This window comes from Streptomyces sp. NPDC007983, assembly GCF_042958345.1.
GTDB lineage: Bacteria > Actinomycetota > Actinomycetes > Streptomycetales > Streptomycetaceae > Streptomyces.
This window is the reverse complement of record NZ_JBIBJI010000002.1, coordinates 431,777-489,447: the sequence shown is the minus strand read 5'-3', so window position 1 is coordinate 489,447 and position 57,671 is coordinate 431,777. Positions and strand designations below refer to the sequence as shown.

Sequence of the window (57,671 nt, the reverse complement as noted above, 5' to 3'; positions counted from 1 at the left end):
CGTCCGGCTGCCGGACGTACTCGGTGACGCTGCTCAGGTCGAGTTGGGGGTCCAGGGGCGTGTCGGTCCAGTTCAAGCCCTGTGCACCGGCTGAGGTGGTGAAGCGGAAGTCGTCGGACAGCGCGCCGTTCAGCTTCAGGTAGTAGGCGGAGAGCCGCGCCAGGCCGCGGGCGTCCACCATGGCGGGGTCCATCGCGACCGCCATCAGCTCACGGCGGTCGTCCATGGTCACCGGCGTGTTCGGGGCCAGCATGAGTACGTGCCGCACGAGCGCGTCCAGGTTCAGCGGCCCGCCGCGCAGCGCGGGGACGCCCGTCCGCAACGCGTTCAGCCGCCGCAGCGCCTCCCGCGCCCCCGGGGGCGGCTGCTGCCCGTAGATCGCCCGCATGAGCGCGTCGATGTGCGCCTCCGCGTCGTACGGGGCCGTGGGCGTGGTCGTCGTGGTGCCCTGCGGCGCCGGGGTGGCGGGCGCCGCGTCCGCGAAGGAGGCCGGTTCGGAGCTCACCCAGCCCTGCACGGTGAGACCGCCCGGGCCCTGGGCGGACAGTGCGAACCCCTGACCGGGCACCGGCATCCCGTACGGGCCGGGGGCCGGCTCCCAGGCGCGCACGCTGACATACCGCTGGGTCAGGTCGAACCCGGACAGCTCCAGGGCCCTCCCGAGGGAGCCGGCCGCCGAGACCATGGCGAACGGCAGCGCCTGCGGCAGCGGAGGCGTTTCCGCTCCGAGCCCGGCGAAGTACGCCTCGATCTCCTGCCGCAGGCCCCGCCACGTCAGCGGGGAGGAGTCGCCGCGCGCCGCCCGCTGCTCGTCCAGCGCCCGGAAACCGTGCAGCAGCGCCTCGAACGCCGCGGTGTCGTCCTCCATCATCGGCCCGTAGACCAGCCGGATCGCCCGCACCCACCGCAGCACGTCCCCGGCGCGCCCCCGGTCACCCGTCACCCGCTCGGCCAGCCGGGCCCGCTCCGCGGACGACGGCTCGGGACGGAACCCCACCCACCAGTCGTCCTCCGCCAGCTGGAACCGCGGCCCCAAGCGGCCGTCGCCGGGAACGATGCCCGGCCGTCGCCCACTGCCCGTGGTCCACACCCAGCCGGCCCAGTTGGCCAGCACCTGGCCCGCGATCGGCCGCTCCAGCGGATCGTACGGCGACGGACCCGCCACATCCGCACCCGTCACGACGACCGCCGTCTCCGCGTCCAAGGCGACCAGATCGGGATCGGCGGCATAGAGGAAGTCCACGACCCGGGCGTACTCGAACACCTTGCCCGAACCGTCCCGCATCCCCAGCTCGGCCAGCGCGCCGTCGCCCCCGATGTCCACGAGATACGCCTTGGCGAAGGGCAGCGGCATCGGGTCACTCTCCGGCACGACCACCCCGCTCGGCGTCTGGTACGCCTGGGACGGGAGCTCATACGTGAACTGACGCACCTGAGACAGCAGACCGTAGGTGTTCTCCCGGCCGTCCCGGTCCCAGGCCGGGCGGGAGGAGAACGCCACCGGCTTCCCCTCCTGGTCCCGGTGCTTCACCCCCGCCACCTGACCCACCGGCACCCGGGTGCCGTCCACAGCGGTGACCTCCGGGGCCATGGACACCACCGGGGGCGTCCGGGAGGGATCGGCGACGATGTGCAGGGCCTGCCACGCGCCCTCGACGATCTGCCGCACCTGCGCCTGCTCCCCCGGGGGCACCTGGCCGAGGAGATCGGCCGCCGCGCGGACCAGGTCCCGCAGCCACCGGTGTGCGTCGGCCGTGAGCGGGTCTCCCAGGGCGTAGGAGCCCAGTCCCTCCGCGGCGACCTGGATCTCGAACTCGGGCATCAGCTTCCGGGGCGGGGCGCCGGCCTGCGGCACACCCGCCCGGGCCAGTCGCAGGAAGGGAAGGAACGCCCGCACCACGGGGTTGTTCAGGATGCTCGTGACGGCGAGACGCAGCACCTCGGGGGAGAGCGGAGCCGAGTGCCTCAGCGCCCGCTGGTAGGACTTCCGGATCAGCGCCGACACTTCGACGACGGCCCGCCGTATCTCCTCCCTGGTCATGAACTGGTTGCCGAACCCGTAGTGCCGCAGCTCGTCCAGGAGCAGCGCGACCGCCAGGCGGCCTTCGTCGGTGTCCAGGACCCGGTAGTCCTCCATGCCGACGGTCTGGTACTGGCCGACGGTCTTCCCCTCGGAGGTGCGCCCGGTCAAGGCGGCGGTCAGGTGCTCGCGGGGCGCGGGGGCGTTGTCCTCCGGGGTGTCGAAGACCCCGTCCTCGACCGGCTGGCGGAAATACTCCTGGTAGGTGTGCAGGAGTGAGGTCAGCGCCTCGGTGAAGAGCTGGGTGATCTCCTCGTGGTGACCGTCGAGGAATTCCCGTGTGCGCGGCCGCAGGGCCCGCAGCACGCGGTCGAACGGATGCCGGCCCGCCACCGCCAGCAGGTTCTTGATCAGCATCCCCGGCGGTGGCCACATGTCGGCGGCCGGCCGCGCGGCGACATGGCTGAACAGCAGTCCCCCGTATCCCCAGATCTCGTCGACCTCCGGAATGGCCGAGAGGAACGGAAGGAACGGGAAGTAGTCCGAGGGCACGCCGCCGCCCATGACGTCACGCAGGTAGTCCGTGGCCATGAGCTGCCCGAAGCTCCTCGCCGTGGTGGCCACCGGCCGGAAGACCTCCATCGACAGTCTCCTCACGGCGGACTCCTGGAGCGTCCTGAGGCCGATGGTGGGAAGGCCCGGTGTGAGCTGGGTGTACGCGCGGTGGCGGTGGTCCGGCGTGTGGGGGGCGACGACGGTCCGCCGGCCGGCCTCGGTGATCTCCCATCCCTGGAGGTCCGCCAGAAGGTCCGCGAGGGGTGTGAAGCCACGCTCGTTCGTACGGTCCAGCGCGTGCATGGCCAGGTCGAGCCGGGCCAGCGCCTCCTCGGTGGACTGCCTGTCCTCTCCCCTGAGCACGGCCATCGGGTCGAGGACGAACTCCGCGATGTAGTGCTTCTCCGCGACGGGCTGCGGCGCTTCCGGCGGCACCTGGGGCTTCTGCTCCAGCAGGTTCCCGGTGGCGGGGTCGCGCCAGTACGTCATGCTGTCGGTGAAGAGGGAGATGCCGGGCCCGTAGGCCAGGAGCTCCGCCCCGGTGCCCTCCTTGAGGACGAGAAGACCGGGATGGTCCGGAAGCTGGGGGGCGAGTTTCATCGACGATCCGGACTCGGTGGCCTCCCAGCCCGGGAGGCCGTCCAGGAAGTCCGTCAGTTTGACGGGATTGTCGAAGTCGTGCGTGCCCAGGTCGCGCAGGGCCGTCTGGAACCGGGCCAGCGCCTCCTGCGGTGACAGCACCGGCATTCCGGCGGGGGCTGCCGTGGGATCGGCGACGATCCGCGCGAAGAAGTAGTCCTCCGGGGCGGTGCCCAGCGCACCCTCCGGCTCCGCGGGCGGCTCCATGCTGATCTGCCCGGTGTCGGCGTTCCGCCAGAATCCCTTGGCATCCATGACGATCCGGACGCCGGGGCCGGTGGCCACCGTCCGGGGCCCTTCCTCGGGCTTCATGAGGAGGATGTGACTCACCTCGACCTCCAGGCCGAGGGCGCCGTACTCGCGCTCGACGGGCCGGTCGACCAGCGCGTGGCCCAGGGAGGACGACTCGGTGAACCCGGGCAGGGCGTCCTCCAGGACCCGCCCCGACCGGTCGATCACCACGGCCCGGGCGTCGAGGGGTGCCAGGTTCGGCGGGGTCGCCGACACCCTGCGGCCCTCGCGGGCCGACGGGTCCACCGCCACCACACGGTTCCGCCCGCCCAGGTGGTACGCGGCCCATGCGTGCCCCAGCGCACCGCCCTGACGCCGCCCCAGCACGAGCGCCACCGCGCCCGGCCCCGCGTTCGCCACCGCGCGCGCCACCTCGTCCCAGCTTCGCACCGGCCGCCAGCCCGGCCCGGCCACCAGGCCGGTCGCCGCCGCGTCCGGCCCGGTCAGGGTCGCCGAGTCGTCGACCGTGCCCGCGATGCGCACCCCGCCCAGGTGCAGCGCGTCCCGGAGGGCGGCCACCAGCCGCAGGCACCGCTGGACGGACAGCGGGCCCGCCGGAATGGTCGCCGCCAGCCGGTCCGCCACGCCCTCCAACTGCCGCCGGGTCAGCACCGGACGGGCCACGACGGGGGTGACCAGCCTGGCGCCGACGCTGCGGTCCGGCGCCGGGTCCTGCGGGGACGTCACCACGGTCTCCGGCGGCGGCTCGGTCACGTCGACCGACGGCACCGGCATCTCGGAGGCCCAGCCGTGCAACGGACCGGGGGTGAAGGGCAGGTGGACCGGGCCGCCGAGGGTGCGCAGGACGAGTTCGACGCGCCGCTGCGCGGCGTCGGCGGCGCGGGCCGCCCCTTCCAGGGCGAGCCGGATGTCGGCGGGGAGGGTGACCCCCCGGGTGTTCAGGGCCTCGTCGGACGCGACGCCGTCCAGCAGCGCCTGGCGTACGGCGAGCAGTGTCCGCCGGGTGTCGGCCGTGACCTCGCCCGCGTCCAGCCACACCTGCGGCCGCGCGTCCTGGCCGGCGAAGCTTTCGGCGAGCCGGAGGCCGATCGTCTCGGGGCGCTGCGCCCGCCAGTCGTCGATGTCCCGTTCGGCCAGGGCGGCCGGGACGTCGTAGACCCCCTGCGACGGGCGGGCCGGGGTGATGCCGAGCCCCAGGACATCCTCCAGGGTGGGGCGCAGCACCACGTTGCCGGTGACCCAGCGGGTGCCCTTCGGGCCGCGGACCTCCAGAACGGTGTGGGCGGTGAGGGTGTAGCCGAGCACACCGCTGTCGTCGGGCTCGCCCTCGGCGTTCTCCGAGACCGCCGAGCCGTACTTGAGGACTTCGCGGCGCAGGCCGGTGCTCCCGGTGGCCTGGCCCAGGGCGGTGTTCTCCCCCGCTACGGGCACGGTCCCGGCGAGGGTGTCGGTGTTGCCGTCGGTCAGCCCGCCCTTGACCGGCGCGGTCACCGACGGGCTGAGCGTCCGGTTCACGCTGGTCGTGCGGGTGGCGGTGGTGGTGCGCAGCCCTTGGGACAGCACCTCGTGGCTGGAGGTCTCCATCTGCGGCCGGTACAGCGCGAGTCCGATCCGGGCGGAGCCGCCGGAGGGCTGCTTGCCGGTGTACCGGGACGCCTGGGCGGGCGTCAGCTCGATCTTGCCCCGCCGGATGAGGTCACCGATCCGGCGCATGGTGTTCTCGGCGGAGGTGGAGGTCTTGGGCAGGCCCTCGCCGCGCAGCTCCGGGTCGACCTCGCGCAGCGCGTCGGCGAGTTCGTCCATCGCGTCGAAGTCGTAGACGGTGATCGGCTTGACCGGCGTCCACCGGTCGGTGCCGGACAGCCGGTCCCGTTCCGGATCGCCCGCCGGGGCGGCGGTGGGCCGGGGGTCGGCCCGGTGGACGTTCGGCGTGATCAGCACGGGGGGCGGGGCGGGCAGTTCCGGGGTGCCGTCCTCGCGCCGCGGCGGGGCCTCGCTGCCGGGGAAGCGGAGCGTCACGGTGGCGGGCGTGCCGGGGGCCGGGGCGGGGGCGGGCGCCGGGGGATTCTGCGTACGGGCGGTCCCGTCGCGGCCGAGGGCCCGGTCCATCCAGCGGGTCAGCCCGGCGGTGTCGGCCGCCGACAGCGCGCCGTCGAGCAGGGCGTCCGCCAACTGCGCCAACGAGACGACCCGGTTGGTCAGGAAGCCCAGCGCCGAGTCGTTCAGCCGGGTCGAGGTGACCTCCACCCGGTACTCGTACGGCACCTGGAACTGCGCGGCGGGCCGGAAGGTGCGCGGCCACTCCTGGTGGTTCCTGGTGACGACGCGGGAGGTGCCACGGGTGCCGGCGGAGGTGAAGGAGGCCGTGCCCCCGGCGCTGCCGGTCCGCTCCGTGCCCGGCGTGAGCGTGAAGCCGCCCGTGCCGCCGAGGGTGAGGGTGAACCCGGTGCTGCGGGAGGCGGTGAGGGTGAGGGCGCTCGCCGACGCGGAGTTGATGTTCTCCAGGCCCGAGTAGGCCAGCAGCGCGCCGCGCAGCGCCGCCAGGTCGGTGCCCGGTGCCGGGCGGGCGTTGAGCGCCACCTCCACCAGGTGCAGACCGGTGCGCCCCCGGTAGGGGAAGTGGAAGCGCCGCCAGTGGCCTGCGCCCGCGGACGCCAGCGACCGCATGCCGGTCACGGCACCGGCCTCCGCGATGCGCGCGTCGAGCCCGCGGACGTGGCGGCCGTCCCCCGGCATGAGCGAGCCGGGCGCCTCGTCCTCGACACCGGCGCGGATCGCCTCGGTGAAGTCGTCCAGCGGGCCGGCCGGCAGCGCCTCGGGCACGGTGGCGAAGCCCAGCGACCGGCCGCCGGCGCGGGCGAAGTAGCGCGGCAGCAGCCGGTCCATGGGCAGCTGCGCCGGCTCCAGACCGGCCAGCCGGGCCAGCTGCGGATCCTGCCGGACCAGGGTTTCGGTGGCCCAGAACACCACGCCGCCGGGAACGGTCACGGCGTACGCCACCGAGCTGTGCGGGCCGACGCCGACCGCGTTCGCGACCGCGTTGCGGTGGCCCTTGCGCAGCAGGACGAGGTACGTGGCGTCCACCCGGAAACCGTGGAACCGGTCCTTGGCGTGGGCCTCGGCGGTGACCCGGTCGGTGAACGCGGCGTCGGTGTCCGTCCGGCTCTGGGTCACCGCGGTGTTCCGGCCGCCGCTGCCGGACACGCTGCCGGGGTGTTCACCGGTGTGCGAGCCGGTCAGGCTGGTGGAGACCGCCTCGGAGCGGCCGGAGGTGGTGCCGCGCCAGGAGGAGTCGGTGCTGGTGAGGTCGTTCTCCGCGTAGGTGGCGGCGTCGGGGTTGTCGCCGCGGTGGCCCATCCCCTCGTAGACCGCGTGGTGCAGGTAGCCGCGGATCTCGCCCTGGAGCTCGGTGCCCACCAGCGAGCCCGCGGTGTCGGCGTCGACGACGTAGACGCCGCGGAAGATCTGCGGCGAACGGGAGATCAGGCTGGTCGACGACGACGCGGCCCGCAGCACCTGCTGGACCGGGCTCTCGGCGTCCGTCATGGACTTGCCGACGGTCATGTCCTTGAGCCAGTGGGCCGGTTCGGCGAAGGCGGTGATGGCCGAGGGCAGCCTGTCGATGAGGTCGGAGCCCTGGGAGGAGGCCCACCGCAGGATCCGGGCGAGCGCGCCGGGTTCGGCGGCCGTGGTGGCCGCCGGGTCGATCCCCTTGAGCATCTGCCGGAACGCCGACATCAGCGCGCCGCTGCCGATCGCCAGGTTGACATGGGCCTGGCCGGGCAGCAGCACCACGTCCTGCGGGCGGTCGCCGCCCGCGTCCGGTGTCATCCGCGCCTTGCGGAAGTCCTCGGCGTTCGCCCGGCGGATGGTGACCGGGCCCAGCGGGGCGGCCGGGGCGCCGAGGGTACGGCTCAGCGGCACGGCGAGGGAGACGATGCCGTCCTCCGTGTCGAACGTCGCCAGCGGGGTGTCGCCGTTCTCCGAGAACACCCTCATGGTGAAGGTGCCGGGGATGTCGAAGACCCCGAGCCCGGACTGGGCATAGGTGAGCAGGTCGAGGCTGTACCCGGCGGCGGATCCCGAGCTGTCGCCGGTGATCTGGCGGGTGGCGGAGACGCTGTACGGGATGCCGCCCGCCACCGTCCAGTGGTGCGGGGCCGGGCCGCTGATCTCGGCGGAGACGTTGCCGAACAGCGACTGGCTGGAGCTGCTGGACTCGCTGCCCGCGACGCCCATGCCGTTGGCGTTCATCAGCGACCAGCCCGGCAGGTTCTTGCGGTGGTGCGGGGACGTGCCGTCCGTCGGCTCCACGGACAGGTCGATGGCGAGCCGCCAGACCCCGTACTCCAGGGGCAGCTCGACATAGAGCGGGTGGCCGCCGTCCATGGTCGCGCCCAGCCCGCCGCGCCGGCCGATCTGGGAGCGGGCGATGCGGAGCTTGCGGGCGTTGGCGAGCCACGCCATCAGGATCGCGCTGTCGTTCAGCCAGTCCAGGCGCTGCGGCGTGGAGGGCGCCAGGAAGCCCATTTTCCGCAGCAGGGTCTCCAGCTTGTCGAAGAGCGGCCCGGTACCGGTGACCTTCAGGGGGGTGACGTCGACCGGGAGACCGCGCAGGGACGCCACCTCGGACGGCAGGTGGCGCTCCTGGCCGGGCTCCACCGGAACGCCGGTCACATCGGCCAGCGTCGGCACCCGCATGGACTGCCCCTGGGGGCTGGGCAGCTCGAAGGTCTCGGTCCGGCCGCCCTTGGGGAGCACGAGCGCGGCGTAGTACGTGATGTCGGCGTCCGTCAGCAGGTGCGGGTTCTCGCTGACCAGGCTGTACCAGTCGTACGCCGTGCCGCCGGAGTTGAGGGTGCGGGACCGCTGGTGCTTGTAGCCGCCGCCGAAGACGAAGTTGCCGTCCGGGCTTTCGGAGCCCTGGAAGGTGGTGGCGACGGTGAACTCGGCCCGCTCGGCGTTGGAGACCGTCAGCGCGGTCTTGGCGCCGACCAGGTGCAGCAGGTCGTTCTCCAGGATCAGCTTGTTGCTGCTCCTGGCCAGAACGTCGGGGCTGAAGGAGTTGATCCGCGCCCAGACCTCCAGATAGCCCAGCGGCTCACCACTGTGGTCCAGCAGGATCGGCGAGAGGTACGCCTCGGCCAGCATCAGCGTCGGGCCCGAGCGCCGGTTGTTCTCGTTCAGGAACTCCCGCAGCGCGGCGGCGGACTCGTCCGACATGCGGCGCAGATGCGGGCGCAGCTGCGGGGCGGCGAGGAACGCGTCGAGCAGTTCGGACGGGTCGTGGATGGTGTCCATCCGGTGCAGCGGCAGCTCGTCGGTGACGGTCCGCGGGTCCGCGGGGATGTCGTGCGGGGACACCGGGCCGAACGGGCGCGGCGGCATGTGCTGGGTGAGGTAGTGCGGGAACCACGCGGTGAGCCGGGCGGGCGAGGTCTCGGCGTCGCTCCAGTCGTCCTCGGCGTGGGGTGTGGGCTCCGTGGGGCCCGGGGCGGGTACGGCCGTGAACTGCCAGCTCATCCCGTAGTCGTAGGCGTGCGAGGGCTCCGAGGAGAACGCCAGCGCGGACATCGCGGTGTAGTTCTCCGGGACCGTCATGGTGACGACCTGCTGGTTGTGGGTCAGCGTCAGCTTCGGGGTGAAGGTCTGCGAGGCGACCGCCGGGTTCTTGGAGTCGTGGACCGCCCAGGTGCGGCCGTAGGAGAGCGGCAGGCTCCGGACGTTCCCGGTGCTGCTGGTGTCGCTGGTGTCGACCGCGGTCCGGTTGCGCTCCTCGATGTGCACCCGGCGGCCCTCGGGTGTGTCCTCGGTCATCGTGGGGGCGGGCCGGTGGCCGAACAGCTCCAGCCGCGCCGACACCTGGTACGTGCGGCCCCGGTAGGTCACCGTGCGGGACATTCCCTTGCCGCTCAGCACGTACGGCAGGGCGTCCAGCACCTCGTCGCCGGAGTACTGGGCGGCGATGTCCCGCTCCAGGGCGGCGATGTCCTCCGGGTCCTGCGCCTCCAGCGCGCCGGGCGGCAGCTGGGTCGCGGCCTCGGCCCGTACGGCCCGGCTCAGGTGCGCGTGCAGCCAGGTGAGGGTTTCCTCCGGGAACGGCATGACGTGCACCGAGCCCTGCAGCCCGCGGTGGCCGCGGCCGAAGCCGGTGACGAGGGCGGAGGGCCCGGGGGTGGCGGGGGCGTCGTCGTCGGCCTCCGCGTCGGCCGGGTCCCGCCCGGCCGGACCGTCGTCCACGGGCGGCGCCTCGCTGGGGGGCGGCGTCTGCGGGCGCGTCCCGGGGACGGTCAGGGCGGACGTGGAGCTGGGCACGGGCCGGACCGGGGGCGGGGCGTCCGTGAGGGTCTTGGGTTCGACCGCGTTCCTGAAGCGCCAGTTGTCCGCCGTCGGCTTCGCCACCTGCGGCGAGGGGGACAGGGACAGCACCGGGTACTGCGCCCCGCTGGGGTGGGCGATCCCCGTCGTGGCGTAGGTGGTCGTCACGGAGCGGCCCAGCCGCTTGCTCAACGCGATCGGCAGGCGGGGGCCGCCCAGGCCGGGGACGTCCAGCACCAGGACGTCATCGGGATCCCGGTCCACCAGCATGGGGTGATAGGCCATCAGCTCCACGAACTCCGCGAACGGCACCCGGAAGACCCGCGTCTGGCTGCCGAAGCGCAGGCGCAGGGCGTCCGGGTCCGACGGATCGTAGGACGCCCGCACCACGATGGGCACCGACCGGTTCTCAACATCGGTGTCCTTGTCGTCGTCCTCATCGGCCCACGGGGCGTCGACGAGGCCGTCGGACGTCAGGATCCTGGAGGTGTCCAGGCTGTTGATCTTCGCACCATCGGTGGACCAGTCGATCCCGGCCTGCGCCCCGTCCAGGAGCGGGTCCGTCATCCGGTCGGCCCGTGTGAAGGCTCCGGCCGTCTCCAGGTGGAACGCCGCCAGCGCGTCGGGATCGGCGGCGTCATGCCCCCATGCGAAGGCCCTGGTGACAAGCCGCCGCAGATCCGCCCGGACGGCGCTGCCCACCGGGTCGGCCGTCTCCAGGTGGAGGGCCTTCCGGGCGAGCGCGTCGAGGTCCGTACCGGGCCGGTCCAGCAGTTCATGCTCCTTGACCCAGGCCCAGAACGTCCGCGAACGGTGGGTGCCCCTGATGCCGGAGACGGTGGTCCCCATCGTCGACGCGACGACACGGTCCCACTGATCCCTCGTGAGGCCGTTCTTCCGGAAACTCGTCATGTCCACGGCGGGCGACAGCGTCACGAAGTCGCTCAGGGGCGCGCCGGCGGCCGTGTCCGCCGCTTCCAGGAGCACCGCCCGGTAGTCCGCCCGGCGCGCCTCCGGCCGGCCCTGGGGGAGCTTCGCCGCGACGATCCGGTGGAAGAGGTCCATCGTGAACGGGCCCGCCGTGCCGAACCGCGCGTCGGCGTGCCACATCCGGTCCAGCGCGGCGGCCCCGCGCAGCAGCCTGGCGTACTCGGGGTTGTCCTCGACGCGTACGGCGTCGTCCACCTCGTTGCCCAGCGCCAGCTTCAGCGCACGTACCAGCCGCAGCGTCCGGTGCCGCTGCGCCGCGGACACCCTGCCGTCCGGGCCGCTGAAACCGATCGCCCGCGCCCGGCGGTTCAGTTCGGCGGCCCTGGGCTCGGGGAAGAACTTCGCACGCGCGGACCGCCGCCCCTCGGGGTCGGTGTATATCAGGCGGTAGTAGACCCGGTTTGGCTTGCCGTCGTCGTCCTGCACCGCCGTCGTCCGGATGGTGCAGCGCACCTTGCGCCGCAGGCCGTTCGCGTAGCGCTGTCCGACGGGCACGTCCTCCAGCGGGTCGGCGACGAACGGCCCGGGGAAAGCCCGACCGCTGTGGATGTAGGAGGGCGCCCTCCGGTCCCGCGGCGATCCCGCCCAGCAGATCTCCAGGTCGGCCCAGTATTCCTTGGGGAAGACGGAAAGGCTGTTGCGCCGCGCGCGGGCATACCGCTGCGTCTCGTCACCGTCCAGTATGCGCTGGTCGCCGTCCCGCAGCGGCAGCGAGATGCCGCCCGGATGCCCGTGGAGGCTCTGGTAGACCGCCGGGGCCGCCTCGTCCGGGTCCGCCGGGGTGAAGCGCGCGGATTCGGTGCCCGTGGCGGGGTTGTAGTGGGCGAACTCCGTCATCTGGTCGATGTGGCGGAGCTGTCGCTCACGGCCGCCGGCCAGATCGCCGCGCTCGAAGGCGACCCGTCCGATCTGCTTCTTCGTCAGCTTGCTGACGAGGGCCCAGGTCTCCACCTGGTGGTGCCAGTCGGGCACGTCGTCGGGGGAACCGGGGTCCAGGTCCGCGGGGTTGGGCACCCAGTCGCCCTGGGGGTGCCCCGCGTGGTGGACCACCCGGATCCTCGTCGGCTTCCCCGCCCGGACGGTGAGCTCCACATCGCCACTGTGCGCGTACACCAGACGGCCGGTACGGAACGCGAGCCGGCGCGCCAGGTAGAGGAGGCCGGAGCCCGCGTACGGGACGGCCAGCACGATCGGCACGTCCTTCGGCAGCCTCGACAGCACCGCGTCGTGCGCCATCAGCTCGGCGAACTCCTCGATGCCCAGTTCCCGGGTGGTCTTGTCCGGCCACGGCACCACGACCTTGTCCCGGTCCCCCGACGCGGCCACGACATAGGCGGACTCGTCCCCCTCCCACGGCTGGTCGTCCAGCCCCAGGCGCGTGATGGTGCCCTGCTCGTCCTTCTCGGCCAGATCGACCGTGGTGGTGTCCAGCTCGCGGTCGCCCGAGCCCGTCCAGTTCACCCCCGTGCTCTCGCCCAGGCCCAGGTTGTCGGTGAACCGGTAGCGGTCGTCCAGGACGCCCTGCCGCTGGGCGTGGAAAGCGGCCAGCCCGGCGAGGCTGGTCGCCCGGCCCGCCGCGTCGGCCTCCCGCACCATGTCGAACAGCTCGTCCCGGACGCCCCGGTCCACGGCCGTGCCCTCGGGCAGGTGGAGGATCTCCCGGGCCAGGGCGTCCAGATCCATCGCGCCGTGGCGCGGGAGCCTGCGCTGACGGCGCAGCCGGTCCAGGATCTCCACCGCCTCCGCGCGGGGCTCCATGGAGATCTCGATCGAGGTCGGCCTCGGCCACTGCGAGACCAGTCTGTTGGCGGGGACCTCGGGAAGGCCTCGGCCGGCCACGGTGAAGTGCCCCGCCTCCAGGCGCGGCTGACCGGCCGGCCGGTTCCGCTGGAGCACGGCCAGCGCACGGCCCAGTTCCTGCAGCAACGCCAATTGCACGACCTGGGCCCGCCGCGCGCCACGGTCCTGGGCCGCCGCTTGCCGGACCGACAGCTCGGCGTTGGACCGGAAGTCGTTGCCGTAACCGGAGATACGGACCGTCGGCAGGTCCACCTCGGCCCGCTGGTTCCGCAGCCCGGCCAGGGCCAGGCGGCGCGCCAGGTCGCGGACGTGCGCCGCGTCGGCCTCCGACAGCGCGAGCGCCCCCTTCGCGAAGCGCACGTCGGTCTGTGGAGGCAGCGCGGTACGGGAGGCGGGCTTCGAGGCCGGTGCGTCGTCGTCGGAGCCGGAATCGGAGGACTCCTCGTCCGAGGAGTCGCTGTACTCGGATCCGGCCGACGAGGAGTCGTCCGAGAACAGGCGGCTCTCGGAATCGGAGGACTCGGAGGACTCGGAGGACTCGGAGGACTCGGAGGACTCGGAAGCCTCGGAGGACTCGGAGGCCCCCGACTCCGACTGCGACTCGTCGGGGGCGTCCGGCATGTCGTCGTCCGAGTCGGTGTCGGTGTCGGTTTCCGACGACGTCTCGGCGTCCGGCATGTCGACGTCCGGCCCGTTCCAGGCCGGCGGTGCCGCGGACGACGACGCCGCCGGCCGGGGGCGGGGCGCGGTGGCCTCGGTCCAGCGGGGCCGCAGGCCCAGCTCCCGCCGCAGCGTGTCGGCCAGTTCCACGGCCGACCGGGCGTCGGGCCCGTGGTCGAGCAGATGCTCGGCGACGTCCCGTACGGCGGCGTGGAACGCGTCCTGGGCGTAGCGGACGTCGGCCTGCGCGGCGTGGGCGGGGACGGGCAGCACCAGGAAGGCGGCGAGTTCCCAGACCCGGGCGGGGTCCGGCGCCGCGCCGTCGTCCCGGGGCCCGGTGCCGTCCTGCGCCTGCTGCGCGCCGTCCTGCGGGGTCGCGGTCGGGCGCGTCGTGGCCGCCGCCGCGAACGCCTCGTACGCCGACCGCCACAGCCGCCGCGACACCTCGGCCGCGACCGCGTCGATCCCGTCCGGCCCCGGCCCTGACCGGTGCAGCAGCAGCCGGACCTGGTCCAGCGGGGACACACCCCGCGCCTGGAGCCGGCCGCCGTTCAGCTTGGCCTCGAACGTCTGGGTCGCCGTCAGCTCGCCACCGGCGGCCCGCAGGTCGTCGACGGTGACGAACTCGGCCGGGTCCAGCGTCGGCGCGCCCTGGCGCAGGTCCTCGGCCCGCACCTGGCCGGCGAGCCACCCGCGCCGCTCGTCGCCCAGGGCCGGGACCGGGAGCGCGGCGGTGTTCCCGGGCGCGGTGGCGGCGGCCAGCTCGGCCGGCGGGACGCCGAGGTCGTACAGCCGTGTGCCGGCGTCCTCCAGCCGCGCCAGGGCGTCCTCCAGCCGCTCCTCGGCGGCGGCGCGCTCCGCGGCGTCCGGGCCGGTGGCCGTGGCGGCGTCGGCGGCTTCCGTTGCCTCGGCGAGGAGTGCCAGCGCCTGGGCGTGCTCGTCCCAGGCGAGCGCGACGGTCTCGGCGTCCTGGCCGCCGTCATCGGGCAGGCCGTCGCCTGAGGGCAGCGCGGCCGGGGCGTCGGCCGGCTCCCCGGCCTGCGGCGCCTGGTCGCCGATCCCGTAGGTGACCGTGGGGGTACCCGCGGGCGGCAGTGCCCAGGGGGGCCGCGGGGTGGGCGGCGTGAGGTCGCGCGGCCTGATCAGGCCCCAGTCGGACGCCAGGGGCCGGCGTCCCGACGCGTCCGGCGCCACGTAGACGGTGAACGTCCGCGACCCCGGCCGGCGGTGGATGCCGGTCCGGCCGTACGTGGCCCAGACCCCGCGGGCCGAGTTCCAGGCGCCCTGCCCGGGCAGGGACCCGGCGAGGGGCGCCCCGGCCGGGGGCCGGGCGCCGTCCGCGACCAGGAGGATGTCGACCCCCAAGGGCGCGCCGTGCAGCTCACTGTCGCGGAAGACCAGTTCGCCGAACTCGCGCGGCGGCACCGGCGCGCCCAGGAAGCCGCCGTCGAAGACGTACGGGAACGGGTTCGGGCGGTCCGGCGCGTACCAGGGGGCGGGGACCGTGGCGACCTCGATGAGCGATCCGTCGGGCGCGTAGTCCATCAGGGTCACGACGCCGGCGTCGAAGTCACCGTCCAGCGCGGCGGCGCCGTGCGACAGGTCCCGGCCGTTGATCAGGCCCGCCGGGTTCTTCCCGAGCGTACGGTCCGACAGGGCGCCCCGGGTCTCCAGATCGTAGGCGGCCACCTCGGGGAGGGAGATACGGCCCACGGCCAGCGCCCTGCGCACCAGCGCGACCGCCTCGTCGAACCGCGCCGGGTCGGGGCGGTCGAGGTGCAGGACGCGGGCGGCGAACTCCCCGTCGTCGACCACGGTGTCCAGCAGTTCCAGCAGCCTGACCTCGGTCCACAGCAGCCAGGACAGCTCCGCCTCGCCCACCGGCTGCCCGTCCTGGATCCCCAGGACCTCCCGGGCCATGGCCTCGGCGCCCGGCGTGCCCGCCGAGGGCAGCCGGTTCAGCGCGGTGGCCAGGTGGGGCAGCACGACGAAACCGCCGAGGGGGCGCCCGGGCCCGGCCTGCCACGCGGCGTCGGCCCGGGCCAGCACCTCCTCGATGTGCTCGGGGCCACCGGGCCGCATGTCGGGGCGGCTCGGCGGGAACGCGCGCACCGTCCGGTGGAACAGGTCCAGGGTGAACTCGCGGACGCCGTCGCGGTCGAGGGCCGGGTCGCGCTCGCGCATACGGTCCAGCGCGCCGATGCCCCGGAGCAGGTCCGGGTAGTCCGGCCGGTCGTCCACGTCGGGGTCTTCGAATGCCTCGCGCAGCGCGCGCACCAGCTTCAGTGCCTGATAGCGCACCGCCTCGGACGCGGGGCCGGCTCCGTTGTGGAGCCCGGCCGTCCGGGCCCGGTCGTCGAGCGCGGTACCCCTCGGCTCCGGGCGGTGCTTCACCAGGGAGCCGCCCTCACCACGGGCGTTGGTGTGCACCACGACGACCGGAATGCCGTCCGCCAAGGTCTGCACGGAGATGCGGTGGCGGGGGCCGTATACCGTCATCCCGGTCTCGTTGGCCTGCTCCTGTCCGACGCCGACCACGGCGAGCGGGTCGGGGGCGAACGGCAGCGGGCCGTCGTACTTTCCGCCCGCGAAGACGCCGCCGACGCCCGGCGGCACCGCGGAGAAGCAGATCAGCTGCGCCCCGTTCCGGTGCGGCGACGGCTGGACCAGGCCGAACCAGCGGGCGACGGCGCGGGCGTGCTCACGGCCGCTCTTGTACCGGAGCCCGTCCCTCGTGGCCCAGACCACGGTGCCCGGGAAGCCGTGCAGGCCGGTGAAGACCGTACTGCCGGGCGGCCAGGGCACGTTCCGCTTCTGGCCGTACTCCTCGAGCTGGGCGTCGTAGGTCACGAACGAGGTCACCGCGGGCAGCTGCGCGGCGTGCAGCAGCCGGTCCCGGCCGCCGTCGGTGTCGGCGCCGATGTCGACCGAGACGAAGCCCGTCACCCAGCCGTCGGTGTCAGGAAGGGGGAAGACGTCCGCGTCCCGCACCCAGTCGTCCGCCCCGGTGTCCGGGGGCACCGGCCCGGGCGCGGACATGAAGAAGTCGCCCCGGGGCCGCCCCTCGTCGTCCACCAGGCCGAACACCCGGTGCCCCGGCCGGTCCGGAAGCTCCATCACGGCCGGGAAGCCGCTGGTGGCCACCACGTTGCGGTTGTGCCGGGCGGCGAACATCCGGGATCGGACGGGGACCCGGCCGAAGCCGGGGATCACCACGGCCACCGTGCCGTCCCACGGGAGGGCGGTCAGCACCGGGTCGAGCGCCATCACCTCGTTGAGCACCTCGAACGGCACATGGCGCTGGAATCCCGCACGGCCGCGTACCAGGAACTGGTGGTCGCCGGAGGTGGCGAGGAGATACGGGCCGGGGCGGCCCGGTCCGGAGGCCCACAGCGCAGGCCGGACGTCGTTGAAGGTGCTGCCCTGGTCACGGCGGACCTGCACGGCGGTGGTGCTCAGGTCGAGGTCGGCCGGGATGGGGCTGTCCGTCCAGTTGATCCCCCGCGGACGGCCCCGGGTGTCGGTGACGCGGAAGCGGTCGTCGAACACGCCCCGGTCCACGAGGTACAGCGCGCTCAGGCCCGCCAGGCCCGTCGCGTTCCGGGCCTCGGGCGAGGACGCCAGCCCGATCAGGTCGGCGAGCCGGTCGCCGGTCACCCGCTCCTCGGGGGTGAGCAGCAGGACGCGGCGGGCGAGCCGGGTCATGTCCAGCGGGCCGCGGCGCAGCTCGGGGTCGGTCTTCCGGAGCCGGTTGAGTTCGGTCCGGGCGGTCAGCTCCTCGGGCGTGAGCTGGACCGCGGGCCTGGGCCCATACGGGCGGCCGAGGGCGCGGTCGTGCCGCTGCCGCCCGCTTCCGGGCCGCCACCGGGAACCCCGCCGCGACCCGTTCCCGGGCCGGTACCGGTCCGCCCGGCCCGGTCCGGGCCGGTGCGTCGTGCGAGGTGCGGACCCGCCGGGTGCGGGGCGCCCGCTGTAGGTGGCGCCGGGGTCGGTGGCCGGATCGCCGGTGGAGGGGCCGGGCTCCGTGGAGGAGCCGGGCTCCGTGGAGGGGCCGGAGGTGGTGCGGCCGGCGGGGGTCGTGGTGGCGGCGAACCGGGGGGTGGCGGTGCTGCCCTCGTAGTGCTCGGTCCCTCCCTCGGGGTGTCCGGTCGGGCCGAGCTGGTTGCTGTAGAAGAGCTCGATCTCCCATGCGGCGCTCGCCGGGCCGATCCCGCGCCGCATGCCGCGCTGCGTCGTCCGGCCGTCGGCCCGGCGGTTGGACCAGGCGATGTCGATCCGTGCGTCGAAGGCGTGGGCCAGCAGGTGGGGGAAGGTGTCGCCGATGTCGGAGTTCCAGCGGTTGCCCCAGTTCAGGACCGCGGCGCGCAGGCCGGACAGCTCCCGGTCGTCCAGGGGGGTGTGCCGGAGGACCAGGTCGCCCAGCTCACCGCGCAGTTGCGCCGCGCTGGGGAACCGGCGCTGGTCCGGTACGGGGACGCCCAGCTCGGTCAGCCGGGTCACCAGCTCGACCTCGTCCATCCGGTCCACGGCCGCGGCCAGCCCGTCGGGCACCGAGTTGCGGTACTGCAGGACGATCTCGACCGGCAGCCGTCCCCGGTTCGCGGTCAGGTGGTCCGCGACGAACCGTTGCATGGCGTCGAGGACATGGCGGTCCGGGCGGCGGGGCGCGCCGCCGCGCGCCAGTTCGGCGCGGACCCGCGCGGGGTCGGACAGCCAGGCGTACGCCTCCCGGTCGGCGCGTGAGCGGGCGTCGGCGGCCAGGCCGGGCAGGGCGTCGCGGACGAGCAGCGGGTCGCTCGCCATGAAGGCGTGCAGCAGGCAGTTGCCGTCCATGGCCACCGGCAGCGGCCGCCCCCGGGCCCAGCCGGTGGTGCCGCCCACCGGGGACGTCATGATCGGCGTCCGGGGCGGCGCCTTGGGCAGCTTCCCCTCCGGCGGTGCGCCCTTGGGCGGTGTGCCCTCCGGCGGTGTGCCCTTGGCCGGTGTCGTCTCCTCCGGCAGCTTGCCCTTCGGCGGTGTCGCCTCCGGCAGCAGCTTCGTGGGTGGCCCCTCGTGGGGCACCCCCTTCAGCAGCGGCGCCGGGGGCATCGTGGACGGCTCCCCCGTGCGCGGCCGCTTGGCGGACGGCCGCACCGCGCGGAACGGCCGGGCCCGCCGCTTGGCCCCGGCCCGCGGGCGGGGCCGCCTGCCGTCCACCGCCGGGCCGGCCGTGGTCCCGTCGGCGGCGCTGCGGCCGGCCGAGACGAAGTCGGCGGGCGTACGCGGCCGCCCGTGCCGGCCGGGGCCCAGGGCGATGGTGGTACGGCCGTCCTCGTCGGTGAAGAAGTCCGCCATGCCGTACGCGCTGTACGCCCTGGTACGCGTGCTCCGCGTGACCGCGTCCAGCAGCCGTTCCACGGCGGGCCCGGCCGTGGCGGGGACGTTGTGCGGGAGCAGGATGACGATCTCGCTGCCCGTGGGACGCTCGGGGTCGATGGCGAGCAGATGGGCGACGTCCTCCGCCGGGATCCGCCCGGACAGCAGCCCCTCGCCCAGCGGGCCGTGAGCCCGGAACACCCACGGCCCCGGGCCCGTCGGCCGGTCCCAGGGAGCCGGGCCGGTGACGTCGAAGCTGAGCTTCCCGTCGGGCCCGACCGCGACCAGGGTGACCTCGCGCAGGTCGACGTCGAGGGTGTCGAGGCGCCGGTCCCCGTCGCGGCCCACCGCCGTGCCGTCGGGGCGCCGGATGACCCGCTCCGGGGCGAACAGGCCCCCGGTCGCCAGGCGGAACGTGGCCAGCCGCAGGCTCCGGCTCAGGTCGATGTCGACGTTCGCGGCCCGTTCCAGCAGCCGGACCAGGTCCCGGCGCCGGGCCGGGTCGGGGGCGGTCAGATGCAGGACGCGGGCGGCGAAGGCGTCCACGTCGTGGCCGAAGTCCCGGACGGCGGTCACCCCGCGCTCCGCCAGGCCGAACCCGGCCAGCACCGCCAGGCTGGGCGCGGCGGCCGTCTCCGGGGCCATCGCGAGGCGCAGCAGCTCGTCCCGCTGTGCCTCGGTCACGGGCGTGTCGGGGTCGAGCAGCAGCACATGGCGGGCGAGCGCGTCCATGTCCAGCGGGCCGTCGGCGAGTTCGGCGACGTCCGCCCGCAGGGTGTCCAGCCGCTCCAGGACGTCCCGCAGGACGCTGGGGCGGACCAGCGCCCGGCTCCCGGTATCGGCCGGGGGCATCGCCGGCCAGGACGACAGGCCCTCGTTGACGGGCCGTTTCCGTCCCCGGCCGGTGGGCGGGGGTTTCGGCGCGCCCTTGCCGCCGGGCGGTCCGGTCGGGGGCAGGGTGGCCACCGGCGGGGGCGGCGCGGGGCGGGTGGTCGGTGCGGGCCGGGTGGGCGGCGGCGGGGCCGGCTTGGTGGTGCGGAAGGTCCAGGGGCCCCGCGGGTTGAGGGGTTCGCGAGGTGTCGCCGCGAGGAAGTCGCCGCCGCGCTCGTACAGGACGATGGCGTTGTCCGCGTCGGGCGTGGCGGTGCCGAAGGTGTCGATGGTGCCGTTCTCGTGCACGTAGGTCACGTGCAGGTCCCTGTTCTCCGCCACCAGCTGGGCGGCGAGCAGGGCCGTGTCCCGGGTCCAGCGGCGGGAGTTCCGCAGGTGGGCACGGATCAGGCCCTCCCGCACCCAGCCGGGCGGCGTCGGCCAGGACTCGGGCAGCCGGCCGCCGCCGCGCTCGAGCTCCCGGCGCCGCTCGGGGGTCAGCGGGCGGTACCCGGCCTCGTACAGGTCGTCCTCGGTGAACGTGGCCCGGGGGTCGAGCCGGGCCGTGCGCGGCAGCGGCACGGTGTCCATCAGCTCGATCAGGTCGTCGACCACCCGGAACCCGGGGCCGCCCCTGGGATCCGCTCCCAGGGCGACGGCGATCGCGGAGTAGAACAGGTTCCCTTCGCCGACCTGCGGGGTGACCAGGTCGTAGACGTAGCCGTCGGGGTCGGTCAGGATATCGACGTCGGTGGCCGCGTCGAACTTGGGCTGCTCCGCGTAGGTGGCGTCGTCCAGGCCCTCCCAGGTCCACGGGCGGGTGGCGTGGGCGGTCAGCAGGGAGTCGTCCACCGGCGGCTCGGGCTTCGGCCGCGGGGGCGGGCCCTCGGCCACGGCGGCCGCCTCCACGGCGCGGAAGTGCCGGTCGGCCAGGTACAGCACGACGCGCTCGTCGCCGGAGCGCAGCGGGCGGTCGGGGTGCGGCGAGAAGTCCTGGTACGTGCCGTCGTCGCGGACGACGCGCACGCCCACCCCGTACGCCCGCGCCGCGAGCGCGGGGAACAGGTCGGCGGCGCTATGGTCCCAGCCGGTGTCGTTCGCGGCGTCGGCGGCGCGCCGCAGCTGGGCGGCGGCGAGCCCGCGGCGCTGCGCGGGGCTCAGCGGCTGGTAGCGCCGCTCGGGGGTGGGGCGGTCGCCGGCGGAGTGCGGGATCACGCCGAGGGCGTCGAACTCCCGGCGCTGCGGGGTGTCGGCGCCCAGGTCCAGGGTCGCGGCGCCGAGTTCGGCGGAGGTGAAGGTGTCCGTCTCGTCCGGGGAGAAGTACGCCAGCAGCGGCGAGTCGTCCGGCAGCCCCTCCACCGCGTCCGCGAGCACGTTCCGCAGCCCGGCGGCGCGCAGCGGGGCGCCGTCGGCGCCGGTGCGGGCCGCGGGCAGGGCGCGCTGGAAGGCGCGGAGGAAGGAGTTGTCCGCGGGGACGTCCAGCAGCCGGTGGGTGGTCCCCTCCGGGGACTTCAGCGCGGGCGCGCCGTCGCCGAGCGCGGTGACCTCGGTGTACCGGGGCGGCGTGCCGGAGGTCTCGGGTTCCTTGCGGAACGTCTCGTCCCGGGAGTCCTCCGGCCGGTCCGTGCCGGTGTCGCGGGTGTCCGTGCCGGTGTCGCGGGTGTCCGTGCCGGTGTCGCGGGTGTCCTTACTGGTGTCGTCGCCGGTGTCGGCCCCGGTGCTCTCCGGGGCGGAGGTGTCCGACCCGGAGGTCTCTCCCTCGGACAGTTCCTCGGGTGTCTCCTCGGCGATGGAGCCCAGCCCCGGCGGCCGCGGCACCGGCCGCTCGCGGGGCACCCGCGGCCGCTTGGCCGGCTTCGGCTCCGCCGACGGCTCCTCGGTGATGGCACCCAGCTTCGGCGCCTTGGCCACCTTCGGCCGGTCGGAGTGCTTGGCCGGGTTCTCCGTCCGCTCGGTCTTCCCCGGCTCCCAGTCCGTCATCTTCGGCTCGGGCAGCCCGGCGCGGGTCGGGACCGCGCCCTCCTCGCCGCTGGGCGGGTCCTCGGGCAGCCGGTGCCAGCGGGTGAGCCGGTCGGTCTGGGCGCGCAGGTGGTGGAGGGCGTCCGCCGCGTCCTCGGCCTTGCGCTCCTGGCTCCGCACCTCCGCGATACGCGTCTCCACGGCGCGCTCGGCGGCCCGGTACGCCTGGGCCGCCGCGTGGGCGGCGTCCCGCGCACTGGCCACGCTCTCCTCCGCCGCGGCCGTACGGCTGTCGAAGACCCGTTGTGCCTCCGCCGCCATCCGGTCCCGCTCCCGGCGCCGGATGGAGTCGACCAGGGCGTCCGCCTCGGTCAGCGCCTGCCGGGCGCTTTCCACCCGGGCAGCGGCGGCGGCGCGCTTCGCGGGCGTGGCGTCGTCCGTCAGACCGGTCAGCAAGGCGCTCTGGTGGGACCGCAGCGCCTGCGCGGCCAGTTCCGTGGCGGACCGCAGCTCGTCGGCCACCGGGGCCGGGAAGTCCTCGGGGGCCTGCCGGAGCGCCGCGTCGGCCGCGGCCCTCGCCGCCGCGAAGTCCCGCCGCGCCGCCGCGGACTCCGCTCCCGCGGCGTCCTCGGCCTGCCGCCGCTGCCGCCGGGCCACCGAGCGGGCCACCATGGCAGCGGCGGCGGCCTCCCGCAGATCGGGGAGGTCCCGGCGCAGCTCCCAGTACTTCGCGTCCTCGTCGGCCCATGTCTTGGCCGCGTCCTTGACCTTGTCCCAGGCCTGGGCGACGGTCTCGGGGAAATTGTCGTCGGTGATCAGCCCGAGCTGGCGGGCGACGTCCTCGCGCACCCAGGCCATCACATGGGTCTGCGCCTCGACGGTCTGCGGGCCCGGCCTGACGCCGCCGAGCGAGCCCATCAGGTGCTTGCGGATCCATCTGCTGGCCGGCAGCTCCTTGAACTGCCGGTGGACGTCGGCCACGCTGAGCCACGCGGTGGGGATGGCGAACGCGAACACCCGGCCCGTGCTGGGTTTGACGTTCACCTGGCGGGCCTGATCGGTGGCGATCACCCGGCCGTCGCTGTCGGAGGTGTCGGCGCCGGTGCCGGAGGCGCCCGGGTTCGCCGCGCCGACGGTGTCCGACTTGAGGGCGGGCGCCGCGCCGAAGACGGTGTTGTGGTCGCCGCCCTGGGAGGCGGTCGCGTTGTCGCTCTGGGTGACCCGGACCGAGGACTCCATCCGGGCGCCGTCGGCCACCGCCATCAGCCGCGCACCGGCCAGGTCCGGCCGGGAGAACACCCGCAGCGCGCCCTCGGAGCGGTCCGCGAAGCCGTTCTCGGTCAGGCCGGCGGTCTCGTAGCCGTCGTTGCCGGAGGCGTGTTCGAAGAACGCGGACAGCGCCCCGGCGCCGTGGGAGTCCTCCAGCACCTGCGCGGAACCGGTCCCCTCGGCGGTCAGCGGATTGACCCGCGCGGTGCGCAGGACCCGCTCCAGCACCTTCCCGGTGAGCCGGCCCGAGGTGGTGGCGAGCCGGTTGTCGTACGCCTTGGCCAGCGCGATGGTGCTGGCCGCCAGGATGCTTTCGGCGCCGATGATGTTGCGGACGTGGAAGCCGTTCCGGGGCGGGATGAACGGACCCTGGGTCCCGTCGGGCAGGGTGACGGCGCGCCAGGAGTCGAAGACCCCGGTGATGTCGCTGCTCTTCTTCAGCGGGGAGTCTTTCCCGGTGAGCACGTTCACCGCGGCCGGCTCGTCGCCGAGGTCCGGCGGGGCCAGCGGGTCGGGTCCCTTCGCCGGGGCGGTGCTCGGGCCGGTGTCCGGCCGCATCAGGCTGAGCGGGACGATCTCGCGCTGGACGCCGACGTCCCCGCTGTGCTCGATCCGCCGGGTCTCCGGGTGCCGGGGCTCGTTCCCCCGCACCCGGCCCATCTCCATGGTGATGCGCAGCCGGTAGCGGGTGGCGAACTCGGCGTGCGGCTCACTGGTGTACGAGGTCCACAGCCGGCCCCGGACGCGGGCGTCGCTCGCGGAGACGTTCTGCCGGTTGGAGCCGGTCTCGGCCATCGACGGGCCCGCCATCGGCACGTTGGTGTCGCCGGTGTGGACGCCCTCGTTGACCTGGGTTCCGGCGTCGCTGCCCCGGCCGCTGGAGAAGGAGTCGCTGAAGCTCTCCACCGCCCAGCGGTGGTCCTCCAGCTCGGTACGCGGCCACAGCTGGACGAACCGCTCCTCCCCCACGGGTTCGAGCTGGGCCCGGATGCGTACGTTCCGCCCGCCGATCCGGATCCGCTTCCAGCCGGGGCCGCCGATCCTGGCGGTCACCCCGGAGCCCGTGCCCATCATCTCCCGGCGCAGCGCGCGGGTGACCCTGGCCGAGGTCAGCCGGTGGATGGCCTCCCGGCTGTCGTCGTCGATGGCCAGGTCGTCCAGCTGCCGCTCGAACTCCTCCACCACCTTGGAGGTGTCCAGGGAGTTGACCGGGTACGTGGCGAACGGGGCCTTGCGGAACCATCCGGGCTGGGTCCAGTTACGCCGGGTGTACAGCGGGCCGCCGCCGAGTTCGTCGCCCTGGATGAGGCCGAGCCGGTGGGCGATCCGCTCGGGCAGGTGGCCCAGCCAGCCGCCCTTGATGACCTGCCGCTCCCCGGCCCAGTCGCGCAGATGGCGCACCACCGCGCCCAGTGGCGAGAGCACACCGGAGGAGCGCATCTCGGCGGCCACCTCGTGCTCGGCGTCGCCGGCGGTGAGCACCTGGTGGCCCTGGTCGACCCGGTTGATGTCCGAGGTGACCGCGCGGGTGATGGTGCCGCTGGAGCCCCGGGTGCGCCACCACGGCCGCCACACCAGGCCGTAGTTGCCGGTCACCGGCGTGTTCGTCGGGTGGGAGTTGCCGTAGACGGCGGTGAAGCCGGCCGACTGGGTGAAGGACTTGCTCTGCACCCCCGACGCCTTGGTGCTGCCGCCGACCGTCATCTCGGTCTCCATCGGCACCGGCCGGGTCAGCGCGCGCAGGTTGGTCACCCGCATCCGGTGGACGACGGTGGCCAGCCAGTCCATGTAGGGGCCCTTGCCGAACAGGCCCGTGGTGCGCGACCCGGTCGCGCTCGCGTTCTGGTCGACGTTGGCCGTCAGGAACTGCGGCTGCTCCGGGCGTACGGCGGCGTCGTGCGCGGGGGCGCCGACCCGGGTCAGCTGCCACCTCTTGTGGGACGCCTTGGCCAGAACCCGGTCCACGATCCCCGGGGAGTTCTTGTCGGCCACCACCGAGAGAGTCTGGTGGGGCAGCCCGTCGAGCGGCCCGGCGTCCCGGTCGTCCTCGACGGACGAGTCGAGCAGCTTCCTGGCCTCGTCGCGGGTCATCGTGGAGCGGGTGACCTGCTTCTTGTCCAGGTACGGGTTGTCGGCACCCTTCGCGTGCGGGTCGGTCTTCGGGGAGTGCTCGGACGGGACGCTCAGCAGCACCTTGCCCCGGATGGCCGGGATGTCGGAGTCGCCGCCGATGATGTCGCCCCGGCCCTTGGGGCCGCGGACGAAGAGGGACGTGCCGAGGATGCCGAAGCTGACCAGGCCGCGCAGCAGGCTCCGGGGCCGCCAGTAGCCGCCGGTGCTCACGGTGAAGGAGACGTCGTAGGAGAACAGGTTGCCCGGCTTGGTGGTGATCGACATCTGGTCGAACGTGGCGGTCGCGCCGTAGTTGGACTCGTCGCGCGTCTGCCAGGCCGCCTGGTAGCCGAGCTGCCCGGTCAGGGCATGGGCGGGGAACCCGATCTCGTCGACGGCGGTGTCCCGCATCGACGCCATCGCCTCGAAGCCGAACTCGGCCCCCTGTACCCCGTACTGGCTCTCGTCCAGGGTCATGGAGCCGGGCGCGCTGTGGCGCAGGATGGTGTCCGTGGGGGACACATAGGTGCGGTTGGTCAGCTCCGCGTCGATCCAGATGTGGTGGTAACCGCGGCGGAACCGGCCGGGGTTCACCAGGCCGACCCGGATGCCGGTCCGGCTCATCGCCTCCAGGTTCCCGGCCATGCTGTGGTGCGAGAGCGCGTTGATGACGGTCAGCGTGTTGTGCAGGACCATCTGGTAGTGCGCGTGGTTGCGCCACCGGCCGTCGTCCGGGTCGCCGAGGTCCTCCAGCGTGGCGACCATCGTCGGGTACTTGCGGGCGACGGCGGTCAGCACCTGCCGGGTCAGCGAGTCCAGCCGGTTGCGCTCGGCGAAGGTGACCTCCGGGCTCGCCGGGGTGGCCGGGCCGGCGGTGATCGCGGGCAAGGTCCCGGTCCCGCCGTCGGTTTCGGCGGCGGGCTGGAGCGTGGTGTCGGCGGAGGTGTCCTCGCCCTCGGTGGCCGCCGCGAACTTGCGGCTGTACCGGCCGTTGGCGTAGAGGAACTGCACCGGCCGGGCCATGCCGAGGGTCGGCGGGCGGTCCGCGGTGAGGTAGGCGGGGGCGTACGGCTCGGTGCGGCCGAAGGCGTTCTCGTCCTCCATCCCGGCCAGGCGGCGCGCCTCGGTGCGCGTCATCCGGTCCAGGCTCCAGGTGGTGAACGGCGTCGCGTGCGCGTCCCCGGTCTTGCGGATCCAGATGGTCTGCTCGACCCGGTACAGGTCGGTGGTGACGTTCTTGGCCCGGGCGACCATGCGGACCGCGCCCGAGCCGCCGGTCACCGCCGAGCGGCCCCGGGTGTGCCCGAGCCGCATGCTGGGGCCGGCCTGGATCCGGGGCTTGACCCGGTTCATCCAGTCGGAGATGACGTTCTGGAGCCCGAACGTCGGCAGGTTGAACGTGGGCCCGATGACGAGGGAGATGTCCTTGGTGATCGCCTTGCTCTGCTTGCGGGTGTTCTGCACGGTCAGGAAGTTCGAGTCCCGCAGCTCCGCCTTGTCGGTCTCCGAAGCGAGCACGGCCCGCTTCAGCTCCACCCCGTCGATGACGAAGGCGCCGAGCGGGGTGCTCTTCTTGTCGTCGGCGCGCAGCGGCTTGCTTGGCACCGCGGACTTGCGCATCCGCCCGGAGAGCTGGTGGAAGTTCCGGTCGGAGAAGAACCTGTCCAGCTCGCGGTAGGCCGAGGAGTCGGGCCCGGCGCCGATCCGGTCCACCGCCCAGTCGCGGATGTGCTCGACCGGGCCGAAGTCCTCGGTGACGAAGAACCGGAAGTCGGACTCCGGCCCCAGTTGCAGCGTCTTCGGGGTCCGGCGGACCGTGGACTCCTTGGTGGCGCCCTCCGGCAGCCGCGCCTTGAGCCCGTGGCGCACACCGAACGCGAACTCCACGTCCGGGGCCGCCACGGTGGCCGGCCTCGCCCGCCAGCGGGTGCCCAGCACGCCCTGCTTGGCCGGGCGCGGCTCTTCGGCGTCGGTGATGCGCACCTCGACGTACGCGTCGTCCAGGTACGGGTGCGAGGTGTCCCAGCCGCGGGTCTCCCCCACGTTCAGGATCTGGTCCTGCATGGAGTAGTTGACCTCGCGGACGCGGCCCAGCCGGATGCCGATCCGGCCGAACGCGGAGAAGACCATCGACTGCGGCCCCAGCGGCACCGTCGGGGCCAGCTGGCGGGTCTGGCCGACGGACTTGGAACCGCCGACGCTGGCCTGCGCGCGGTACGCGTTGTCGACCTTGACCAGGGAGACGCCGTCGGTGAACTTGGTCCACTCGCCGTAGTTGCGGACCCTGATGTGCAGCTTGCGCAGGCGCCCCGACTCCGTGCGGTACACGAACTCGCGGCCGTCCCCGACGAAGGTCTGCGGGCGCTCGCGCAGCGCGCGCTGCATCCGGCGGAAGACCGACTCGTCGGTGCCGCCGCCGCGCACCCGGTAGCGCTTCGACGGCTCCTCGCCCGAGGCCGTCTCCGGGTCGTCGTCCTTCTTCATCTCGGCGTCGATGTGCTCCACGATCTGTTCCCAGCCGCGGATGTAGACATCGCTCTGCCCGAACGCGATGGGCATGGCGGTGTCGTCGGACTCGTCGCCGGGGAACGGCAGGAAGCCGTCGACATAGCCCGGCATCCGGCTGTCGTCGGTGAACTTGCTGGGCCGGTGCACCTGCGGCGGCGGCAGCATGTCGCTGTCGATGCGCGGCCGGCGGCGCTCCTCCAGCTCCTCGTCGATCTGCACCCCGGCCGGCTTCGGCCGGGGGTTCTGGCCGGGCGGCGGGGTGGGCCCGAGCGTGGAGGGCGGCGACGACGGGGGCGCCGGCGGGGGCGGCGGGACCTCGGTGAGGGCGGAGGTGAGGTCCGGCAGCGGGTCGTCGAGGCCCGGCACCCGCCCGCCGAGGAAGGGCAGCGGGTCGTCAAGACCGGGCACCGGGGCGTCGAGGTCCAGAGTCGGGGCGGGGGCGCGGCGGTCACCACGGGAAGAGCCGGGGGTGTCGGCGTCGACCGGTGGGAGCGGCCCCGGCGCCGGCATGTTCACCGAGTCCAGTGCGCGGGGGCTGGACAGGCGCAGGGCGGCGGCGGTGGGGGCCGCCCCGGTGGCGGGCGAGGGGTGCAGGGAGAACACCGGGTGCGCCGCCCCGTCGGCCGTGTGCTCCCCGAGGGGGAACTCGGTCGAGTACACCTCCCGGCCGATGCGCTGGGCCAGGTCCTGCGCCAGATCGGGGGCGAGGCGGTCCAGTTCGGAGACGGCCAGGAAGACGGGGACGGCCGAGTCGAGGGTCAGCAGATCCGGGTCGTTGGCGAGCAGTTCGACGAACTCCGCGGTCGGCACCCGCCGGGTCGCCCCGCCGTACGACACGAAGACGTGGCTCGGGTCGCCGCGGTCCAGCTCGGCGCGGACCACGTACGGAGCGGACCGGTCCCTTCCGCCCGCGGTCTTCCCGTGCCACGGCGCGTCGACCGTACCGCCGGGGATGTGGACCTTCGACAGGTCCACGGCGGTGTCTCCCCGTGGCGTGGCCAGCAGATGGCGCCCGGCCACCGGGCCGCCGGCCGTGACCGGGGGCATGGCCGTGGCGGCGGACAGGGCCTGATCGATCTCCAGGTGGTAGGCGGCCACCTGGTCCGGGTCGGCCCCGTCGCGGCCGACTGCGTACGCCGCGGCCGTCAGGTCCCGCGCCCGGTCCCGCCGTGCGTCGTCCACCTCGGACGGGTCCAGGTGCAGCACCCGGGCGGTGTACGCGTCCAGGGCGGCGGCGTCGAGCGCGTCCAGCGCCTCGTACGCCTTGACCCCGGCCCAGAACACCTGCGAGCGCTCGTCCTCGCCCACCTCGTCCGTACTGGACAGCTGGAGGGCGTCGGCGATCGCCCGCGACACATCCGGGCTGCCCAGCCGGGCGACGGCCCGGTCCACGGCCGAGGGCAGCGTCACGAAGTCCGCCAGCGGCGTGCCGGGGCCGTTGGCGAGGGCCTGGGCGAGCACCGTCCGGTAGTCGGCCCGGCGCGGCTCGGTCTGTCCCGGGGACAGCTTCGCGGCGACGACCCGGCGGAAGAAGTCCAGGGTGAACGGGCCCGCCTGCCGGAAACGCGGATCGTCCCGCCACATCGTCTCCAGCGCGGCGGCCCCGCGCAGCAGCTCCGCGTAGCCCGGGTCCTGCTCGACGCGGACGTCGTCGTCGACCTCGTTCCCGAGCGTCAGCTTCAGCGCCCGCACCAGCTCCAGCGTCCGCTGCCGCGCCTCCTCCGGCACCGGCCCGGGGCCGCTGTGCAGCCCGGCGGCGCGCGCCCGGCGGTCCAGTTCGCCGGTCTCCGGCTCCGGGAAGAACTCCGCGTACGAACCCCAGCGCCCCTGGGGGTCGGTCACCAGGGCGCGGACGTACTCGCCGTTCAGGAACAGGACGCCGGAGCGGACGGTGGCGGCGCTCACCTTGTTCCGCATCTCGTTCGCGTAGTGCTGACCCTGGGCGACCTCCCTGAGCGGGTTGGGCACGAAGGCGCCGGGGTTGTTCCGCCCGTAGGCGGTACGGCGCGGGACCGCGCTGTCCTTCGGGGAACCCGACCGGCACGACACCAGGCCGAGCCAGTCCTCCTGCTTGTTCTCCAGGAGGCTGGTGAAGCTCTTGCGCTTCCTCAGCCACTTGGCACCCGCGTCGCCCCACGCCCGGTGCGTGGTCCCGTCGTCCAGGGCGAAGGACGTGAAGCCCGCCCCGCCGTGGGCGGCGAAGAACGCCTTCAGCTTGCCCCGGGCGGCCGGTTCCAGGGGGAACGTCCTGGAGTAGGTTCCGGTGGCGAAGTTGAAGTGCACGTACTTCGTCACCTGGTCGAGGTGGCGGTACGCGTCCTCCCGTATGACCAGCTCGCCGGGCTGGAAGGAGGCGCGGCCGATCTGCCGTCCCGTCAGCTCACTGCCCACCGGCGAGGACCGCACATCCTCGTACCAGTCCTCGTCGTGCCCGTCTCCCTCGTCGCCCGAGTCGGGCAGCATGCCGGGCGGGACGGGGAACCACGCGCCCACCGGGCGCCCGGACGCCGTGAAGACCGCGAGGGCCAGACGGCCGTCCGGCCTGGTCATCAGCCGTGCGTCACCGCTGTGCGCCCATACGGTGCGGCCCGTCCGCTCCGCCAGCAGCCGCGCCACGTACTGTTCGCCGTCCCCGGCGAACGGCATGGCCAGCACGATCGGGGCGCCCGCGGGGAGCTTCACCAGGTCCGGGTCCTTCAGGACCTCCTCCACGAACCGCTCGACGCTCACGGCCCGCGTCGTGCCGTCCAGCGCCGGGATCGTCACCCGGTCGCCGTTCAGGGTGGCCGCCAGCAGGTACGGCGTGGGCCCGCCCAGCCACCTCGGGACCGTCGAATCGAGGAGCTTGGGGGTGGTGCCCGGCCACTCCACCAGGAGGCCGACGGTGTCCGCGTACAGCTCGCCGCCGGGCAGACCCGTCCAGTTCAGACCCGGGCCCCGGGCGCCGCCCGTGGTGAAGCGGTGGTCCGCGTAGCGGCCCGCGTCCTTCTCGGCGCGGTACGCCGCCATCTCCGCCAGGCTGCCCGCCCGGCCGTCCCTGATCGCCAGGTCGGTCACCGCGTACAGGTCCTCGCGCAGAGCGCTGGTGACCGGTGTGGCTTCGTCCAGGCCCAGGACGCGCCGGGCCAGCGCGGCCGGGTCGAACGGACCGTCCCGCAGACCGGACTCGGCCTGCCGCAGCTCGTCCAGCCGCAGCACCGCCGCCGAGTGCCGGTGAGTGTTGATCCCGATCGTCACCCCGGCGGCGGCCGGGCTCGACGGACTCTTGCCGCCGGTCATCATGAAGATGGAGAAGCCACCGGCGGACAGCCCCTCACCGGCCGCGCCGAGCGCGGTCAGCGCCCGGTCGAGGTGGCGCCGGAACACCGCGGCCACCGCGTCGGCCCGCGAGCGGGCGAGCTGCTGGTCGGCTCCGCTGCCGTGTCCGGTGATCCGGATCGGGGACCTGGGCAGCCGCGCCCGCTTGTTCCGCAAGGCGGTCTCGGCCACCCGGGCCGCCAGCCGTGCGATCTCCGCCTCCTGGTCCGCGGACACCTCGGCGGACTGCTCGTCGAACGCCACCGTGGCCGACCGCGGCAGCGCGGACGGCCCGGCCGGGGCGGCGGACGGGGCAGCCGGCGTCGTGGGGGCCGGAGCGGCCGGCGGCTCGCCCACGGGCACGGTGTGCATCTGGTCCGAGTCGATCCGGGCGGCGAACTCCGCGATCCGGTCCGGGGACAGGCGCACGGCCGGGGCCGCCGTCGGCCGCGTGGACCCGACGGCCGACGCCTTCGCCAGAGCGGCCCGGAGCTTCGGGGGCGGCGTCGGCATCGGTGCCCAGGGCGACGGCGGGAGCTGCTCGGCGCCGCGGGGTACCGAAGCCGGCACCGGGCGCGGGGCGTTGCCGGGCGGATTCGGGGCGACGGGCCGCGTCTCGTGGAAGTCCGCGCCCTTCGGGGCCGGGGCGCCCGGAACCTGGGGCAGGGACAGCACGGGGGCCTGGGACGCGACGGGCGTGGTCCGCTCCAGGGGCAGGGCGGTCGAGTAGACAGGATGGCCGATCCGCTGGGCGAGCCGTCGTGCCAGGCCGGGGAGGTGCCGGTCGAGCTCCGGGATGTCCAGGACGACGGGGGCCTTCCGCGGCGTGACCAACAGGTGGCGGTCATTGGCCAGCAGCTCGACGAACACCGCCTCCGACGCGCTCTGGTACGAGCCGTTGAGGAGCAGCCGGAGGCGGCCCGGGGTGTTCGGGTCCACCGCGGCCCGCACCACGTAGGGAGCCGGCTTGTCGTTGCCCAGCGGGTCCTTCCCCGCCCACGGCGCGTCCATGAGACCGGCGGGCGTCCATAGCTTCGACAGATCGAGGTCCGGGGTCTGCGGCGCGGCCACGTAGTGGCGCCCGGACGCCAGATCCGGCAGGTTCCCCGAGCCGTCGGGGAGGAACACGCCGGTGGGGTCGTCCAGAGCGCCCAGGCCCTCCAGGTACCGCGACCTCACCATGACGGGGTCGGCCCCGTCCCTCCCGACCGCGAACAGCGTGGTCATCAGCCACTGGGTGGCCTCGCGCAGATCGTCGTAGGGCGTCAGGCCGAAGACCTCACGGGTGAACCGGTCGAGGTCGGCGCCGGGTGCGGCCAGAGCCTCGTGCATCTTGACCCGGGCCCAGAAAACGCGGGAGAGCTCGGCGTTCCCCGCCTTCTGTCCGGCGCGCAGTGACAGGTAGGTGGCGGCCTCCGCGGCCGGGTCCACACCGCTCCACCAGGTGGCCGCCTCGTCCAGCGCCCCCGTCAGCTTCGGGGCGAACGTCGTGAGGGGCGTACCGTCGGCCGCGGCCGCGGCGGCGAGCACCGCGCGGTAGTCGTCGTGACGGGCCTCGGTCCGCCCCTGGGGGAGCCCGGCGGTGACGACCCGCTGGAGGAAGTCCAGCGTGAACAGGCCCGCGCCGCCGAACCGCTGGTCGCCCTCCCACATCCGGTCCAGCGCGGCGGCCCCGCGCAGCAGCTCCGCGTAGCCGGGGTCCTGCTCGACGCGGACGTCGTCGTCGACGTCGTTGCCCAGCGTCAGCCTCAGCGCCCGCACCAGACGCAGCGTCCGCTGCCTGGCGTTCTCGGACACCTCTCCCGGGCCCGTGTGGTACCCGGCCATGCGGGCGCGGCGGTCCAGCTCGGCTGTGTCCGGCTCGGGATAGAACGTCACGACCGAGCCGAGCCGCCCCTGCAGGTCGGTGTAGACGGTCATGACGTATTCACCGTCGTGGAACAGCGTCCCGACCGTCCCGAAGGCGGCGCTGACCTTGTGCCGGGTCTCGTTCGCCGTGTGCTGTGCGACGGAGATGTCGGCGAGCGGATCGGGGACGAAGGCCGCGGACAGGGCGTGCAGCGCCCCGGGGAAGACGCCGTCCGCGTACCCGATGGCCGGGATGGCACGGTCCGCGGGGGAGCCGTTCCAGCACGACTCCATGTGGATCCAGTCGTCCACGGCGAGGTTCCGCACGCTCTTGCGGTGCGCGAGGTACCGGGGCCCCTCGGCGCCGTAGGCGTGGTGCATCGTGCCGTCGTCGAGCACGAAAGCCATCCAGCCCGGTCCGCCGTGCCCGTCCCAGGTGTACGTCCTGCCCCGGCTCGGCAGCGGGATCTTCCCCGACACGACCTCGCCCGTGACGGGGTTCACGTGGACGTAGTGCGTCATCGTGCCGAAGTGACGCTGGTCGTCCTCCATGCCGTGCCGCGAGACCTCGGCGTCCGGCATACCGGAGCGACCGGCCTGGCGCTTCGACCGCACGTCCATGATGGTCCGGGTCAGCACCTTGCGGTACCACTCCGGGAGGCCGGGCCTGCGGTCGGGCACCATACCGGGCGGGCTGGGGATCCAGTCGCCCTGGTGGCGGCCGTCGGCGTGGATCACAGCGACGGTGGTCAGGCCCTGGTCCTCGTTGATGAGCGCGTGGCCGGAGTGCGCCCACACCGTTCTGCCGGTCCGCTCGGCCAGCAGCCGCGGCAGATCGAGGCCCTGGTCGCCGGCGAACGGAACGGCCAGCACGATCGGGTGATCCTGCGGCAGGCCCTCCCGCTCCAGATCGCGCGCGACCAGCTCGATGAACTCGCCGGCGGTCAGCTCGCGGGTCGTACCGTCCGGCCACGGCAGGAAGACCTTCTCGTGCGTGCCGACGGCCGCCACGACATAGGGCCTCGGCCCGCCACGCCACTCGGTGTCCTGGGTGTCCACGACCTGGAGGCTGCCGTCCGGGAACTGCTCGATGATCGCGAACGAATCGTTCGTCAGCTCGGCGACCTGGTCAGCGCCCCAGTTGAGCCCCGGGACACGGGTGCCGCCCACCGTGAAGTAGCGGTCCCGGTTCGGGGCGATCGTGCCCTGCTGGAAGACGTGGTACGCGCCCAGCGCCGCCAGGCTGGTCGCCCAGCCGTCCACGGTGGCGTTGGTGATCAGCGCGTACAGCCGCTCGCGGACGTCCCCGTCCACCGGGGCGTCCGGGGCGAGATGGAGGATGCGGCGGGTGATGACATCGCTGTCCAGCGGGTCGTTCACCAGATCCGGATCGGCGAGGCGGAGTTCGTTCAGTTTCGCGGCCGGGTCGGCGAGTTCGATCGTCACCTGACGGCGCAGCGCCGCCAGGTCCGCGTCCGGCGTGCTGCCGGTCTGCCCCACCTCCGCGCCACGGCCGCGCCAGACGATGTGGAAGTCGTCCGCCGTGATGTGGTCGTCCACGGGGACGTTCCCCTGGAGGCGTTCCAGCGCGCGGTCCAGGTCGTCCATGAACCGCTCGTAGACGGCGGACGCACGCCGCAGCGCCTCGGCGTCCGCGTCCTGCGCCGCGCCCTCGCCGTAGCCGAGGATGATCGCGGTGGGCTTGGCGAGGCCCTGGGCGCGCTGGTCCAGCCCGGTCCGGGCGAGCCGGTCGGCCAGGTCCCGCAGCGCCGTCGCGGCGGTCTCGGACAGCGCGTCGGTCCCCGGCGCGAAGGGCACTCTCGTCAGCGGCGCGGGGGCGGACGCGGCGGGCGGGAGCGTGACCGGGACGACGTGCACCGGCAGCGGGGCCGCCGGTTGCAGCCCGGGCATCGGCGCCCCGGGGGTCGACCGGGCCACCGACCCGGGCTGCGGCCGCGCCTTGGCGGCCGGTACGTCGGCGGGGTCGGCGAGATCGGCGGACGACTCGGGATCAGAGTCGGGATCGGGGTCGGAGCCGGAATCGGGGTCGGAGGCCGGGTCGAAGACGGAATCGACATCGGTGTCGCTGCCGGAATCACTCCCGTCGAAGAGGCCCGGCCCGGTGTCCGGCCCCATCGGCGTGGTGAGTTCGATGGTCGTCTGCCGCAGCACCTCCGGGTCCGTACCGGAGCTCACGCCCCCGCCACGGCTGCGGGCGGTGAACGAGAACATCTCCGCCCTGAGCCGGTCCACCCACGGGTAATCCGTCTGAAGCCGTATCAGCGCCTCATCCAAGTGGTCCATGAACCACTCGAGAACCGTCTCGGCGCGCTCCTGCCCCATCTCCCGCGCCTGCGCGGCCGGACCCTCGCCGAAGCCGGTCACCACACCCGACGGCAACGGACGCCCCGCACGCCATTCCGTCAGCGCCGACGCCGCCACCTCACGCGCCAGATCCTCGATGTCCGCCACATCATCAACGGACACAATGGTCTCACCCGGGTCGAACCGCACCGTGAGCTCCCGCCCCGCCGGAGCCGGCGCCGCCTCCGCGGCCGTACGGTCGGCTCGGGGCACGGGGGCCCGCACCGGAAGGGGGGCGGGCTCCGGGTTCTGCGGATCGACGGGCTCCGTGGCGTCCGGCTCCCCGACCACCCAGATGTGCCGACCGAGGCGCTGGGCCACGCCCCCGGCCAGGCCGGGGGCGTGGGCGACGAGCCCCTGGATGTCCAGCAGGACCGGAATTTTCAGGTCCTCGTACAGCAGCTCCTCGTCGCGCGCCAGCAGTTCGGCGAACTCCTGGGGCGACAGGCTCCTGGTGAGGGGTGCGCCGGTGGAGGACCTGAAGGTGACGAGCACCCGGCCCGGGGCGTTCGGGTCCACCCTGGCGTGCACCGTGTAGGGAACCGGCTTGTCGTTGTTGTTCGCGTCCTTCCCCGCCCACGGAGCGTCCACCGGACCCGTGGGGGTCTGGACCTTCGACAGGTCCGGGGCCGTGCCGTTCAGGCTCCCCAGATAGTCCCGTCCGGACACCCTGCCCGGGGTGCCGGGCACGGACAGGGCGGTGGTGCCCGACAGGGCGCCGTTCCTTTCGAGGAGGAAGGCGACCATCACGTCCGCGTCGGCTCCGTCGAGCCCGCGGGCGAACGCCGTCGTGATGTGCTTCCGGGTGAAGTCGCGCTGCGCGTCGGTCACCTGGGCGCCCGAGGGCAGTTCGAACAAGTGGGCCGTGATCCTCTCGATGCCGGACGCGTCCCACGCCTCCAGCATCTTGACCCGCGCCCAGAACATCCGGGACCACTCGGGCGTGCGCACGTCGGCGGGGCCGCTCAGGCGCAGCGCGTCGACGGCCGCGCCGTCGATGTCCGCGGTGTCGAGCCAGTCGGCGGCGTCGTCCAGCGAGGAGGGCAGCGTCACGAAGTCGGCCGCCTTCATGCCCATGGGTGCGGCGGCGGCCCGCTTGAGGGCGTTCCGGTAGTCGTCATGGCGCGCCTGGGTGCCCGCCGGAAGCGTCGCCGCGACGACTCGCTCGAAGAAGTCCAGGGTGAACGGGCCCGCGTCGGAGAACCGCGAGTCGAGCCGCCACATCCGGGCCAGCGCGGCGGCCCCGCGCAGCAATTCCGCGTACTCCGGGTCCTGCTCCACCCGTACGTCGTCGTCGATCTCCTTGCCCAGCGTCAGCCGCAGCGCCCGCACCAGCCGCAGTGTCGCCGCCCTGGTCGTGTCGGAGACCGGCCCGGGACCGCTGTGGTACCCGGCCTCCTGCGCCCGGCGGTCCAGCTCCTCGTCATCGGGCTCCGGGAAGTACTGCACGTACGACCCACGCCGCCCGCGGGCGTCGGTCTCCAGGATCCGGATGGCTTCGCCCTGGTAGTCCCCCGTGGCGTCGATGAGGATGGTGGCGTTCGTCTTGCGCCGGGACTCGTTCGCCACATGCTGCCCTATGGCGACGTCCGCGAGTGGGTCGGGCACGAAGGCGCCGGGGAAGCCTTCGCCGTAGTTGCGGCGGTTCGTCTTGTCCACACCACGGTGCGCAGGGGAACCGGCGTAGCACAGGACCAGCTCGATCCAGTCGTCGTTGCCGAGCTCCTGCACGCTCCTGCGGCGCCCGATGTACCGCGCCCCCGCCGCGCCCCAGGCCTCGACCTTTGTACCGTCCTCCAGCGGGAACATGATGTGGCCGGGCCCGCCGTGCGCGTCGAAGTAGTACCTCCGTACGCCCGGCTTGCCCGGGCGCGGCCGCGGGAGCAGCCCGCTGACGAACTTCCGCGCGGCGACGTTGTAGTGGGCGTAGTGCTTCATCGCGTCGAGCCGACGCTGCTCCCCTTCGAGGTCCTTCCTGGCGACCTCATCGTGGTGGAGCGCGGTGCGTCCGATGCGCCGCCCGTCCGGGCCGACGAGGGTCCGGTTGACCACCTTGCGCCACCAGCTCGGGGTGTACGCGGTCCGGCCGGCCGCCTTTCCGGGCAGGCTGGGGATCCAGTCGCCCTCTATGTGGCCCTTCCGGTGGACCACACCGATGGCGTACGCCTGCGGCCCGGTCTGGTGGACCGTGACGCGTCCGCTGTGCGACCACACCGTCCGGCCCGTCCGGTCCGCCAGCTTCTGCGGCAGGTCGAGCCCACGGTCACCGCCATGGGGGATGGCCAGCACGATCGGGGTGTCCGGGGGCGCTCCGGTCCGCTCGAAGTCGGTCGCGACCAGTTCGACGAACTCGTCGACGGTCAGGTCGCGTACCGTACCGTCCGGCCACGTCGCCGTCACACGGTCGTGGCCGCCCTCGGCCACCACGGCGTACGGGAGCGGGCCCGGCACCCACGGGGCGTGATCCACGCCGGCCCGGTCGAACCCGCCACCGGGACGCTCCCGCAGGATGTCGACCCTGCCGGTGTCCAGTGTGACGACCTCTTCCGGGCCCCAGTTGAGGCCGTGGACGCGCTGGCCGCCCACCGTGAAGTAGCGGTCCCGCTTGCTGGAGATCAGCCCCTTCACGAAGGCGTGGTAGGCGCCCAGCAACCCCAGGGTGACCGCCCAGCCGTCCTGGTAGGCGTCGAAGAGCAGCGCGGCGAGCCGTTGGCGTTCGCCGCGGTCCACTGGGGCGTTCGCGTCGCGGTGGAGGACGCGGCGGACCAGCTCGTCGGAGTCAAGCTGCACGTCCCACAGTTCGGGATCGGCCTTGTACAGGTCGTCCAGCAGCTCCAGCGGCCGAACGGCCTCGACCGTCACCCGGCGGCGCAGCGCCTCCGCCTGCGCGCCCGTGACAGGTCCGACGTCACTGCCGAGGCCGCGCCATTGGATGAAGAAGTCATCGGCCGTGAGCTGACTGTCCGGGTCGACGTTCTTCTGGAGAGCGCTCAGCTCGGCTGCCAGGGCCGCCACGAACTCGACGTACGCGTTGGTCGCGCGCGCCTCGCCTTCGGTCTCCGCCTCCGCGTCCGTGCCCTCGCCGTACCCGGAGAGCAGCACGAAGGGCAGAGGCAGATCGTGATCACGGCTGTCCAGACCGTCCCGGGCCACCTGCTGGGCCAGGTCCTCCAGCGACTCCTCGGCATCCGCGGTCAGATCGGTGTCGTTCGGCGGGAAGGACACAACCGTCAACCGGGGCGGGCGGGAGCCGGACCCGCCGGCCGGGCTCGTCACCGGAGCGGTGTGCACCGGCAAGACCTGGCTGCCCAGTCCGGGCATCGACTGCCCGGCCGAGGACCGGGCCACCGGCCCGCGTGCGGGCCGGAGCCGCGGCTGTGTCCGGGGCCGCGCCTTGCCGTCCGGTACCTCGGCGGGGGTGGTGGGGCCGGCGGACGACTCGGGGTCGGATTCCGGCTCGGTGTCGGAGCCGGAATCGGTGTCGGAGCCGGAATCGGAGTCGGGGACCGAGTCGAAGACGGAGTCGACCTCGGTTGCGGTGTCGGTGTCGGAATGGCTTCCGGAGGGGAACAGATCCGGCTCGTCGAACGGCTCCGAAGCCGTCAGCTCCTCCAACGGCGTGGTGAGCTCGATGGTCGTCTGCCGCGAGGCCTCCGGGTCCGTACCCGGCTCCAGGCCCCCGCCACGGCTGCGGGCGGTGAACGAGAACTCCTCCGCCGTGAGCCGGTCCGCCCACGGCCGATCCGCCTGAAGCCGCGTCAGCTCCTCACCCAAGTGGTCCATGAACCACTCGAGAACCGTCTCGGCCCGCTCCTGCCCCATCTCCCGCGCCTGCTCCGCGGAGCCCTCACCGAAGCCGGTCACCACACCTGACGGCAACGGACGCCCCGCACGCCACTCCACCAGCGCCGACGCCGCCACCTCATGCGCCAGATCCTCGATGTCCGCCACATCATCAACGGACACAATGGTCTCGCCCGGCTCGAACCGCACCGTGAGCTCCCGCCCCGCCGGAGCCGACGCCGCCTCCGAGGAGGACCGGGTGATGGGGGGCGGAACCGGGAGGGGGGAGGGATCCGGGTTCTGCGGATCGACGGGATCGGTGGCACGCCATTCCAGGGCGGTCCGGCCCGCGGCGTTCCCGGCGGGCGGGCTCAGGGTCAGCACCGTGTGCACGGCGCCCTTGGGCTTCATCTGGCTCGGGACGGCGGCCGTCGACCAGATCTGCCGGCCGAGCCGCTGGGACAGCTCCCGCGCCAGCCCGGGCATGTGGCGGTCCAGCTCGGCGATGTCCAGCAGGACCGGAACCGTCAGCTCCTGGCTGAGCAGCGCCTCGTCGCGGGCCAGCAGCTCGGTGAACTGCTCGGGAGTCAGGCTCCTGGTGACGGACCGGTACGTGACCGTCAGCCGGTTCGGGGCCTTGGGGTCCACCGAGGCCCGCACCACATAGGGACGCCGCTTGCTCTGGCCCAGCGCGTCCTTCCCGGACCACGGCGCATCCTCCAGCCCCGAGGGGGTCCAGACCTTGGACATGATCGGGAACGCGTCCCTGGCCCCGGACCGGAAGTGGCGCCCGTACACCATGTCCGGAGCGTTGAGCGGGTGCAGGGCGGTGGTGTCCGCCAGGGCGCCCTGGTTGTCGAGGTGGTACGCGAACAGCGCGTCCGGGTCGGATCCGTCGATCCCGGCCGCGTACGCCGCCATGACCAGCTCGCGGATGAAGTTGCGGTGCGCGGGCTTCACATCAGCGGTCGAGGGCAGCGCCAGAAGCTGTGCGGCGAGCCGGTCGATACCGGACTCGCTCCACGCCTCCAGCATCTTGACCCGCGCCCAGAACACCCGGGACCGCTCGGCGTCACCCACCTCGTCGGGGCCGTCCAGGAGCAGCGCCTCGACGGCCGCGTCGACGACGTCCTCGGTCTTCAGCCAGCGGGCCGCGCGGTCCAGCGACGCGGGCAGGGTCACGAAGTCGTCCAGCCGCGTTCCCGGCGGGTTGTCCGCCGCGGCGATCAGCACCTCCCGGTAGTCGTCCTGGCGCGCCTCGGTGTCCTCGGGAAGCGTCGCCGCGACGACCCGCTCGAAGAAGTCCAGCGTGACCGGGCCCGCACCCCGGAACCGCGGGTCGGCCTGCCACATCCGGTCCAGCGCGGCGGCCCCGCGCAGCAGCTCCGCGTACTCCGGGTTCTGCTCGATCCGTACGTCGTCGTCGATCTCCTTGCCCAGCGTCAGCCGCAGCGCCCGCACCAGGCGGAGCGTCGCCGCCCTGGCCGCCTCCGGCACCGGCCCCGGGCCCGTGTGGTATCCGATCTCCCGCGCCCGGCGGTCCAGCTCCTCGGCATCGGGCTCGGGGAAGTACTGCACGTACGACCCACGCCGCCCTTGCGCGTCGGTCTCCATGTACCGGACGTATTCGCCCTCGTGGTACGCAGTGGCGTCGGTGCGGATGGTGCAGTTCGTCTTGTGCCGGGTCTCGTTCGCGAAGTGCTGCCCGACCGGGATGTCCGCGAGCGGGTCCGGCACGAAGGAGCCGGGGAAGGCGTCCACCCAGCGGTCCGTTCGGTACCAGCCGGACGGCACGGCACGGTCCCGGGGCGACCCTGCCCAGCAGAGCACCAGCTCGATCCAGTCGTCCTTGCCGAGCTGCTGCACGCTCTTGCGGTGGGCGACGTACCGCGGCCCCTCGGCGCCCCAGGCCGTGTGCTTCTTGCCGTCATCGAGCCGGAAGTCCATGTAACCGGGCCCGGCGTGCCCGTCCCAGTAGTACTTCTTCGACCCCGGTGCGCCCGGTTCCGGCCGGGGGAGCTTCTTGGAGACGACGTCGCGCGTGGCGATGTTGTAGTGGACGTAGTTCTTGACCGAGTCGAGGTGGCGCTGCTGCGCTTCCAGCCCTTCCTTCCTGGCCACCTCCTCGGGACCGATCGCGGTGCGGCCGAACAGCCGCCCCGTGCCCGCGCCGACGAGCGTACGAGTGACCACCTTGCGCCACCAGGCGGGGGCGTCCGCGGTCCGGTCGGGTGCCAGACCGGGCACGCTGGGGATCCAGTCCCCCTCGATGTCGCCCTTCACGCGGACCTCGCCGACGGCATACGTGCCCGACCCGATGAAGCCGAGCGTGGCGTTGCCGCTGTGCGCCCACACCGTCCGGCCCGTCCGCTCCGCCAGCAGCCGCGGCAGGTCCAGCCCCCGGTCACCGGCGCGGGGAATGGCCAGCACGACCGGAGCGTCCGAGGCCAGGCCGGACCGTTCCAGGTCGCGCGCGACCAGCTCCACGAACTCATCGACGGTCAGGTCCCGGGTCGTACCGTCCGGCCAGGGCACCGTCACGCTGTCGTGGCCGCCCTCGGCCTCCACGATGTAGGGCCGCGAAGCGCCCGCCCACGGGGCGTCCTTCCAGTCGATCACCTCGTCGCGGCCGTCCGAACGCCGCCGCATCACCGCCACCTTGCTGGTGCGCAGCGCGCGGACCGTCTCCGGGCCCCAGTTGAGGCCCGGGAAGCGCTGGCCACCCACCGTGAAGTAGCGCTTCCGCTTGCTGGAGAGCAGGCCCTGCTGGGCGGCGTGGTACGCGCCCAGCGCGCCCAGGCCGTCCGCCCAGTCGTCCAGGTACGCGGAGGTCACCAGATCGTAGAGCCGGTCGCGGACATCGGCGTCCACGGTGGCGTTCGCGGGGAGGTGGAGGATACGGCGGGCCATGGCGTCCACGTCCAGCGGCCCGTACCGCAGCTCGGGATCGGCCTTGCGCAGGTCGTTCAGCAGCGTCAGCGGCGGGACGACGTCGACCGTCACCCGGCGCCGCAGCGCCGCCACGTCCGCGCCCGGCGGGGTGGGCTGCCCGACGTAGCGGCCGTGGCCGCGCCATTCGACGCGGAAGTCGGCGGCCTTCAGCGGAGTCGTCCCCGGGGGGAGCTTGGCCTGGATGTGCTGCAGCGCGAGGTCCAGGGCCATCGTGAATTCGTCGAACGCGGCGGCCGCGCGCTCGTCGGCCTCCGCATCCGCCTGCGGGTCGGTGCCCTCGCCGTACCCGGTGAGGATCACGGAGGCCGGCGGGATGCCCCGGTCGCGGTTGGCCAGAGCGTCCTGGGCCACCTGGTAGGCCAGCCGTCCCAGCGTCCTCCCGGTGCTCCTGGACACCTCCGCGGACTTCGGTGCGAAGGACACCGACGTCGTCCGCGGCGCGGTGGAGACGGGGGCGACGGCCGGGCTCGCCACCGGCGCGGTGTGCACCGGCAGCGTGACCTGACCGCCCACACCGGGCATCGCCTGCCCGGACGACGCCCGAGGATGCGGCCCCGGCTGCGGCTCCGGCTGCGGCTTGGCCGGCGGGACCTCGTCGAGGCCGAAGAACGACGCGGTCTCGGAGTCGAGTCCGAAGGCCGAGTCGAAGACGGAGTCGGTGTCGGTCTCGGTGCCAGTGTCGCTGGCGCTGTCGGGCCCGGGGCCGAGTGCGGGCGGTGTGGCGTCCGGCCGCGGAAGGACGGCCGTCTCTCCGGCCTCCGGGGGCGCCGGCGATATGGGGCTCGCCGGGGGCACCTCCGCCCCGGCCGGATGCTTGGCGGTGAAGCTCTGGGCCGTCGGCGCTTCCGCGAGGTGCGATGAGGGCCTCAGCGAGAGGAGCGGCCGCCGCTGCGGCCCGGGCTGGGACAGCCCGATGGGGTACGCGGTCGAGTAGACGACCCGGCCGAGCCGCTTGGCGACGCGCGACGCCAGCTCGGGGGCCAGCCGGTCGGCCTCCGGGATGGCCAGCAGGACCGGGGTCTTGAGCCCGGTGCCGAGCAACGGCCGGTCGTTGGCCAGGAGTTCGATGAAGTCCTCGACCGGGACGCGCCGCCGCAGCCCGTCGTAGTACAGCCAGATGTAGTGGGCCGGATCCCTGGGGTCCAGCGCGGCACGCACGGTGTAGGGCGTGGTCTCCGCGGCTTCCCACTCCGGTGTCGAGAGCCCGTCGGGGGTCATGACCCCCGACGGGTCGATGAGCGGCGTCTTGTGCTTGGGCGGTGAGTAGTCCCGGCCGACGATCCCCCCGCCGTCCCGGCCGCGCATCTCGGTATCGGCGGAGAAGGAGCCCTCGTTCTCCAGGTCGTACGAGGCCAGTGCCACGGTGTCGGACGCGTCACGGCCCACGGCGTACGCGATGGTGACCAGGGACCGGAGGCTGTCGCGCCACTCGGCGTCCACCTCGGCCGGATCCAGGTGCAGCGCGCGGGCCGCCAGCGCGTCCAGCTCCGGGCCGGGCGCGGGCAGCGCCTCGTAGGCCTTGACCCGTGCCCAGAACATCCGCGCGAGCTCGGCCTCCCCCACCTGGTCCCGTCCGGACAGCCCCAGGGTCTGCACGGCCGCGTCCGCCATGGCCGCCCGGGTCGCCCCGACCGCCGCCCGGTCCACCGACGCGGGCAGCGTCACGAAGTCGCTCAGCGGCGTGCCCGGGGTGACGTTCGCCGCCGCGGTGAGCACCGCGCGGTACGCGTCCTCGTCCGGGTCCGGCCCGCCGTCCGGCCGGGCGGCGACGATCCGCTGGAACAGATCGAGGGTGAAGAGCTTCGTGCCGGCGGCCCGCGGATCGGACCGCCACATGTGGTCCAGCGCCGCCGCGCCGCGCAGCAGCGTGGCGTAGTCGGGGTCGTCCGCCACGTGGGCGTCGTCGTCGACCTCGTTGCCCACTGTGAGCTTCAGCGCCCGCACCAGGCGCAAGGTGCGCTTCAGCGCGGCCTCGGACGGCTGCCCCGGCCCGCGGTGGAATCCGGCCTCCCGTGCCCGGAGCGCCAGTTCCGCGTCGTCGGGCTCCGGGAAGAAGTCCACCACCGACGACTCGTTGCCCTGCGGGTCGGTGAACAGCAGCCGGACCCATTCGGCGTCGTGGTGCGCCAGCGCCTCCACGCGGGTGGAAGCGCTCACCTTGACACCAAGCTCGTTCGAGAAGAGCTGTCCGACGGGAGCGTCCTCGAGCGGATCGGGTACGAAGGCGTCGGGGGCGGCCGCCGAGTGGTGCCGCAGGGACGGCAGACCACGGTCCACGGCGGTACCGGTCCAGCAGATCGGCAGGATCAGCCAGTCGTCCTTGCCCAGGTCCGAGAAGCTCTTGCGCCTCTTGAGCCAGCGCGGCCCCTCCAATCCCTCGGCGCGGTGCGTCTCCCCGTCTTCCAGCTGGAAGGTGACGTGGCCGGGGCCTCCGTGCATGACGAAGGTCCGGGTCTTCGCCCCCGGCTTGAGCTTCCGTTGCAGGCGGATCTTCTCGGAGGCGACCTCGGTGACGGGGTTGTAGTGGGCGTACTTGTTGATCCGGTGGGCACGCCGGAGAGCCGGTTCGCGGATGGCCAGGTCGCTGGGCGAGAACGAGGAACGCCCGGTCTGCCTGCCGGTACGGCTGTCGATCGCGGGCGAGGACACCACCTTGCGGTACCAGTCCGGAACGTTCTCGCCGGGCTCGGGCGCCATGTCGACATCGCTGACGCCCCAGTCGCCCTCCGGGAGCCCCTCCCGGAAGGTCAGGCCGATGACGGGCCGCCCGCCGTCGCCCGGCCGGGCCGTCACCTCACCGCTGTGGGCCGCCACCATGCGGTCGAAGCGCGCGGCGAGCTTCCGCGGCAGTTCCACGTCACGGTCGCCCGCGTGCGGGATGGCGAGCACGATCGGCACATCGTCCGGGAGCCGCGCCAACACCGGGTCGTACGCCATCAGCTCGACGAACTCGTCGATGTCCAGGTCCCGGGTCGTGCCGTCCGGCCACGGCACGGTGACCTTGTCGTGGGCACCGGCGGCGGCGATGACGTAGGGGGTGCCCGGCCACGGGGCGTCCGCCCAGGTCTCGGTCGGCGTCCCGGTCTTCGGGATCGTGGTCGTGCTGATCCGGGCGGTGGACAGCTCCTTGCCGGGCAGCCCCAGCCAGTCGACGCCGGTGACCTGCCGGTTCTGTCCCTGGGAGCCCGGGGCCAGGAAGCGGTGGCGCGCGTCGAACAGGCCCTGGCGGGCGGCGTGGAGCGCGCCGAGCGCCGCGACGCTGGTCGCCCGGCCGTTCCGGTGCGCCTCGACGGCCAGGCTGTACAGCTGCGCGCGCGCCGCGTCGTCCACGGGGGTGTTCCGCGGCAGGCGCAGGACGCGGCGGGCCAGCGCGTCCACGTCGTACGGGCCGTTGCGCAGCGCGGGGTCCTTGCGGCGCAGCGTGTCGAGCAGCGTCGCGGGCGAGACCAGCTCGATCGTGACCTGCCGCCGCAGCTCCTCCCGGCTCGCCCCGCCGCGCGCGGGGTGACGGCCGACGTCGCCTCCGCGGCCGCGGTCCATGAGGTCGAAGTGCTGGACGGTGAGGCGGTTCGCCGCCGGCACGTCCGCCTGGAGCGCGTCCAGCGCCAGGTTCAGCTGGTGAATGAACTCGTCGAGCACCGACTCCGCGCGGTCCTCGCCCATGGCCCGCGCCTGATCGGCCGGGCCCTCGCCGTAACCGGTGACCACGCCGGCGGGCATCGGCAGCCGCGCGTGCTGGTTCCGTATGGCCGCCACGGCCACCTCGTACGCCAGCTCCGCGATCTCGTCCACGTCGTCCTCGGACAGACTGGTGGACCCCGGCTCGAACCGGAGCGTGGTCAGCGGCGAGGGCTCGGGGCCCTGCCCGGACGCCGGACCGGTCACCGGCGCGGTGTGCACCGGCAGCGAGAACTCCTGGCCCACACCGGGCATCTGTGCCCCGGAGGCGGAGTTGGCCAGGCTGAGGGGGTCGCGCGGCGCGACCGATTCGGTGTCCGACGGGCTGTCGTAGCCGGAATCGGTGTCGGACGCATCCGCGGGTGCGGTGGCCTTGGCAGCCGGGGCCGGGCTCTGGCTGATGACCTTCATGGGGGCATGGCCCGTGGTCAGCGCCGGAGGCTCGGTACGTCCCCAGTCGTCCGCGGCGTTCGCCTGGGCCGGGTCCGCCGTCAGCGCGATCACGTGTCGCTTCGCCGCGCTGTCCGCCACCACCGCGGCGGGGTGGGCGGGCGTCAGCACGGTCCTGGCCGTCCCCTCCCGGGCGGCCAGGGCCTCCGCCATCCTGGTGCCCCCCGGGCCCGTGCTCGGCCCGACCAGGGCGATGGGGACGTTGAGCCGGGTGAGGCGCGTGGCCTGCGCGACGAGCGCGACGATCTCCTCGTACGGCACCTTGCGGGTGGTGCCGCCGGGCCAGGGAACCTCGACGTGGTCCTGGTCGCCGTCGACCATCAACACGAACACGTTCGGGTTCACGGCCGTTCGGCTCTCGCCGCTTGTCGTCGTGCCGTCGGACGACACCCGGTAGACGTCCGTGGCCAGCGGGCCGCCGAGGGGTTTGCCGGTCAGGTTGAGGCCCGTGGCCGCGCCGCTGGGCGAGGTGATCGTGTTGGCCGGGGAGAGCAGCCCGTTGCGCTTGAGGTGGTACGCGGCCAGGGCGGCCGGGTCGTGCACATCGATGCCGAGCAGCGCGGCTCCCGCCATCACCCACAGGGCCATCCGCCGCAGCGCGCCCAGGTCGGGCTGGGCACCGTCCAGGTGAAGTATCCGGGCCGCCATGGCGTCCGAATCCGGGCGGGTCATCAGCGCCCGCGTGGCCTTCGCCAGGGCCCAGAACACCAGGGGCCGGCGGGGGTCGCCCAGGGCAGGAAGCAGTTTCAGCCCCATGGCGCCGAGGTGCTGCGGGTTGAGGTGCCCCATCATGGCCGCGGTCTGGTCGAGGAGGGTGAGCGGCACGAAATCGTGCAGGGTGACCGGACCGGACGCGCCCTGCAGTCGGCCGTGTGCCTCGTCCAGTACCCGCCGGACGGTGTCCCGGAGCTCGGCGGCGTCGGCGAACGGAGTCGGCGTCGGCTTCGGCGTCCCCTGCTGGTCGAGGCGGGCCCGCACCACGAAGTCCAGCAGGTCCAGGCTGAACACGCCCGCCTCGGCCAGCTTCGGGTCCTCGCGGCGCATGGTCTCCAGGGCCCCGATCCCGCGCAGGAGCTTCTGGTACTCCCCCGACGGGTCGTCCCTGTCGGCCTCGACCTCGTGCCCGAAGACCTCGCGCAGGGCCCGCACCAGCAGCAGGGTGGTGTCCCGGTCGGCCTCCTGCACCGGGGCGGAGTCCGGCATGCCGAAGGCCACCCGCGCCAGCCGGTCGAGCACCTCCGGCTGGGGTTCCGCCCGCAGCTCCGTCCACGCCCCCAGCTCACCCCGCGACGTGGCGTTGATGCCGTGGACGATTTCGCCCGTCGCGCTGTCTGCCGCCAGGGCGTGCACCCGGTTGGGAACGATCAACGGGTGGTCTTCGCCCAGCGCGTTGACCGCCTTCTGCGCCTGGGAAATGGTCGTCAACGGGTTCGGCACGAAAGGCGCGTCGACGCCATCGTGCAGTTCGAGGGCAGGGCCCCCAAAGGCGGCGTTCGCCCAGCACGCCTCCGCCACGATCGGCGTTCCCTTGGGGAGCGCCCGCACACTCGGGCGGCGCTTCAGGTAGCCGCCGACCTGCTCGCCGGGGGTTACCTTCGCCTCGCCGTGTCCGGTGTCGACCGTGGCGTCCACCATGAAGAACCAGCCCGGGAGGCCGTGCAGCACGAAGTGGTAGGCGTCCCGGCCCTTCCACGGCGCGTCGTGCGGCGAGCTGACCGGCCGCTTGGTGACCGGGTCGAAGTGTACGTACTGGGCGTTGTGGAGGTCCTTGAGGAGGTCTTCCCGTTCGATCAGATCGGCGTCGGTGAAGATGGCACGGCCGCTCGGCCGGTTGGAACCGGGCGTGGTGAGGGTGACGCTCTTGACGTCCCGGTCCATCAGCTTCGAGCCGTCGGCCAGGACGATGAACCCGTTCCCCTCCTTGGCCCACGCACCGTCCGGGCCCAGGTCGTCGGGGCCGACGGCGATCCACTTGCCCAGCGGCTCTCCCTGCGCCCGCCGGTCCGCCGCCGGGAGGCGGTAGCGCTTGGTGTCCGGGTCGAAGAACATCTGGGGCGTGCCACTGTGCGCTATCAGCCTCCGCCGGATGCCGGCGGAGATGCCTCGCGGCATCTCCAGGCCGCCGTCACCCGCGTGCGGCACCACCAGCGTCACCAGGGCCAGGGGACCCCGCTTGGCCAGCTCCTCGTCCATGGCGAGCAGTTCGGCCACCTCATCGCCCGGAACCCGGCGCGTCGAACCGTCCGGCCACGTCACCACGATGTGGTCCCGCCCGCCCTCCGCCTCCACCAGGTAGGGACGGTTGCTGCCGGCCTGGTCGGCTCCGGGCGTGACGGGCGGCGGGGGCTGATTGCCCTTGAACGACCGGCCCACCACCGAACCGTCGTCCGGAGAGAACACCAGGGTCCGCTCGGACAGCACATCGCCCCGCCGGACGAGGTGGAACGCGCCCAGGGCCGCCAGGCTCTTGTCCCGGCCCTCGGCCATCGCCTCGCCCACGAGCGCGTACAGCTCGTCGCGCACCGCCGCGTCCACGGTGGCCGACGCGTCCAGGTGCAGGATCTTCCGCGCCAGCTGAACCGGATCGAACGGGCCGTCCTTCAATTCCGGGTCGGTCTGCCGCAGCTCGTCCAGCCGCTGCACCGCCGCCGTCCCGGGCGGCAGCTCGAACTCGACCGCCACCTGCCCGGCGGCACCCTGCCCGGCGTCCTCCCCCGGCTTCCGGCCGGACGAGGCAACCGTGAACGTGCCCTCGGCCCCGGGCCGTTGGAGCCCGGCACGGTACGCCTCCGCGACCGCCGCGGCACGCCGCCCCGCGGCCCCCGACTCCGACACCTGACCGTTGTCGTCGTAGCCGGTCACCACCAGCCGCGCCCCCGGAAGACCCGCGAGGACATTGCGCGCGCCCGCCTCGATCACACGCCCGACCAGCTCCCGCACCCGCGCCCGCTGGTTGTTGCTGGGTTTCTCGGCGCCCTCGGTGAAGTTGATCCGGCTCGACACCGGCAGCACCGACTCGACGGGACCCCAGCTCCGCTCCGCACCTCCCTGTTCCGAGAGCGACAGCGAAGCCATACCGGCGGTGGGAGCGGCGGGGACGGCCGCGCTACTGGCTTCCCCGGCCGGAGCCGCGGTCTGCTTGCTCTTCGTCCCGGCGCCGCTTTTCTTCTTCTTACCGGCGTTGGTGACGAACCTGTCGAAGCGCGGCCCGGCCCACACCCCGGTCCCGGCCACGGTGCGCATCGCGGGGGGCGCGGCGAACTCGACCGTCGTGCGCGGCGTCTCCGGGCTCGTGCCGCCGGGCGCGGCGGCCGGTCCGGTGTTCCCGCCCTGGCCCCGGCTGACGACGGTGAGATGACCGGCGGTGAGACGGTCCGCGGCCGGTACATCCGCCTGGAATCCGGCCAGCACCTCGTCCAGGCGCCCCAGGAACCAGGTGCGCGCCGCCTCCGCGCGCGCCTGACCCATCTCCGGAGCCCGGGGCGCCGGGCCCTCGCCGTAGCCGGTGATCACACCGTCGCGCAGTGGCCGCCCCGCATTCCAGTTGTCCAGGGCGTCCAGCGCCACCTCGTGCGCCAGGACATCGAGGTCCGCCATGGCGTCCTCGGACAGTGCCGTGGACCCCGGCGCGAAGTCCAGCCTGGCCGGCGGCAGCGCGGCGGAGGGTGCGGGACGGGTCGCGGAACGCGGTGCCTGGGCCGGCGCGGCGTGCGCGCCCTGGTGCTGCTGGGCCCTGCTCCACGAGCCGAGCATCCTCGTCAGCGTTTCCTTGGTCACCGCCGGGTCGAGACCCCGTTGCGTGGCATACGCCGCGACCGTCTGCTCCAGCTCGCTCCAGGTCACGGGGGCGGCGCCCTGGCGTGCCCGCTCCCACGCCGCGAAGCCCTGGATCAGCCCTTGGAACTCCGCCGCCCGCTGCGGAGTGGCGTCGATGTCGACGCCGTGGGTCTCCCGCAGAGCCCGCACCCACCGCAGCATCCGGGTGGTCCTCTGCGGCAGGTTCGCCGGCAGCCCCGCCCGATCGGCCCAGGCGTTCAGGTTCGCCCACTGCGGCTCGGGGCGGAATTCCAGGATGCGGTGCTTGGGGCGGTCCGGATCGTCGAACTTGATCAGGCGAGGCGGCATGCCCCGCTCCGCCGTCTCCACCGTGGTCTGCGCCTCCATCGCGTACACGGTCCGCCCGGTCTGGTTCGCGAGTTCCTGCGCGGCGAGGGTGCGCGCCAGCCGGTCCTTGCCCGGCCCGACCATCGCCATCTCGCACCACAGCAGCCACACCGGCGCGTCCGGCGGCATCGACAGGAGCACCGGGTCCCTGGCGAGCAGCCTGCCGATCTCCTCAGGCGAGACGGTGTGGTTCTGTCCCGTGCTCACCATCGGAACCACCGCACGGCCCCTGTCCCCGTGCCCGACCGCGACGAACGCACCGGTCAGCGACCGGGGCAATGTCCGCAGTCCGCTTTCCCGGGGGGCAGCGATGCCCACGAGTCCCTCGTCGTAATCCGTGTAGTGCGCCATGACCGACACGGTGCGAAGGGCGTCCTCCAGGGCCGCCATGTCCTTCGCGTTCAGGAAGACCCGTCCGGTCAGCGCTTGTCCGTCGATCGTGGTCAGCGCGTACGACTGGATGTCGTCGTCCTGGAACACCGTCCCGTTGGTCGCCGTGATCTGACCCCGGGGGCCCGGGATCACCATGCCCGGATCGTGGGGCAGCCACGTGCCCACCGGCTCCTGCCGCGGGTTGTCGTTCGCCAGCGCGAGCAGCCGTCGGCTGGTGCCGTCGCCCAGGGGCTGCAACCGGAAGTCGCCGTCGGTGGACCAGGCCCGCGCCCGCGCCCGGTCCGCCACCAGCCGCTCGAATTCCATCGTCCCCACGCCGGTGGCGCCGGGCACCAGCAACAGCACCGGTGCACCCTGGGGCCGGGCCGGATCGTGCGCCACGAGCTCCGCGAACTCCTCGTGGTCCACCTCAACCGTCGCCCCCTGGCCGTCACGCACCACCAGCAGGCCGGTGTCCGTGGAGTCCGCGAAGACCACATGAACCGCCTGGCCCCAGGGCGCGGGCTTCAGGTCCCACCCACCGGTCCCGGTCCTCTGGGCGACGTCGTCGAGGTGCAGCTCCGGAATGGGGCGCCCCATCCAGTTCCGCCCCAGGGGCCGTCCGTCAGGGGCGGTCAGCCCTGTCGGGGCCCCCAGGGCCCCTCTCTTCTCGAGCTGATACGCCGCCACCGCCGCCAGGCTTCCGGCCCGGTTGTGCCGTTCCGCGCTCGCCATCACCGACAAGAACTGGAAGGCGGTCTGGGGGGTGAACTGGACCGAACCGGGTATGTGCAGCACCCGCCGCGCGATCCCTTCCAGATCGATCGGCCCGGTCCCGAACCGGGCGTCCCGCGCACGCGCCGCGTCCACCAGCGCCAGCGAATTCATCATCTGCGGGAACATCTGGTGCGCGGCCACGTCCGGCCCGAACGTGGCCTCCAGCACACTCCGCAGCTGCTGCTGGTGGTTCGGCTGGTTCGCCGGCGGCGGAGCCAGGGCGCTCGTCGCCGTCGCACCCGCGACCGCGGCGGGGGCCGGATCAGGTTCGGGCGCGGGGGCGAGGTCGTGGGGCTGCGGCTGGTGGGTGCCCTCGGCGCGGTCCCAGAACGCCCGGTACCCCTCGTAGACCCAGTTCTCCTTCCGCGGGCCGGCGAGCTGGTTCGCCGGACGCGCGTGCACGGCCTTGGGGTCGGGGCCGTACAGCCGCTCCAGCAGCGGCAGCAACGCCTTCTCGTGCTGCCGCACCCAGGCGGGGCCGTTGTTCCGCCGCTGCCTGGTGAACCCGTCCCTGCCGCCGTTGGTGCCCAGGTAGGCGTTGGTGACCTGGGCGAAGTACTCGAATTCGTCGAGGGACGAGTAGTTGGGCTGCTTGCGCTTGCCGGAGGGGTCGCGCAACGGGCCGTCCGGCCAGACCGCGGTGTCCCCCTGGGCCAGCTTGGCGTGGTACGCGTTCCGGATGCGCTGCTGGTCGGCGGGCGACAGCCCGTACTTGTGGAGGGTGTGCGCGAACTCGTGGGTCGTCGTGGAGTAGCCCTCCGGGTAGGAGCGCCGTTCCGCGGGCGCGGACGTCACCTCCCCGAGCAGGTTCTCCTCCGTCACGCCCGCGGTGAGCATCCCGGCGCCACGTACCTCCTCCCACGGGCGCCCGTCGGATGTCGTGGTCCCCGCCAGGTGACGGAACGGGTCCAGCGAGGTCATCGCCTCGCCCTTCGGCACCACGACCACGCGCGCGCCGTCCTTCAGCAGCTTCACCGCCACCTCGGAGTCGCGCAGCATGCGCGCGATCTGGTCCAGCACCTCGCGCCGCGCCGACACCGGCTGGTCCACCCCGGCCGGAACCTGCACCATCAGCTGGGCTGCCGCTTCGGCGAACTCCGCGGCGGACAGCCTCTCGTGCAACCTGTCCACCAGCGCGGGATCGGAAGCCAGCCGCTCGCGATCGGCGGACGACAGCAGCGACAGCTCCCGGGCCCGGTCGCCGGGCGCCATGTCCGGCAGGCGTACCGCCAGGTCCGGGACCGGATCCGCGGCCACCGGTGCGGTACGCGTGGCATCGGCGGTGGCGGGAGCGTCGCGGCCCGCGGTGTCGGATGCGGCCGCCGAGGTGTCGGTGGTGGACCGCTCCGGGGCGGGCGCCGGGTCGGCCGGGAGGTCGCTGGACGTGGTCGCGGTCGGCCTCGGCGGGAGCGGGGCGGCCGGGGTGCTCGGCTCGGTGGGCGTCGTGGCGCCACCGGGGGTGGTGGCGAGGGGCGTCTGGCCGAGGTCCTTCCGGAGCGTGTTGGCCAGCGCGAGGCCCGACGGCGCGTCCACTCCGTTCCTCAGCAGGTGGCCGGCGACCTGCCGTACCGCGTCGCGGTACATGGCCTCGGCGTGGCGGGAGTCCGCCAGGACGGGGGCCGAGGCCAACGGCAGGACCAGGGCGACGGCCTTGTCCCAGGCCCGGTCGACATCGGCCTCGGCCGGCTGCGGTGCGGTCGTGTCCTGCGGTGCGGTCCTGTCCTGCGGTGGGGTGGTGGGCTGCGGTGCGGTGGTGTCCTGCGGTGTCGCCGCCGGGCGCGGATCGCCGTTCAGCGCCGCGTCCTTGAAGTCCGCGTACGCCACGTCCCACATCCGCAGCGAGGCGTTGGCCGCCACCGTGTCGACCGCGGCCGGCCAGGGGGTGGGCTGGGTCATCAGCAGGCGTACCTGGTCGACGGGGTCCAGCGCGCCGACGGGGATCCGCGCGCCGGGGAACGCCGCCGCCACTTCGTGCTCGGGGCCCGGTGTGACGCCCGCCGCGCGCAGCACGGCCGGGGTGACGGTGGCGTCCGGGCCGTGCAGCTGGAGCAGGTCCTCCGCCAGGCCGTCCGGCAGGTCCTGTGCCGTGAGCTGCTTCGCGATCCACTCACGCTGGGCGTCGGTGCGCTGGGGCTGCGGCGGGGCGTGGCCGGGCTCGTCCGGGTGCGCGGCGTGCGGGGGGATGCCGAGGTCGCGCAACCGGGCGGCGGCGTCGATCAGCTGGCCGTGCGCCTGCTGGGCGCGGGCCTGGGCCTCCGAGAGCGCCACGGTGCTGTCCGCGCCGGTGCCGGGCCCGGTCTCCGCGTCGCCGCCGAGTTGGTCGACGGTGCGGATGGCGTCGGCGTACCGGGTGAGCGCGTCCGTGTAGGTGCCGCGCGCCCGGACGATGTCGTCCTGGTGCTGGGCGCCCGGGGTGCCGCTTCCGGGAAGGCGCGGGGCGTCGCCGGGGTGCGGTGCGTTCTCGTCGGTGACCGGGGCGGTGTCGGCGCGCGGCCCGCCCTGCGTGCCCTGGGCGTCCTGCTGCCCCGGGCCCTGCTGGGGGTGGGGCTGCCCGGCGGGGGTCTGGTGCGGCAGGGAGTTCTGAGCCGGGTTCTTGGCCGGCATCCCGCTCTGGGGTCCGGTGGAGTCGTGCGGGGCGTCCGCGAGGTTCTCCGGGGACTCCTCGGTGGCGTCGAGGTTGCCGTCGTCGGCGAGTTCGCCGTCCGGCCGCGAGACGGTCGGGACGCTGGACAGCGGGCTGTTCAGGGCGGCGGGGTTGTTGAGCGCGCCGGGGCTGCTCGGGTTGTTCGGGCTGGTGAAGGGGCTCGGGCTGTTCAGCGCGTCCGGCGTCTTCAGCGCGTCCGGACCGGTGAGCGGGGCCATGGGGTCCGGCATCTCCAGCACGGACGCGATGTTCTGGAACTCCGGGGAGGTGTTGAGGGAGTTCGGATCCTTGAGGAGGTCCGGGCTCTTCAGATAGCCGGCCGCGGCGCTCGGAGCGGTCAGGCTGCTGGGCGGCGTGAGCGCGGAGGGCCGCGGCGCGAACGAGTCCGGCGTGTCGCCGTCGGTGCTGCCGTCGTACGACGTGACCGACGAGGTGTCCGAGAAGCCCGTGGGCTCGAAGAGGGAGGGCTCGTACGACGACTTGGATGACGTGATGGACGAGGTGTCCGAGGCGTCGTAGTCGACGGAATTGTTCTGGGGAACCGGTGTGCCGCCTGCTCCGGTGGCGGGGTTGTAGGGAGCGGGCGGAACGGAGGAGCCGGTGGTCGCGGGAGGGGGGACGGGAGGTGCGGGGGTGACGTTCTTCTGGCCGAAGTCCGAGGTGACCGTGCCGTTGCCCTCGCTGAGGCGCTTGTCCAGGATGTCGAGAGTGTTCTGCTGGTACTTGGTGAAGACGTTCCCGTCGGGGAAGGTCTTGTTGTGCAGGGACAGGGAGCCCTGCGCCGTGGGCCCCATCATGAACAATTCGGATACGGCGCTGAGGCCGGAGCCGACGAGGGACGTCCAGTCCCACTTGCCCAGCACGATCGCCGTGGCGATCGTCTCACCGAAACCCTCGCTCACGAAGTGCGAGGGGATGTCGAACATCGCGTTGTTCGCGTTTTTCTTGGTGAACAGGTTGTTGAACTGGATCTCGAACTTGCCGAAAATGTCCTTGGCGAAATTATTCTTGAAGGTCTTCGACAGGGCGTCCTTGAGGTAGTGCGAGACCGCACCGAAATGACCGATGAAGAATCCGGCCAGGCCGCCGACCGCCGCGTTGATTCCGACGTCTTTCCAGTCGATCCCGTCGGGCTTCTGATCGGGGGGATTGATGGCCATCACCAAGAGCTGAGCGGCGAGGCTCTGGATGGCCTCCTCGATCGCCTCGGACAGCGACGGGAAGAACTGGAGGTACCGCAGGAGGCGATCGATCGTCATCAGGATCGCCAGCCTGGCCCTCATCCTGGCCAGGATCATCTCCGAAGCCGACGCCCCACCGGTGAGCCAGGACACCGCCGCCAGGATCGCCAGCTCGATCATCAGGGTGATGACTTCCATGATGATGTCGAAGTGGGATTGCTGAATCTTGAGGGAGGACTTTCCCTGGTTCGCGGCGTACTGATCCATCTGCGCGGCGAACTGCTGCATGGCATCGCCGCCATTTCTGTTCACCAACTGGGACAGCGACCGCTCGTAGGCCTCCGCCACATTCGGCGGGAGGCCCCCCTTCGCCTCGTCGATGGACGCCAGCATCTGCTGACGCAGATCGAGAATTGCCGTACCGAGATCCGTGTACAGGTCACGACTTTCCCACGCCAAGGCCGCCTTCGCCTTCAACGGCTTTTCGCCGATGAGGACGAACAGCATCTTGCTGACGTCGTCCGGATACTCGATATCGAACATCTAGCGTTTCCCGTGGCCACCACTGGTGTAGTTCTCGGCGTTCACCTTGGCCGCGCCGATCTCGTCCTGGACCGCGTTGCTGGTCCGGTCGATACTGCGCAGGCTCTCCAAGGTGGCCGCCTGCAGCCCCGTCAGGAAATCGGTCAGACTGCCGAGGAACTTCTTGCAGCCCTCGTTCTGCTGCAGGTACTGCGGATTGCTCTGGCGGTAGAAATCGTCCTGGTCGTGCTCATCGCCGTTCCAGCCGGTGACCGCCTGCTCCGTCTCCTCGAACCTCTTCAGGACCTCTTTCGGCGCGCCTGCAAGTGCCTTCATCCCGTCGACGGCCCGCTTCACATCAGCAGGACGCGCCTCATAGGTGTTGTAACCACTCATGACCGATCACCTTCCCCAACGCTCATTGGCTGTCTTCGTCGATCTCGTCGCGCAGCCGGTTCCGGCTCGAACGGCGGGAACGGGCTTGATCACCGTCGAGGGCCGATCCGAAAATCCGGTTCCAGTCGAGGTCGATGCCCCGGCGGGCCGAGCCCTCGGGGCCCGGCCGGGTGAAGGGCTCGAAGGTGTCCATCACCCGGCGGGCCATCTGCGCACGCCCTTGCTGCACGGCCTCCAGGATCGAGGAGGCGAGCTGGGGGCCCGTCATGTTCTGGTGCTTGTTGTCGAGGAACTTCAGCCCCGTCAACTCGCCCTGGGCACCGACGGTCGCCTCCACCACACGGTCGCTCGAGCGCACCGTCGCGGACGCCTGGCGGAGATCCGCCTCCGCCCGCGCGACAGCCGCCTGGGTGGCCTGGAGCTCGGCCATGGCCTGGGCGATGCGCTCCTGCAGCGGTTCGGTCAACGAATACTCCTGCGTAAGGTCAGATGTCGATCATTGTGCAACATCGGGACGACAAGAGGAATTTGAGATTCGTCAGCGTCCGATCACCGCTGGTGCACCTCCCTCGTCGGTGCCCCAGACGTCGTCCTCCTCCGGCTCCCAGACCTCACGCTCACGGTCGCTGCTCTCGGTCTCCGTCTGTCCGGGTCCGCCCGCACCGCCGCCCATCCCCGGCAGGAACGGGTTGCCGCCACTGGTACTGACGGCCTGCCGGTCCTCGTACACACCGCCCTTGCCGCGCGGGGCGGGAGCGCCGCGGCGGTTGCTGACCACGTCACCGCTGTCGATCACGTTGCGGACGCGTTCGGAGGGGCCGCCCTCGCCGCCCTTGCCGCCGCCCATACCACCCATACCACCCATGCCGCCCATGGGCATGCCGCCCATGCCGCCCATGCCGCCCATGCCGCTGACGCCGGGGGGCACCGGGCCGTTGTTCAGCGGAGTGCCACGGCCCGTACCGGGGGACCCGCCGGCGGACTGGCCGGGGTTGCCCAACGACGGCTCCTGATAGGCCTTGTCGTCGTACAGCTCCTCCTCGTAGGAGGGGCCGCCGTAGTCGTAGGAGGGCGGGTTCAGCGCGCCCGAGTACCCACCGCCCGGGTGGGAGCTGCCTCCGGGGCCGCCGTTCCGGTAGTCGGGAAGCGCGTTGTCGGGGTCGTTCAGATAGCCCGTGGTCGTCGTGCCGTCCGGGCTGGTGATCGAGGTGGCACCGGTGTCCGGGTCCACCCGCGAGCTGCTGCCATCGGGGTACTCGGTGACCACCTGGCCCTGCGGGTTCAGGTGGGTGGTGCTGCCGTCGGGGTTGGTCAGCGAGTCGCCGGCGTTGAGCGGCCCGGAGTAGTGGCTGCCGTCCGGCCGGGTGATGGTCGCCGTCTGGCTGTTCGGGTCGATCTCGGACTTGCTGCCGTCCGGGAAGTCCGTCACCACGCGGCCCTGGGAATCCAGGTGCGACTGGCTGCCGTCGGGGTTGGTCAGCGAGTCATCGCCGTTGACCGGTCCGGAGATGTTCGGCGAGAGCTGATTCAGGTCGCCGTTGTTCAGCTGGCTCAGATCGCCATTGTTGAGCTGGCTCAGATCTCGGTTGCCGAGCTGATTCAAGTCGCCATTGTTCAGTGAACCATTGAGCTTGAGCTGCTGCTTCTGGAACTCCTCCTGCTTCTGCTGCTGTTGCTGCTGAAGCTGTTCCTGCCGCTTCTGCTGCTCCTCCTGGAGCTTTTCCTGCTTCTGTTCCTGCTCCTGGCGGATCTGGTCCTGCTTCTGCTGCTGCTCTTCCTGCTTCTGCTCCGCCTGCTTCTGCTGCTCCTCCTGCTTCTTCTCCTGCTCCTGGCGGATCTGCTCCTGCTTCTGCTGCTGCTCTTCCTGCTTCTGCTCCGCCTGCTTCTGCTGCTCCTCCTGCTTCTTCTCCTGCTCCTGGCGGATCTGCTCCTGCTT

At 73.2% G+C, this 57,671-nt stretch carries 3 protein-coding genes and 1 pseudogene (1 of these 4 cut by a window edge); all 4 read right to left on the bottom strand.

Annotation, left to right across the window (positions count from 1 at the left end):
• On the bottom strand, positions 1–55,360 hold the 5' portion of the coding sequence (locus ACFZCY_RS06635) for a lonely Cys domain-containing protein (protein WP_391169930.1). The gene continues 6,017 nt to the left of window position 1, outside the view; 55,360 of the gene's 61,377 nt are visible here — the first part of the coding sequence; it begins with the start codon at positions 55,358–55,360; its stop codon lies beyond the left edge, outside the window.
• Complete coding sequence (locus ACFZCY_RS06630; RefSeq protein ID WP_391169929.1) at positions 55,361–55,735, bottom strand: hypothetical protein; 375 nt, start codon at positions 55,733–55,735, stop codon at positions 55,361–55,363. It lies immediately after the preceding gene.
• A gap of 22 nt (positions 55,736–55,757) precedes the next feature.
• Positions 55,758–56,201, bottom strand: a complete 444-nt coding sequence (locus ACFZCY_RS06625) for a YbaB/EbfC family nucleoid-associated protein (protein ID WP_391169928.1) — start codon at positions 56,199–56,201, stop codon at positions 55,758–55,760.
• A 72-nt stretch (positions 56,202–56,273) separates the two neighbouring features.
• Positions 56,274–57,671, bottom strand: a pseudogene (locus ACFZCY_RS06620) (microtubule/TRAF3 and DISC1 binding protein); the annotation flags it as partial.

What these genes read in the sequence shown, in the direction of transcription:
- ACFZCY_RS06630 (WP_391169929.1), bottom strand. Translation starts at nt 55,735, where the DNA reads ATGAGTGGTTACAACACCTATGAGGCGCGTCCTGCTGATGTGAAGCGG.